Genomic DNA, 57,671 nt, shown 5'->3' on the forward strand with positions numbered 1-57,671 from the left:
AAGGAGCCAATTGGCTCCTTTTCTCTTTCCATTAAACGCGAATATCAGCGCTTAGCTAACACTCTAAGCTTACAGCTTGAAGCGTTTGATCTCTTGCTCTAGCTCGTGAGATAGCTCAGACAGATGCGCCGCTTGCTCTGCTGCTTGGTGCGCTTCAACAGAAAGCTCGTTAGACACGTCTCGAATGCCTTCAGTGTTACGAGTGATTTCTGTTGTCACAGACGCTTGCTCTTCCGCTGCAGACGCAATTTGCGTTGCCATGTCGCTGATGCGCTCTACCGCTGAGTGAATTTGAGTAAGGCTTACTGCTGCTGAGTTTGCATCATCAACACTGGTGTCTGCTAGACGACGACTGTCGTCCATAATGCCTACCGCTTTCGCTGTTGTGCCTTGTAGCATCTCAATCGTTTCTTGAATCTCTTGAGTAGAAGCATGAGTACGCTGGCTCAGAACACGAACTTCATCCGCAACTACCGCAAAACCACGACCTTGCTCACCCGCACGCGCCGCTTCGATAGCTGCGTTTAATGCTAGTAGGTTAGTTTGCTCTGCAATGCCTTGGATAGTCGAAAGAATGGTGTTGATTGCGTTACCGTGTGCTTCTAGCTCTTGAATCACGTTGGTTGCAACTTGTACTTCTTGCGCTAGGTTTTGGATAGAACCTTGCGTTTGAGTCACTTGGCCAGAACCGTGAACACATGCTTGAACCGCTTCTTCAGAGCTTGATGCTGTGTTATCTGCGTTACCTGCAATCTCTTGTGTCGCTGCTGCCATTTCGTTAACAGCCGTAGCAACCATGTTGATTTCGTCTTGCTGGTAAGAAATACGCTGACTACGCTCTTCAGCTTGTTGAGCCGTTGTGCGTGCTTGCTCGGAAAGAGCAGATGACACATGACTTAACTTGGTTACCATCGTGTGCATATTGCCCACAAAGCGGTTGAAGTTGTCTGCCAGTTTACCGACTTCATCATCACTGCGTGGTTCAAGACGTTGCGTTAGGTCACCTTCACCCGATGCAATCTCTTCAAGCGCTTGTGATACTCGGCCAAGGTCGCGGAACAAGAAGCCCACTAGCCAAGATACGGCCACAATCACCACGATCGTAATCAGTACCGCAGTAATCAGCATTTCACGTAGCAGCTGCGCGTGGCTTGCTTCTTCTGTAGCGCGGTCCATTTCAATTGCGAACATCCAGTTTGTGCCAGGTACTTTACTGAAGTAATAAAGCTTATCTCTGCCCTGAATGGTTGCCGTTTCAATAGAACCCGTGTTTGCTGCACGTTCAATAGAATCTTTGGTAAATTCTTTAGATAGGTCAGTGATTGGCTTAAGCGTTAAGCTTTTGTTTGGATGTGCAAGGAAAGTTCCGTCATTCATGTCGATCAGCATTGCGTGCGCATTTTCACCCGCATCTAAGCTGATAACGTCATTGATCAACTGATCAATCAGAACGTCAGCACCAACAACACCAACAAACTTACCGTTTTTCATTACAGGTTCTGCAATGGTAACCAGTAGCGCGTTAGTGATCGCATCTTGGTAAGCTTCAGTGATGATCTGCTTACCTGCTGCATTTGCATCTTTGTACCAAGGGCGAGTACGAGGATCATAGTCTGCACGATTACGTTCTGGATGAGAACGGTACATGCCACCTTCCGGAGTACCTAGGAAGATATCGTCAAAGCCCCCCGCTTTGCGCGCTTGTTGTAAGAAAGGCACCACGTCTTGCTCTGTTGAGTAGTCGTTGAAAGCCGTTGCAATGTCTTTGCGAATCGCAACCCAGTCAGAAATACCTTCTGATGCTGCGTTACTTAGGCTTTGTGCTCGTGAATAGACACCTGAACGCGTCTGATCAAACAATTGACCAGCCGACAGCCAAGTCAGTGCTGTTGCCATCACTACAACAGCAGATAGGCTTGCGCCAATTAGCTTTTGTTTTAATGATAATTTCATAATTATTATAAGAGGTTGGGAGAACAGTTAAGGTGGCTGAATATTACACATTTCTGACAAAGTAATCACGAAGATTATTCACAAAATTAAGACAATAACCTGTTGTAAAATAAAGAATTTACCTCGTCATTTTTTTGGCAAGCGTCAGAAAAATCGCACAAAAAAAGCCAGCATTCCGCTGGCTTTTTAACTCATTAATATTTAACGATATTTATAAATCACATCAATTATTGACGTTCTGTTCTCATACCCATCAATAGGCTGACACACATTGCAAGCAATACGAATGTGAACGGTAACGCAGTAGAGATAGCACCGGCTTGCAGCGCTTGAACCGCTTCTGAACCACCAATCCACAATAGTGCAACCGCAATCGCACCTTCCATAAATGCCCAGAATACACGTTGTAGAACTGGCGCATCCACTTTACCACCAGCAGTAATACTGTCGATAACCAGTGAGCCAGAGTCCGATGAAGTGATGAAGAATACCAATACCAACACAACAGCAATGATAGAGAGCATGTTACCGAATGGCAGAACATCAAACATTTGGAACATCGCTAGTGATACGTCAGTTAGACCGTTTGCACCTAGCTCACCAACATTGTTGATCACTTGATCGATAGCTAGACCACCGAATACAGACATCCAAATTAGTGTTACCGCTGTAGGAACAATCAGTACCGCTGTGATGAATTCACGAACTGTACGGCCGCGAGATACGCGAGCGATGAACATACCTACGAATGGTGACCATGAAATCCACCAAGCCCAGTAGAATACTGTCCAACCTTGGAACCAAGCTTCGTCAGTACGACCAAACGGGTTGCTCAGTGGAACCAAGTTTTCTATGTACGCCATAAAGGTGGTAGGAATTGAACCTAAGCTCACAGCCCAACCAATCAAACCCACAAGGATAAGCAGTAGGAATGCAATAACCATGTTGATGTTACTGATGACCTTTACACCGCCATCAATACCACGGATTACCGAAACAACCGCAAGTAACGTCACAATCGTAATAACGACGATCTGTAGGCCTAGACCCGGCTCAACACCAAACACGTGGTGAATACCACTCGCTGCTTGTTGCGCACCAAGACCTAGAGACGTTGCAAGACCAAATAGCGTTGCTAGTACTGCAAGGATATCAACAATATGACCAGCCCAACCCCACGCGCGATCGCCCAACAATGGGTAGAAGATCGAACGCATAGAAAGCGGAAGGCCTTTGTTGTAAGTAAAGAAAGCTAATGAAAGTGCTACGACACCGTAGATTGCCCATGGGTGTAGACCCCAGTGGAACATTGTCGCGCCCAGTGCAAGCTTTGCAGCCTCCGGGGTATTGGCTTCAACACCGAGAGGCGTTTCGTACCAACCAGTGAAGTAAGCTACAGGCTCTGCCACACTCCAGAACATCAAACCGATACCCATGCCTGCCGCGAATAACATCGCAAGCCAAGACATGAAAGAGTAATCCGCTACCGCATCTTTACCACCAAGGCGAATCTTACCCATTGGTGACACAATCAAAGCTAAACAGAAGATTACGAAGATGTTGCCTGAAAGGATGAACAGCCAGTCAAATGAGCTAATAATTTTTAGCTTAATGCCATCCAACGCTGTTTTTGCGGTATGTGCATCAAGCACCAACGCCGCGATAAGAAATAGTGCAATGAAACCAGCACTGATACCAAAAACAGGATTATGTACGTCAAAACCCCATTTCTGGACGTTGTCTTGACCAACCGTATAGTCGGTACTGTCGATACTGTACTTATCTATACCTTTTGTCATTGTTCCTCTCTTTTGTGTTCTAGTTTTTCGGCAGCAAACCAAAAAATCATTCGAACACGATACATTTTATTTTCCATGAAAGTGGAAGATCCTACCATTTGAGGCGTTTTTGTCTATCTTTTGCTGATAAAAAATCCAATAACTTACTTTTCAATCAGAAAAATCCACCAAAAAAAGCGAAAACAACCACGACAATAATTAGACCACAAACATTTATTACTATAATAATTCTAGCCGTTACTTTTTTACCCGCCGAATACCCTTAAAAACAATAAGGAGAGCCAAGGCAAATAATTGAAAATTGGTGTCGCGATCCCTAACTAAGCCCTTTTAATAACAACGCTTTTGAGTTAGTGTCGCCTCGTTACATGATCCCTTAATGACTGGATTACGAAATTGGAAAAGTACGAAGAAGTCTTGGTCTCGATTCGTCAGATCATCCGCGCTATTGATTTACATTCAAAGAAGTTGAGCAAAGAGTCTGGTTTGACGGCTCCTCAGCTGATTCTAATGCGTGCTATTAGTGAACTTGATAATGTCACTATCAAGCAATTGTCTAGCCATACCAACATGAGTCAGGCAACGGCTACGACTATCCTTGACCGTTTAGAGCGCAATCAACTTGTCGAACGACGCCGCAGCGTAGAAGACAAACGTAAAGTTCATGCTGTCTTGACGGAAAAAGGCCAAGAAGCGCTTAAACAAGCTCCGACGCCATTGCAAGAGCACTTCATCAGTCGCTTCCAAAAGCTTGAAGAGTGGGAACAAAGCTTGCTGCTATCTTCTGTTCAGCGCATCTCTACCATGATGAACGCAGAAGACATCGATGTTGCGCCAATGCTTGAACTAGGCAGCATCACTAAACCAGAATAAGCTTCTCTGTGCGCTCATGACTCCCATCCGTGATGAGCGCGTTTGCCCTTCTCTTACTCAATCAATCCTGTTTCAAACGCATATTTCGCTAGCTCAGCAGTCGAATGTAAGTCCAACTTGTGTTTGATGTTGTGACGATGTGTTTCCACCGTTCGATAACTGATATCCAAAAGCGTAGCAATCTTTTTACTACTATTCCCCTGTGCGACTAATTTAAGTACCGCTTCTTCGCGGCGACTCAGTGGATTAGGCTTTTGTGCCGCAGGTACAACATCTTGAGTAAACAGTGTTTGGGTGACAGATTCACAAAAATACGTCGAACCTTGATTCACGGTCTTAATCGCTTGAACCATCTTGTCGGCTGAGATTTCTTTCAACATATAACCGACTGCTCCGGCTTGCATCACCTTCATGATGTATTCGCGATTGTCGTGCATAGTCAGCATCAGAATTTTACTTTCCGGGCGTTCTTCCTTAATCACGCCTATGGCTTCTATCCCATTCATAATTGGCATGCTGATATCCATTAAGATGACATCCGGGTTGAGCACTTTTGACACTTCAATGGCCTCAAGCCCATTGCTTGCTGTGCCGATCACATCAATGTCAGGTTCCAATTCCAGACGCGCCATAAACCCATCCAGTACAACCTGATGATCGTCCACAATCACCACACTAATTGGTTTATCCATAAACTAATCCATCCAAATCTAACAATACGGTGATTTCCGTTCCCAACCCTGGTTCGCTCATCAATTCAAACTCGCCGCCAATAAACTCGACACGCTCACGCATGTTACGCAGGCCAATCCCTTGGCGGTGTACCGATTGATTGACCATAAAGCCAATACCATCGTCCCGTATCAGTAATTGCAGCATATTGCCCATTTTTTGCAAAATAACGGTGACCTTTTTTGCCTTGGCGTGCTTTTCAATATTATTCAACGATTCCTGAGCAACACGATATAACGTGGTCGCCACTTCCGATTTCAGCTTAACCTGACCAGTATCGAAATGGCTGTCGATGTCCATACCAGAATGGGAATGAAAGTCCTGCAATAACGTAGAAAGCGCCGCCTCTAGGCCGATGTCATCCAAGGCGCTCGGGCGAAGTTGATGGGAGATATGACGCACTTCATTAATTGCGGTGATCAACGAGCGCTGTGATTTGTCGAGGTGGGATTTAAGCTTTTCATCTTCAATACGATGCCCCATCAAATCGAGATGACATTTACTTGAAACCAACAACTGATTGATACCATCATGCAGTTCTCTGGCTAGATGCTTTTTCTCATCCTCTTGAAACATCACCGTTTTATGGGCCAGTTCTTTAAGGTTTTTATCCGCTAAGCGATGCTCATGGAGGTTGATAGCAAGGGTTAAAACAATGATCACGGCGACCGTCACAACCAAAATCACAACTACGGTAAAGAAAGTCGTCTCAATATTCTGATTCACCGCCGCGCGCATGTTGGCAACTTCACGGCTCACATCCTCTATGTACAACCCCGTTCCAATCATCCATTCCCATTTATCAAGCCATGCCGCGTAGCTTAATTTAGGCACGACTTCACCTGTGGAGGGCTTCTGCCAAAGATATTGATGGAAACCGCCGCCAAGTTGAGCTTGATAAAGTAACGCCTCAATCAGGTGATCGCCGTTTTCATCTTGAATGTGAAGTAAGTTCTGCCCCACGAGATCAGGCAATATCGGATGGACTAAATTCGTGCCGTGTTTATCGTAAGCGAAGAAATAACCATCTGAGCCATATCGAAGGCGGTTCAGAATGGCTTTTACACGTTCTTTGGCAACATGCTCGTCGATAGTAGAGTCGTTATAGATATGAGAAATCGCATCGAAAGCCAGATCAACGGTATCTTTCAATGCCACTTCTTTCGATTGGATCAGACTTTGGTGAAAGATCTCCACTTCACGTTGACCCAACGTTTTCGCTTGGTAGATGGAAATCCAACTGATGCTTGCTGACACCAACACCACTGGGATCAATGCCAGCAAGATTAATTTGGCTTTGAGAGGCATCCCTTTCCTCCAATGAAACGCTGATTAGCTTAATAACTAATCAGCTTAACAACTTGTCTCAAAAGGTAAAAACTCTCAGGTCACAAAAACCTCGTTCCCCGACGACATCATGGCTTTTATGACATGCCGTAAAAGCCAGGGAAGAACAACAGGGAAGCCAGAACCACGATTTGAATCGCGATAAATGGAATAACGCCTCGATAGATATCACGAGTTGTCACACCCGTTGGTGCGACACCTTTCAAATAGAACAAGCTAAATCCAAATGGTGGTGTGAGGAATGAGGTTTGAAGGTTCATGGCAATCAAAATCGCAAACCACGTCATGTTGATGCCCATTAACTCAGCTACAGGCGCAATGATCGGCACGATGATAAAACAGATTTCTACAAAGTCGATAAAGAAACCGAGAATAAGAATCACCAACATGGTAATGATCAAAAAGCCCCACTTCTCACCCGGAAGCTCGAGCATCCACTCTTCTACCAAGTAGTCGCCGCCTGTGTAGGTAAATGCCATCGAGAATGCCGTTGCACCAAGTAGAATCGCGAAAACCATCGCTGTGACTTTTACCGTCTCTTTTGAGGCTTCGTACACCATTGACCAGCTAAACTGTTTGTAAAGTAGCGAAAGTACAATCGCACCAGCACCTCCTAGCGCCGCTGATTCTGTAGGAGTGGCAATACCAGCAAAGATAGAACCCAAAACCACAATGATCAGCGCTAAAGGTGGCAAAACGGCTTTGAGCGCGGTAATTACCTCTTCCTTACGACTGATGGATTCATCACGTTCGATAGGTTGAGCTGCCTCAGGGTTGAGCTTAGCGTAAATCAAAATATAGATAACGTACGCACCAACTAACATTAACCCCGGCCAAACCGCGGCTTGGAAAAGGTCTCCGACTGGAACCCCAAGCACATCACCAAGAAGAATTAGAACAATAGAAGGCGGAATGATTTGCCCAAGCGTGCCCGACGCACAAATAGTGCCGCATGCTAAGCCTTTGTCGTAGTTGTACTTAAGCATCACCGGCAAAGAGATCAACCCCATTGCCACTACTGATGCACCAACCACGCCCGTCGATGCTGCAAGCAGCGCACCAACCAAAACCGTTGAGATAGCGATACCGCCACGAATACCACCAAACAAACGCCCCATCGACTCAAGCAACTGCTCTGCCAATCGGGTCTTTTGTAAAACCAACCCCATGAAGACAAACAGTGGTACTGCCATCAATACCGTGTTTTCCATGATGGATTGAATGCGATATGGCATGAATGCAAACATCTCGATGCCTTCTGCCCATACGCCGAAAATTAATGCAATGCCGCCAAAGGTAAAGGCAACAGGGAAACCGAGTAGTAACGCAAACAGCGCTACAAAAAACATCACTATACCGATCATGCTGACTTCCTTTTACGACTTACCGTTGTTACCGGCATAGATAAGATGAGGGTTAACAATTTTATTGATGGAATGAAGCAGTAAGCCCATACCACTGATCGCCATAAACAAGAATGAGAGTGGAATCATGGCTTTTATGATCCATCGATATGGCAAACCACCAGGGTCTCCAGACGTTTCTCCGAGAGCGTAACTCTCTTTGGCAAAATCGATACCGAACCAAGCAACCAATAAGCAGAATGGGAATAGAAAAAGTAACGTGCCCAAGATATCGATGATGGATTGTGCTTTATAGGATAAACGCTCATAGAAAATGTCGACTCGAACGTGACCACCGGATTTAATCGCGTATGGCACACCCAATAAAAACACAGCGGAAAATAGATGCCACTCCATTTCTTGGAAGGCAATGGATACGTCATTAAACACGTAGCGCATAACAACGTCGTACACCACGTTCGCTAATAACAAAATGAATAGGATGCTGGATAACCACCCCAGAAAATCACCGAAGCGGTTAAAGATTCGCTCAATATAAATAAGGCTTCTCATTCCGAACTCCATGGAACGTGTGGGATTGGCTCCGCTGGTTCGCGGAGCACTTGTTATAGTCTTCTCTAAGAGAAGTTTTTCTTGGGCTTCTTTTGCTGGCTAAATCACTCGAACTAGCCAGCATGTCGAAGTTATTGCTGAGCTTGGCTGTTTAGGTAAGCTCGGTGTGAGATATCAGACCAAGGACGCACTTGCTCGATGTAGCTTGCTTGAGATTCTTGAATCTCTTTCGCTAGCGCATCTTTTTCTGCGTGCTGTTTCAGTAGACGTTCGTTCGCTTCACGTAGCGCTGAAATAACTTCAGGTGGGAAGTCTTTTACTTGAACATCAGGGTATTCTGATTGAATTGATGCCCAGTTCTTACCACTCTCGTGCTTAGACTGAGTGTACATGTCGTACGCGGCGGCTTTCATCGCCACTTGAAGAATCGCTTTCAAATCATCAGGTAGACGTTCCCAAGTACGCTTGTTCACTAGGAACTGCAGCTCAGTGCCCGGCTCATGCCAACCTGTGTAGTAGTAAGGCGCAATTTTGTGGAAGCCCATACGCAGATCAAGAGAAGGGCCTACCCACTCCAATGCATCAATCGTACGACGCTCAAGCGAGGTGTATAGTTCGCCCGGTGCAATGTTGGTTGGCTTCGCACCTAGCTCAGCAAGAATTTCACCTGCAAAGCCCGGGATACGCATTTTCAGACCTTGTAGGTCATCGACTGATTTGATTTCTTTCTGGAACCAGCCACCCATTTGGGTATCCGTGTTACCACCAGGGAAAGATAATAGGTTGTGCGGGGAGTAAACTTTTTCCATCAACTCCATACCGCCACCGTAGTAGAACCATGCGTACTGTTCTGTTGGCAACATACCGAAAGGCATAGAGGTAAAGTAAAGGGTGTTTGGTACTTTGCCTTTCCAGTAGTAAGACGCCGAGTGACCCATGTCGTATTGACCGGATTTCACCATATCAAATACACCAAGTGGTGCTTTATGTTTGTTCGCAGAATCAATGCGGATTTGTAAGCGTCCGTTTGACATTTCTTCTGCCATTTTTGCCATGTTCTTTGTTGCGTCACCAAAGATAGGGAAATTTGGCCCCCACGTCTCCGCTAGTTTAAGGCGGTATACTTTGTCATCAGCAGCATGAGCAGAAGTTGCTACGAATGCCATCGTCGCGACCATTGCTGTCGCCTTGAGCACTCGTTTCAGAGATTTTTGGATAAGACTCATCGTTCACGTCCTTTGTCACCAAGGTTATTGTTGTCATCCATTACATAAGGATTCGCTATAGAAGATGGGACATTACATGGAAGTAAGAAATGGGCATGAACACGCAACAAAAATGCACTTAAACGCGAGCCTTAGCCATTAGTATTACGTGGTTATACGTAGTCTTTTTAATATAAAATCGCAGGAATTTTTATTATTCAGATAGTTAAAAGATAAGCCATCTCATCAAAATCTGATAAAGCACGTACGTAGTTGGCTGCGAAAGAATTTACACAGTATTTAATAAAATGTGACAAATGACGGAATTGTATAGTTAGAATACTCAGTTAGAAATGAGCAAAAAGCGTTTTTCGGGCAAAAAAATACCCCGACTGGAGTCGAGGTATTCAATTAAGAAACAGAATTACAGCGGTAATTAAACTGCTTTATAGATAACTTTGTTACCTGCTAACTGCTCTTTTTGAACTAGGTTTTCTTCAAGAAGCTTCTTCAGTGCGCCAGTAGCCCATGATGCAGCTTTAGTGTCTTCTTGACCTGCAGCTAGACCAATACCTTTAGGGTTGATACCTTCAGCATTTGCTACAACGATATCTAGAACTTGTTGTTGCTTAGGAGTTAGTGCAACCTCAACAGTTTTCGCTGCAGCTACTTTCTTCTCAGCTACTACTTTCTCAGCAACAGGTTTTGCCGCTTTTGGTGCCGCAGCTACGTTTGCTACTGTCGCTTTAATGCGTTTTTGCAGTTTCATCTGCACTTTACGCTTATGAGCAAGTCTCATTGAATATTTCTCCAGTTCACTGCATCTCAGCAGGGATGAAAATTTGAAGCGCGTTTTATACCAAAATTCATCAGCGATTTGTAGGTTTTAGCGGCGAAACGCGATGAAAAATGCGCTCACTGCATAGAACGCCTACTATTTAATCAGATAAATTGTGAACGGATTTATTGAATACTGGGTATAAAAACAGAGGTTCTTTGTTCTTGATAGGCAAATAAGTGAATATCGAGAAACATGTGTCTCAACGCCATTGTTCATTGAGGTTGAAAGCATGGAAACGCTGCATCTAAGTAACTCACATTTCAAATCCGACTCCCCCATCAATAAACTGATCGTGTTCATGGTCGTTACCATCACCATGTTTCTGGTTTTGATTGCGCCGGGATGGAAACAAGCGATGTTGTCGGTCGTACTGATGGCCATCATCGTTGGCTTTGCCATCATCATGATAAAAAAGAGCCAAGTCTCCTTCACCCTTACCGCCACCCACTTTCAACAACACCTCTTCAAAGGCGGCTGGGTGGTGCGCTGGAAAGACATCGACTCCATCGGCATTTGCACATACGAGCAAGAAGGCTGGCATCAACCTCTTCCGTGGATAGGGATCCGGTTGAAGCATTACTCCCCTTATCTCAACGCGATTTGTCCACGTATCGCGACAGAAATCTTGCTAGGGCAAAGAGCCCTGCTTTATTTAGGAGCAAGACAAAATAATTGCGAAACAAAGTTTGAAGATATGGTGTTAGACCCCGCTCCTTACATCAATAAAGAAGGGATGCACTATGAGGGCCTACAAGCAATGCTAGCGAACAGAATGAAATATCAAAGACAGTTTTATGGCTACGACGTGTTTATCTCAGCCAGTGATTTGGATAGAGAAGCGGAAGAGTTTGTGGGATTGGCTCGACGTTACCTAGCGGCCGCCGAGCCAGATGCTTAATTCAGAAACGCTTTAGTAAAGCGGCATTTCGTCAGCAACGAATGGGTTAGTTTTGCGCTCGTGGCCAAATGTCGACTGTGGACCATGACCAGGTACGAAAGTAACATCGTTGCCAAGAGGCCATAGCTTCTCTTTGATCGAGCTAATTAGCGTGTTGAAATCACCTTGTGGGAAATCTGTACGACCAACGCTACCGTTAAACAGAACATCGCCGACAAACGCCAAACGCGCTTCTTCGCTGTAAAGCACTACGTGACCCGGCGTATGACCCGGAGTGTGAATCACGTTTAGAGTTTGATTACCAAAAGTGACCTTGTCACCTTCATTTAACCACTGATGCGGTTCAAACGCTTCAGTCAGTGGGAAACCAAACATTTGGCTTTGGCCTTCTAAACCTTGCAACCAGAAGTTATCTGCCTTGTGAGGGCCGACAATCTCAGTACCACCTAACAGTGCAGACAGTGGCTCTGTACCACCAACGTGGTCCAAGTGGCCGTGTGTTAGCACTAGGTTTACTACTTCAACACCCAGTTCTTTGATCAGCATTGCGAGTTGCTTTTCATCACCACCTGGATCAACCACAATGCCCTTCATGGTTTCGTCACACCAGACGATAGAACAGTTTTGAGAGAAAGATGTTACTGGAACAACTTGGTATTTCAGAGCCATAGATAACCTATACCGAATAAATTTGCATGAAAACTGCCGCAACTATGACACTAAGCCCTAGTGACTTCAAGCTTTGTACCATGGGTAATAGGCGACGTTCTGAGACAAGAACCCCTGTCTCAACTTGGCACTACCAAGAACGAACAGCACCCGTATCGATATGAACAAAGCTACTGCGTGGATAATAGCCCACACCACCAGCTTTTAGGCTTAATGCCGCATCTCGAACCGTTGAAAGCTTCACGCCATCTAAACGGAAATCAATGGCCTTTCCTTCCATGTGCATGCTCTTTTTCGCCACACCTGAAGAACCATTACGCAATGATGCGTTAGTCAATGGAGAGCGGTAACCAGAGATCACAATCACCTCTGCTTCTGTACCAATCAACTTTTGGATTTGACTGATCTGATCGAACAGACGTCGATCCATTGGATGAACTTCATTACGGCGATGATCACGACAAAACTGATCAAGACGCTTCAGTTCTTCGTCGACATAATTTGTCCCATTGAAGTAGCACGACTCCAACAACTCACCAGTATTGAGGTTATTCATCGCGAGAACACGAGGTTCATCAGGCAGAGATGCCCAAGACATGCTTGGCATTGCTGAAGCAACAACGACACCACCAGCGGTCATTTTAAGAAAATCACGACGGGAAAAATTACGACTTACCATGAAAATACTGCTCAATTACTGTACGAGCAGCGGACATTACCGAAACCAATTTAACGCGTCAAATGCATAAATCGGTCCGGCTTGTCGTTTTTAGGCTGGTTTTTCTGTTTACTTATTGAACAGAAAACAGATTTTATGAAATGTAAATTTTTTTAAATTGAGAACGAATCTCACCCTTGATCATCGTATTGATAAATATCATCACGGTAGTACAAGGTGCCCTCTTCTAACCATGCAGTTTGATAGATGATATGCACTTGAATTCGTTCACTAAGCGGTACTGAGGTGTTAGAACGACGACCATTTTGACGCTTCTTCGCTAGCCTTTCTTCCAGACCTTGAGTCTTGAAGAGTAACTCCGCCAATTGGTCAGCATGCTCGACACGAACGCAACCAGAACTGAACGCTCGACGATCTTGATTGAACAGGTTTTTACTTGGTGTGTCGTGCAAGTAGATCGCTTGTGGATTCGGCATATTGAATTTATACAGGCCCAAAGCATTATGTGAACCAGATGACTGTCTCATACGATATGGGAAAGTTCTTGGATTCACGGTTGCCCAGTTGATGGTTGTTGGATCAATGATCTCGCGCGATGTCCAAGAGCGAATAATCTGGATGTTGTGTTGCATCAGATACATCGGATTGCGTTTCACCTTTGGAATGATGTCTTTCACCATGATCTTCCACGGCACATTCCAAGTAGGGTTTAAGATCACTGAGTCCAATGTCCCTGTCATGATGGGCGTTTTACGTGATGCTTTCCCTACGACAACTTTAGATTCAAACAACGGCTGTCCATCATGCCAGTAAGTCACTTCATATCCGGGAACGTTAACGAATACCACGTTGTCGCGCTCTTTTGCCCAAATACGAGAACGCTCTGCGTTCAAGGCTAATGAGTGCAAACGTTGCTGTGGTGAGAAGTTAATCCAGTGAATCGTATTGGGACCGATGATGCCGTCTTGTTTCAAGCCATGAATACGTTGGAACTCCATCACCGCTAGCTCTAGGTTTTCATCATAGAGTGTGGTTTCAGTATCCAAATGCCCAACATCAACACCCACAATCTGCATTCGAGCAATCATGCTGGCTTTATCAAACAACTCATCTCCAACTCGGGCTAAACGTTGATCTTGTTGATAAAGAGGGAACTCAAACTTGGCGTAAGTCGACAAAGATGCATATGCAGTATTGAACGATTCGTCCATTTGCAAAGGTGAGCGCAACTCAGCAAGGAACTCGTCTAACTTTCCGACTGTGATTTCATTACTCAGTAACGAGAGCGTCTCAATACTCGGCGCAGGGAAACTAACATTACCTTTGTTCGCAAATAACCAATTGATGCCCTCTTCTGGAACCTGCTCTAGGTACGAAAGATACATGAGTAATGAGTCACTCATTACAAGATCGAAATCAAGCTTGTCGCCTTGTTCACGCACTTGTTCTATGCGGCGCAGTTGGTTGTCAAACTCTTGAGTCACATCTGCTAATGCAACGAGCTTAAGCTGAAAAAGGAGTTGTTCTACATCGCTTTCGTTTTCCCAGTTCAAGCGATAATTAGTGCTTTGATACAGTTGATCAATTACATCTGGGTAATGGATCATTTTTTCTACAGACAGCTGATCAACCGCCCCCTCTTGCTCTGTTTGTGCAGAAGCATCGAGAGAAACTACTGTTGAAAAGCTGCAAAACGGCACCAAAAGTGCCGTTATCATTAGGAGTCTAGCAATCACTGAAACGATCCTTCCGTTACATGCCATAAAAAAAGTATGGCAAATATCTCACGGGTTGCAGCTTTAAAATTAAGAATCTGAAGACGAAAACGACAACAAAATTCTCAATAAGTGCTTACTCGATGATCTTTCTAGATAATTCTCGACCAATGGTTATCCCATTGCACACCGCTTGCGAAGGTATTTTTTGACTCTTCAGGCCTTTGTTCGACCACTTTTCCCGCGCCAGAACTGACTCGGAATTCATCACCGTAGATCACAACACCAGAGGCGTCTGGTAACGCACTTAGCTCTACCAATTTGCCAGTAGATTTAGACCATATACCATAACAACTGCCCGGAGGCGAAGTGGCTAAGATCCATTCATCGGTTGCTGCAATACTCGCAACGTAGTGATTGAAACGCGCCCACTCTTCAGGCTCGGCTTGAAGATCTTGCATTTCACCACCACGCGTGTGCATGGCGATTAAGGCAGGATACTCGTCCGGCTCACCACGATATTGCTGACCACAAAGCACGGTTTCCGCTCCATCATGGGCTAAGTGGCGAATACTCAACTTATGATCCGGTAAAGACACTTGATCCAGTAGCTTACCCTTCTGTGAAAGGTAACTCAGGCTCGGTCTCATGCTATCAAGATTGAGAGGTTCGCGACCGTTAGTGTGTACGCCACCGACGCCAATCGCCAATGCGCCATCAGGCATCATGATCACTTCATGAGGGCCAAGGCCAAAACCCGTTAACTCATCGATTTTTTGATATTGCTTCTGCACATCATAAACACCAATGATCCCACGACTTGTCCCCCTCTCCCCTTCTGTGGCAAATAGCAACGTGCCATCATGGGAGTAAACGCCATGCCCATAGAAATGGCGATTTGGTTTTGCCAGCTGCAGTTTGATCATCTGCTCTGAGCGATAATCAAACACCATGAAGAAAGTACCTGGTCGACGACCAAAGACTACGGCGTGGCCTTGTTGGTTTGTTGCCACACCGTGACCACGCTCAGGAATCGGCAATGAAGATAGCGGTATACCATGCTCATCTGCCACCACCGCGGCGTATTTATCTCGGCCAATGATAGAGCAGCCGATCAACGCAGGCTCACGTGAGCTTGTTGAAGCACAACCAAATGCCATCATAGGTGTAGCCGCCCCGAATAGAGCGGCTTTCAGTAAGTTTCGGCGGTTTTGATCAGTCACCATCGGTTGCATTAAATCCTATAACCACGCCAAGCTCGATCGCCACTTCTTCGTGAATCAGGTACTTCAATTGCTCTAGCTTATTGTACTGAGCGAGCACCATGCGATAGCCTTCTTTTGTTTGTAGTGCAGCAAACAAGCTCTTATCTTCTGGCCAAGTTTCTAACGCCATTTCAAATTGATGAACAACACGGTCTGCGAGATCTGCATGGCCTTGCTCTCTAAGTAGCGCATCTAGACCATTTCCGTTAGCAAAGTACAACGCTTCCATCCCTTGAAGGTTGGCTTTTAGGTTTGAAAGCGAGGTCTCTGAACGCCACGATTCTGAGAAATACTGACGAGGCTTACCAATCTTCGCTAGCGGTCGGCTCAACTTCTTCATGCTGTATTCAAGCTGATTCGAGAGCAGTGAAATGTACTCAGATTCCCATTCCGTCATCTCTAGCGATTTCCAAGGATTCTCTGCCCAAGAATCCGCAATGATCTGCGCTTTGTTATCGAGGTTTTCTGCAATCGAAACACCTGTCGCACAGGTATTGCTATTGCTAGATAAGGTCGACGCTTTATCGTAAAGCAGCCATTCCAATGCACCTAAACCTTGCACGGTGACACTTTGGGTGGAGATATCTTCTGCACTCCAAGCTTGATCAGATTTCGTCAGTACAGACATTTTACGACCAGTGGTGTTCTTTTTATCTGGCCAAAACTGAACATTCCAGCTTTGCTCCAACGCCGTAGCAGGGCCACGTTCTTGACCTTGTAATGCCATCCACGCAAGCGTAGTTTGATGCCATTGCTGTTTTACTTGTGCATCATCTTTCGACTCTGATGCGCAGTAATCTGCGAAGCGTTGTTCAAGTTCTGTGGTTTGCGCTAAAAACGTCTGAGCTGATTGAAACTCGACCTCGTACACGCTTTGAGAAATATGGCTTGTACTCTCAGGCTTGGCAGAGCTCGAACCGATGGTCGATTGGCAACCAACCAAACTTAACGTTGCGGCAATCACACTCACTAACAGTGTTTTTTTCATGGTTGCTTCCTTATAGAGAATTCAGAAACGCAATCAATGCGTCACGTTCTTTTTTGTTCAGTGCTAAGACGTTTTGTTTCGCTGTCTCCGCTTCGCCGCCGTGCCACAACACCGCTTCCATCAGGTTACGAGCGCGGCCATCATGTAAAAAGTAAGTGTGTCCGTTTACTTCTTCGGTATAACCAATGCCCCACAACGGTGCCGTTCGCCATTCACGGCCGTTTGCTAGGTATTCCGGACGGTTATCGGCCAAGCCTTCACCCATGTCATGCAAAAGCATATCTGTGTATGGGTGGATAAGCTGCTCAGAAAGCGCCGGCAACTCTGGTCGTTTCGCCGTTTTAACACTGGTCTTATGGCAACTTTCACAGCCAGACGCAGCAAAGATTTGCTGACCTAGTTTCACGCTAGGATCATTGATGTTACGGCGAATAGGTACGGCTAAGTGCTGGCTGTAAAACTCAACGAAGTCGAGAATATTTTCACTCACTTCTGGTTTGCCGCCATTTGGCATGTCGTCACAAATGCTTTGTTTCGAGGTGCAGTTTTCGTTCGGGAATAAATGGCTCGTAAGACCCACATCACCATTGAATGCCGCCGCATTTTGCTGCATTAGCGTCGGTTGTCCGGCTTTCCAACCAAAGCGACCGATCGAGAAATCGTCCTTCTCAATATCCCAGACCTTGTTTACTTTGCCTGAGATACCATCTTTGTTGGCATCTTGTTCATCAGCCCAAGCGAGTAGCGTTTCGTCGGGAATACTCTCCAACAAACCAAGACCGATCATTGGCGGTGCCACACGTGCTGAAAACTCGGTATCAGGGTGCATATCGCCGTAACCCAGAGCGGTAATGTTCAAATGAGGTTTTCTTAGTGTCACCGTCGTACCGTCTTTAAATTTCACTGGCACATCAGTGTAAGTAATTTCGATTTTGCCTTCTGGCGTTTGATCTTGCAGGGCGAAATCTTGAAGCTGACCACCATAAGTCGGCTCAGGTATGCCACCGTCTTTGATGTAGGCTTTCTTTTGTTCTGGCGTCATCGCAGGAATGCTCAAGCGCACTAACATAGACACGGCATGTAAATCATCTTTCTCTAGCGGATGACCTCGACCGTCTTTGATGTGGCAGTTCTGACAACCATTAGTGTTAAAAAGCGGGCCTAGACCATCACGAGCGTCCGTTGATGCCGGCGCTTGTACCCAAGGGTTACGAAAAAAGCTGTTACCTACGCTAAAGTCGAGGCGCTTGCTCATCGGCAGGTTGGCAGCAGGAAGAGAATAGGCATTCGCGCCGTCTTTTTTAACACTGGTTTTGCCACCAGACTTAACATCGTAAGCCATGGCAGAAGAAGAAAGGAGCGCGGCTAGCGCAGAAATTAGGTATGGCTTCATATCATTGCTCTACATATACAACAAGGGTGATAACAACGAGCTCAAACGGCAAAAGGGCTCACAAAGAGCCCTTATTTATTATGGTTTTCTTATTAAAACTCGTGGTCAGCAGTATCAGGGCTTAGGCTGTCGATGCCGACAATGTTTGCCGCTCGCTCAATCGCACCAGTTTGCGCTACCAACGACATGATGGTGTCGTTTACTAGCGCGTTGCCTTGTGCGTTACCCGCCGCAATAAGTTGGTCAAAGTGCTGGTTATTCTTCTCTGCAGAAGTCACTAACTCACCAACTTGGCTACGTGTTGTATCAAACTGCTTTTGAATTTCGGTCGCGGCTTTCTTGTCTTTTTGAGCAACAAGGTCAGCAATACTCGGACCAGATAGTTCTTTGCCGTTTACACCTTTGTATGTACCTGTGTAAACGTTGTAGATGCCTTGCTCATTGTAGTAGTGAGAGTTGTGCGTGTTGTCTGAGAAACAATCGTGCTCGTCTTCAGTCGAGTTCGCTTCTAGTGCCACCTTCATACGTTCACCCGCTAACTCACCTAGAGAAAGAGAACCCATGCCGAATAGCATCTTACGAAGACCATTGTCAGCAGATTCGTTCAGTAGCTCTTCACGGTAGTTGCCTTTCACTTCTGCAGACCACTGCTTTTCCATCCACTCAAGGTCTTGAACCAGTAGATCAGCGGCCGCTTTTAGGTACTCACCACGACGATCACAATGACCATTCGTACACTCAGAACCGACAACGAAATCAGTGTAAGCACGTTGACCTGCACCCGCGTTAGTACCGTTTAGGTCTTGACCCCAAAGCAAGAATTCAATCGCGTGGTAACCTGACGCAACGTTTGCCTCAGAGCCGCCTACTTCGTTTAGATCTGCTAGCAATTCTGGTGTGATTTTTGAAACGTCCAGCTTAGAAGCACCAATCTGTAAGCTAGTGTTTGCGATGATGTTTGCAGCCGCGCCCTCGTTACCCAGTTCGTATTGGTAATCCGCCGCTACGTAGTCGATCAAACCTTCATCAAGTGGCCATGCATTCAGCTGACCTTCCCAATCGTCAACAATCGCATTACCAAAACGGAAAACTTCAGACTGTTGGTAAGGAACGCGAGAATCTAGCCAAGCTTGTTTTACTTCTTCAAGCTTTTTCGCTGATGGTGATTTTAGGAATTCGTCGATTTTTACATCCAGCGCTTTCGCTGTTGTTACTGAATCAGCAAACACAGCATGGGCAACGTCCGCGTAATGTTCGACAACTTGTTGTTTAGTTACTGTAGCAGCAACCGTAGAACCACTGGCAATGAGGAGTGATGCAGCAATAGATTGGACTAAAACTTTTTTTGCATTCATCTGAAGCATCCTTGTTGAGCATTTTAATTATCGTATTAGTAGTGCTAATTGTTCTTATTTGCACTTTAGTCCCGAGATAATACAAATTTACAATTTATTTGCAACTCCAGATACAAAAAAAGCCTCATAGTAATGAGGCTTTTCACATGCTTTATTGTCAATTTTATCTTTATAATTAAACTTTTAGGTTGTGTTTCCCGTGAGAAACTTTTGCCTTCAGGTAATTTTCATTGCCATCTTTGATGTGCGCAGAAGTGTTGACAACTTCTGAAATTTCGATTCCGTATTCCGATAACTCACGGATCTTCTTAGGATTATTCGTTACCAAACGAATCTTGCTAACACCCAATGCTTCTAGCATTTGTGCTGCTTCTGTGAAGTCACGCAGGTCATCATCGAAACCCAAATGATTATTCGCTTCGTAGGTGTTCATGCCTTGGCTTTGCAAGCGGTAAGCATCAATCTTGTTGTATAGACCAATACCGCGCCCTTCTTGGCGAAGGTAAAGGATGATGCCACCTGATTCGCCCATACGATTAATGGTCTCTTCTAGTTGCTCACCACAGTCACAGCGTGAAGAGTGGAACACATCGCCAGTCAAACACTCAGAATGCATGCGAACTAATGGCATGTCCTGAGTTTGGTCTGCTTGTTTGAAGATAATCGCTACATGCTCTTTATCTGTCTTCAGACCGTGGAAAGACAGGATTTCGGCATCAATGTTACTTTTAGCCCCGACTTTAAAATCTACTCTGGCACGTACTTCCGCCATATCTACACTCACTCGATTTATTGCTTGATGCATTTTCGTTATCGCATTCATGGGATTGCTCTCATTTGCTCTTCAACTATGGGGATTGATACCGCATTTTTCAATGTTGAGATCACAAAGAACCCTATTCTTATTCATGACAAGCTAGGAAATCCTGTTCGGACACTTCCCGCTAGCCGACTTTACAAATGTTATAATATAACATTTGTGACTAACTACAATAAAAAAACCCCAGACAAATTTGCCTGGGGTTTCGAAAGCGTTAGTTGAAGAATTGATTTTAGTGCGTTTGGCTGCGCTTCCATACGGCGAGCTCAATCCAAACCGCTTCAAGTTCTTGAATCTCTTCGTCGGTTAAAACGGCGAGTGTAGAAGTGACTTGTGGCAGCTTCGGTGACTGCAATGCACGAATCTGCGAATAAAAGTCCTTTTTTAATTGCGATATAACTGAATCCACTGCGTACACCTATTCATTCTTTTATTACTCCTCCAGCTCAATTTTTATGGTCTGCTATTCACTGGAGCCTTCATAAATTCGAGAAAATGATAACATTCTGCTTGTTATGTGCACAATTTATTTTTAATAGTGGAATAACGGTCACATTAATTGCGCTTTACCATTCGGATCGAATATAAGACAAAAAGGATCAAAAATAGAGCAGGAAAGATCCACAGTAACGCAGTGGTATAATTAAATGGGGGTTGATACAGAACAATATTCCCATAACGAGCGACTAGGTAGTCTTTTATTTCTTGATTTGAACTGCCTTGATTAGCCATGGTGTACACCTTCAACCTAAGGTCTTTGGCGGCTTGTGCATTGGACTCTACAAGGTTTTGGTTTTGGCATTGCGGACAGCGTAATGTCTTGGCTAATGCGGTTGCGCGCTGTTGCACTTCAACAGAATGAAACTCAAACAGATCAACATTCTGTTCTAAATCCGCACTTCTCGTGAAAGGAGAAAATAGTGTAAATAGGATTATTGTGAGGAGAAGACTATTAAATCGAAACATTCAAATACCCTGAAAATATATCGTTCCATTTATCTGCCGTTAGCTCTCCACGATATTTGATCAATATACGGCCATTTTGATCAATCAAGTAAGTTTCCGGCGTTCCAATAACACCTAGCTCCACAGCGAGCTTTCCATTAGGGTCACTAATTACTTCAATATATGGATTTCGTTTAGAGCTCAAATATTCACGAGCAGCTTGTTTTTGATCTCTATAATTCAGCCCAATAATAGGCACTCCGAGTTCTGCTAAATGCAATAACTCTTCATGCTCTCGCTTGCATACCCCGCACCAAGATGCCCAAACATTCAATAATTTATATCCGTCGCTTTTGAACAATTGCTCAGAAACTATGTCATCAGAGATCAGAGAAGTGGAGCGAAAATTAGGTGTCTCTAAATTTCGTTGTGGGGACAATTCAACATGTGGTCGCTCAGACAAAGCCACCGCAGTTACTACAGCAAACGCAGCAACCGCCACAACGAGACCTGCGAGTTTAAGCGTATTTCTCGATCGCATTGATAGCCTCTCTCCTTTTCTTTAGTCCTGTTAATAGCGCACCAAACACAGCTAATAGCCCGCCAGACCATATCCACCAAATACCTGCGCGGTACTGAACTTTAATCGCATAAGCATGAGTATCGACTTTGTCACCCAATGTCACGTAATAATCGCCATGCCATAGTGAACGAATCGCAGGCTCGGTCATATTCATCACTCGCACAGGGTAATGACGCTTTTGCGGGTTGAAATTGAGCATGCGGCCATCTTCCAAGTGTAAGGTGATCTGTCCTTGTTCCGCGGTGTAGTTTGGCCCCACCAGCCATTCGATACCATGATAATCGATAGTGATCCCCGCCCTTTGTTGAGAACTGCCGGGTTCGACACGTAAATTGTATTCATAAGAGTAGTGACTATTGAATACAGCCCCACTCACCGCCAGTGCAAAACCGATATGTGCCATCACGATTGGCATGAGTTTACGCTTATTGGAACAGCGAAACAGCATAACGAGATGCGCCACAATCACCCAAGTAGCCAACGTTATGGTTAACAATACTTCGAAATGCAGTGCATTCGCTGAGAACATAAATCCGCTCCCAGAGACTAGAGATAACGCGATACTGCTCGCGATATCACCGCTTACACTCGGCACTGTGCCTTTTGTCCATTTCAGCACCGGCATCAAAGCTAAGGCAATCAGAGCCAGTATGCTTAATGGGAAGATCAGACTATTAAAGTAAGGTGCGCCAACTGAAATGTTCCCTAAGCCGAGCAGTTGATAAACCATAGGATAAAAAGTGCCAAGAAAAACGATAGCAGTCGCAATAACCAATAGTCCTTTGGCGATATAAGCAGTGTAAGCTCGGCTCGTTAGAGATTGAAGTTTGAAGCGAGGGAGTTGCTCTCCTCGCAAAATTAATACGCCAAAAGTGATGATGATAAGCAAGCTCAATACACCAAGTAGCACTAAACCCTTAGTTGGGTCCACCGCAAAAGCATGCACAGAAGTCAGCACGCCAGAGCGCACCACGAATGTCCCTAAAATGCTTAGGCTGAACGTAGCAAACGCCAATGCATAGGTGCTCCAAATTGCGCCTCTGTTACGTGTTGCGACAACACCGCTGTGCAACAAAGCAGTACCGGTAAGCCAAGGGAGTAGAGAAGCGTTCTCCACAGGGTCCCAAAACCACCAGCCGCCCCACCCCAGCTCATTGTACGCCCACCATGATCCCACCAAGATACCCAACGTGAGCGTTCCCCATGCAAAAAACGCTGCGCGACGAGCGACCACATACCAATCGCTCATCGGTTGTTTACCCAATAGCGCCGCTAATGCAAAAGCTAATATTGCTGCGTAACCAACATAACCGAGATAAAGCAATGGTGGATGAATGATAAGCCCAACATCTTGCAACATTGGGTTTAGATCTCGCCCTTCCGACGCCAATACTTGGGCATATTCGAACGGGTTAGAGGTCATTAACGTGAACCATGCAAACGTCCCAATCAGAACGTTCATGATTCCTAAACAGTCGCAAGTATATTGGGCATTGAGCGGTGACTTAAATGCAATAAACGACGCCCATAAACTCAAGGTGACGACCCAAAACAACATGGAGCCTTGGTGCCCACCCCAAGCGGCAGCAATTTTGAACGCCACGGGAAGTTGACTGTTGGAATGCGTAACAACATATTCCAACGCGAAGTTGTCTTGCACGAAGCAGACGATCAAAAGTGCTAAACAAATGATGGAAGCTAAGCTAATGATGTGGGACATAGCGACTTGATGCGGCAATGTCGCCTTCTTACCCATAGCACGACGTAGCCAATGCAGCAACGATGCACAAGTCGATGTTACAGCCACGAATATCAGTAAGAAGAACCCTAGCTCAGCCTCCATTTTTCCCCCTTACACTATGGTCATTTGACCGGCATAGAGAATGAAAGTGCGCAGCATAAGTACGCCAACCAAGCTCAACGTCGTGACCACAAAAACGTAACTGCCTTTATGGCGCACTTCTGAAGGCGTTAACCAATTGAGAGTCAAAGGCGTAATCATGCCGATGAACACTACCCCCACCCAGAACCATTGAGCCCAGAATCCACTCGAAATAGCATTCCAAGCCGCGACTTCGTTCTGACCACCACTGAAGATCAGTCCAGTAAAGAATGTCACTAAGACAAACAGCTCAAACAACACTACTGGGCGTTCAAATCCGTGCACCCAAGACACACTTGGGCTGCTGGTCGACTCTTTAAACACCAAGATGCCAAACATCAAGCATGCTGCTGCGCCCGAGGACAAACTAGAGAACAGGAACAAGATTGGCAGTACTGGATTGTTTAGCATTGGGTAAGTCTTCAACGCAGACAATAGAAAGCCAGTGTATGCCGCAAGCACGATGGCTAAGAAGCCCAAAAACAATTCAATGGCGTTGTTGGCTTTTCCCGCCTTAATCAAAATACCATCGGCAAAATCCAGCAGCTTGCTTGGTAACTTCCCTTCACAAAAGCTGATGATTTGATGGCGGAAGATAACGCCGATCCAAACAAACAGCACTAGCATGTACACTTGGAACAAGATCACGCCCATCGACATTACCGACGTTGGGTTGTAGTAGATCATGATCTTCCAAAACTCCAAAGGCTTGGTTAAATGGAAAATCAAAATTACCAACCCAGCAATGATGCCAAATGGTGCGAGCCAAGCCATCGCTTTCATGATGCCGTTGTTTGCAGGATCACCTTCAATCACTTTGCGTTTTAGATAGATAGAAATCATCACCGCACCTGCTGACATCCCAGCAAGGAATAAGTAAATCGCGATGATCCAATCCCAGACTAACGAGTCAAAGTGGAATGCACTTTCGAAGCCGTTCATGATGACACCTCCCCTTTGCTATGCGGAATTTTGTACAGTTTAGGTTGGGTACCTAAGTGCGATTTATCGCGATAGACAACATGGCTTTCAATAGCTTTGCTCACCTCGCTAGTTGGATCATTTAAATCACCAAAGATGAGTGCTTTTGTTGGGCAAGACTCCACGCAAGCTGGCTGCTTACCTTGTGCTAGATTGGTATCACGGCAGAAGTTACATTTATCCGCAGAGTGATCGACTGGATTAAAGAAGCGCACTTGGTAAGGGCAAGCAGCAAGGCAATAACCACATCCGACACATTTCTCTTTGTGTACATCCACGATGCCGGTCGCTTCATCTTTATATGCAGCGCCTGTTGGACAAACGTATACACATGGTGGGTTATCACAGTGCTGACAGGATTCGCGAGTAAACTGGTATTCCACATCTGGGTATTCGCCAATCGGTTCACTGCGATGAATTTTAAGTCGCGTTACGCCTTCAGGGACTTTATTTACTTCGCGACAAGCATCAGTACAGGCGGTACAGCCAATACAGGCATTTTCATCATGAACCATACCCATACGTTTCGCTTGTTCACTGTTGCTGGCATAAAGAGAGGAGCTAACAACGGAAGTGCCTGCAACGCCTGTAGTTAAAATCAACGCGCCGCTGCCGGCTAAAAAGTTTCTTCTCGAACATTTCATGCTATCTCTCCTCTTCTTTGGTAAGTTCAGGTTCGACGGCAAATTCAGAGTGACAATCCACACACTGCTTGATCAGTTGTTTTCTGTCGTACGACAACGCTTTGGTTTTCGCTGCGTGTACATCGTGGCAATTTGAACAAGTGAGGTTTTTGGCGTGCACATCGTGCGTCCAGTGGCTTTCTCTCAGCTGTGTCGGTGCGTGGCAATCCACACATTGGCTGTTAGCTTTAAGAATCATGCTTGGATCAAGGAACACTTTGTCGTGTACCTCTTTCGATTGCGCGGCAGAAAACTTAATCACATCAGGCGCGCCTTCACGATGGTCGGGACCAATGTTGCTATGGCAATTGGTGCAATTAAGTTGCTTCCCTTGGCTGAGTAGAGCTTGCGGGTCATGCGAAAGGTTCAGAGTCTCTTTGGCATCCTTATGACATTGCAGACACTTGTAGTCTCGGTCACGGATCAACTCGACTTGATGACGCTCAGCTTGAGCACCTTCAATCGGCTCTGAAGAAGTCGCATGGGCGGCGATGGAGAAACCATAGATGGCAAAGACGTAGAGAAGTTTCAACATTGTCTCTATGGTCAATTTTATATTGCCCATATTGTTCTTTCCTTAGCTCGATAATAATTGATAACTATTCTCAATTATTTATTTGAGCGACAATTAATTTCCTCTGAAGATATTTTTTCAAATCTTCAAATGACATCAATTCTTATTTCGGAAAGCCACAACGCTAAACCTATATTTATAATACCTCTATTATTCATAAGGGGTAGAAACACCTGCTCAAAAAGCGAACTAAATCACCCTATTTTTAAAAAGGTTAAAAGCCCAATACATTGACGAACAAGGACTTAACCACTACCACTTTAGGGTTATATAAATTCAAACATGACTGAGATCACTGGTGTAAATTGATCTAAAACAAGACAAGATTCGCTCACTATTTCATCTATCTAATTAAGCAATACTATTAATCGTAGATCTCCAGTTCTTATTTGGAATAGCTTCTCACAACGCTGCTAATAAAAACGAATATGGAGATAACACCGTGAGCATAAAACACTGGATGAGCGCACCTATCGCGGTTGCGACCTTATTCGCCAGCCAATTATTTTTGGTCGGCGCTCCGTTGGCGGCAGAAGAAAAAGGCCTCATCGATCCTCGAAATGACGCCTTTGAACAGAACCATCCCGACCAATACCATTCTTGGAAAGCAACATCCGAAAGCGAACACATTGAAGATGCCCTAAGTGAAGACCCAAACATGGTGATCTTATGGGCTGGCTACGGCTTCGCAAAAGACTACAACAAAGCGCGTGGTCACTTTTACGCACTTGATGATGTTCGCCAAACCTTACGTACCGGTGCACCGACTGATGAAAAATCCGGCCCTATGCCAATGGCCTGTTGGAGCTGTAAAAGCCCTGACGTTGCTCGCGTGATTGATGAACGTGGTGAAGACGGTTATTTCGAAGGTAAATGGGCACGCTTAGGCTCAGAAATCGTCAACCCTATTGGTTGTTCTGACTGTCATGACACTCGCTCTGAAGAATTTAAGAAAGGCGAACCAGCACTGGCGGTAACTCGCCCTTATGTCGAGCGTGCTTTTGATACTATTGGTAAAAACTTTGATGAACAATCTCGCCTAGATAAGCAAGCATCGGTCTGCGCTCAATGTCACGTTGAATACTACTTCACCGGCCCAACTAAAGCGGTTAAGTTCCCATGGGATATGGGCACTACCGTTAATGACATGGAGAAATACTACGACGCGTTGAATTTCAAAGATTGGACGCATGCAGTATCTAAAGCTCCGATGCTAAAAGCACAACACCCAGGTTACGAAACATGGCGCGATGGCATCCATGGCAAAAACAAAGTGGTGTGTGTGGACTGTCACATGCCTAAAGTAACCAAAGAAGACGGCACGGTGTACACAGACCACAAAGTGGGTAACCCGTTTGATCGCTTCGAAGACACATGTGCACAATGTCATACCCAAACTAAAGAGCAGCTACAAGGCATCGTTTCGACTCGCAAAGCACAAGTATTGAACATGAAGCTAACCGCCGAGAAGCAAATCGTAGCGGCACACTTTGAAGCAGGCGCAGCGTGGAAAGCAGGTGCAACAGAAGCAGAGATGGAACCTATCCTACAAGATATTCGCCACGCACAATGGCGTTGGGACTACGCAATTGCTTCTCACGGTGTCCACATGCATGCTCCTGAGGTAGCACTTGAAGTACTAGGTACTGCAGTTGATCGTGCCGCTGACGCCCGTACCAAGTTGGTTCGTTTACTGGCAACCAAAGGCATTACTGACCCTGTTCAAATTCCAGATATCTCGACCAAAGCGAAAGCACAACAAGCACTGGGCATGGATATGGATAAGATGAACGCAGACAAGAAACACTTCCTAGAAACGGTGGCACCAGAATGGGATAAAGCAGCAGCTGAACGCGAAGCCACGTATTAGTCTAACTGGCAGAGGTTAATTTATAGATACAACAAGGGGCGTACTGAACGCCCCTTTTCTTTATTTCTTTATTATCTTTATTTCTTCATCCTCGATTTTATCGAGAGTAAAAATCGAATGTACTAACGACGAGGAAGCCTCGGTCTCGGTTGAATATTTGGACGTGCTTTAGGCATCTGCACATTTGGGCGAGCAACTGGGCGCTGGATCTTCGTTTCCGGTAATGCTTTTCTTTGTTGAACCTTTTCTTTTACCGCTTTGTCTTGTAAAGCCGCTGGCTCAATACGCTCCGGACGATTCTCCCACTTGGTTTGAATCTCTTGCTTTTGCTCGTCTGGCAGTGATTGCCAATGATCGTCGAGTTGGCGTTTCATGTTATCGATATTGGCGGACATATCATCGTCCTTCCAATCCTCGACTTTGTCTTTGATGGATTGCTGTTGGTCTTCATCTAAACCATTCCACCACTCTTCCAGTTTCTCTTTGTATTCGTCGTCGTTGTCGCAACAACCCGGATAGTGATAAATCCAGTAGTCGTCATGATCGTACCACCACGGATCGTAGTAACCTGAAGAATAATAAACCGAAGAGGAAGAACCAGAATGATCGGAAGAGCTACAACCCGCTAATACAGAGCCGCACAGCAAAACCAATATGCTTAGTGCCTTATTTTTCATTCGTTGCCCACCTTTCCCTCTACTGCTTATTAGATTGTACGCTTACAACAGCTCTTTTGCTTTGTTGATAGAGTTAATGATTTGCACCCTATCTAAATTTGGATCATTAGAATCTAATAATAGTACCCAAGTATCAATGGCTTCCTGAAAGCGGAATGACAGAAAATGGTCATTTGCGATCAAAGACAAAGCCGCTTCATTGTGCGGTTCTATCTGTAGAGCTTGTTCCAGAAGCAGGCTGACTTCTTGCGTCATAGATTGTTGATGGATGTAGTATAGAGTGGTCGCCTTCGCAGCAAGTTGCGTGGCACTGACAGGTTCAGTCAGTTGGATCGCGTAATCAAAACAAATCAGCGCACCGTCAAATTCACCCTCTAACAGGTAGCCCTGCCCGAGTTGGAACCACAATTCAGCGTTGTTTGGATCCTCTCGCAACTGGTCTTGAATCTCTTGCATGATGTCACGAGCAGTCATCATACGTGACATTTCTGCTTGCATCGGTTGAGGCGGAGTTTGACGCAGCAGTAAGAAGCTTGCACTGGTTATGACAAGCACTAACAGACAAAAGCCGAACCATTGGGCAGGTTTCACTTTTAATGCACTCAGTGATAAGAGGACGATGAACAAGCCCATCAAGGTGATGGCAACGAAAAACCAAACAGACATAAAGCAACCTATGAATAAATATAACGCCAGTGTACTGGTTTCTGATTTTCATTGCGTTGATACAGATACAAAAAAGCCGAGCGTTATGCTCGGCTTTCAAATTTAGCGATTTAGAAGAAGCTTACTCTTCTTCTGAACCTTCAGCTGCATCGTCAGCTGCTGACGCTTCAGGAGCTTGACCTTCTGCGCTAGCCTCTGTTGCTTCTGCTTCTTCGCCTTCTGGCAATTCAACTTCTTCAACTTCGTCGATGCGTTGTAGACCAACGACTGATTCGTCTTCAGCTGTACGGATAAGTGTCACACCTTGGGTGTTACGACCAACTTGGCTCACTTCCGCTACACGTGTACGTACTAGAGTACCAGCGTCGGTGATCATCATCATCTCGTCGCCTTCTTCTACTTGTACCGCGCCAACAACTGGACCGTTACGCTCAGAAACCTTGATAGACACAACGCCCTGAGTTGCACGGCCTTTCGTTGGGTATTCCGCTAGTTCAGTACGCTTACCGTAGCCGTTTTGTGTAACCGTTAGGATATCGCCTTCGTTAGACGGAACGATTAGAGAAACAACTTGGTCTTCGTCTGCTAGTTTCATACCGCGAACACCTGCCGCTGTACGACCCATTGCACGTACTTTGTCTTCGCTGAAGCGAACCACTTTACCGGCTTTAGAGAACAGCATGATGTCGCTATCGCCGTTTGTGATATCAACACCAATTAGTGAGTCATCATCACGTAGGTTCACAGCGATTAGGCCGTTTGAACGTACGTTTGCAAACTGGTTCAGTGGGGTCTTCTTAACCGTACCATCGCCTGTCGCCATGAAGATAAATTTCTCTGGTGAGAACTCATCAACAGGAAGAATAGCAGTGATACGTTCACCTTCCTCTAGAGGAAGAATGTTTACGATTGGCTTACCACGTGCAGTACGAGTTGCATGAGGCAATTGGTAAACTTTCAGACGGTAAGTCTTACCACGAGTTGAGAAACATAGAATGTTATCGTGAGTATTTGCAACAAGTAGACGTTCGATGAAGTCTTCATCTTTCATCTTCGTTGCACTCTTACCTTTACCACCACGACGCTGAGCTTCGTAGTCGCTTAGAATTTGGTACTTAACGTAACCTTCGTGAGACAGAGTTACTACTACGTCTTCACGAGCAATCAGCTCTTCCATGTCGATGTCATGGGTTGCTGCTGTGATTTCTGTACGACGAACATCACCGTAACCATCACGAACCGCTTCAAGTTCTTCGCGGATCACTTCCATTAGACGCTCAGTGCTTGCAAGGATGTGCATTAGCTCTGCGATTTCATCTAGAAGTGCTTTGTATTCATCAAGAATCTTCTCGTGCTCTAGACCAGTTAAGCGGTGTAGGCGAAGTTCTAGAATTGCTTGAGCTTGTGTCTCTGTTAGGTAGTACAGACCATCACGGATACCGTATTGATCTTCTAGCCATTCTGGACGTGCAGCATCAGTACCAGCACGCTCAAGCATTGAGGCTACGTTACCAAGATCCCAACCACGCGATACCAAGCCAACTTTTGCTTCTGCTGGTGTTGGTGCGTTTTTGATTAGCTCGATAACTTCATCGATGTTTGCAAGAGCAAGAGACAGTGCTTCAAGGATATGAGCACGTTCGCGCGCTTTGCGTAGTTCGAAGATAGTACGACGAGTTACAACTTCACGACGGTGGTCAACGAAGCACTTCAACATGTCTTTTAGGTTGAATAGCTGTGGCTGGCCGTTATTTAGCGCAACCATGTTGATACCGAAAGTCGTTTGAAGCTGAGTTTGTGCGTAAAGGTTGTTCAGAACCACTTCACCCACAGCGTCGCGCTTACATTCAATAACAATACGCATACCGTCTTTATCAGACTCGTCGCGTAGTGCACTGATGCCTTCTACTTTCTTATCTTTAACTAGCTCAGCGATCTTTTCGATCAAACGAGCTTTGTTTACCTGGTAAGGGATTTCAGTGACGATGATGGTTTCTTTACCATTCTTCTCCACTTCAATTTCCGCTTTTGAACGCATGTAGATCTTACCGCGACCAGTTTTGTACGCGTCTACAATGCCTTTACGACCGCTGATTAGCGCTGCCGTTGGGAAATCAGGACCAGGGATGTAATCCATTAGCTCATCAATAGTGATTTCTTCATTATTGATGAACGCAAGACAGCCATCGATCACTTCGCCAAGGTTGTGCGGTGGGATGTTGGTTGCCATACCTACCGCGATACCAGAAGCACCGTTTACCAATAGGTTAGGAATTTTAGTTGGAAGAACCGCTGGGATTTGCTCCGTACCATCATAGTTAGGTACGTAGTCCACGGTTTCTTTATCTAGGTCAGCCAGAAGTTCGTGGGCAATTTTCGCCATACGTACTTCGGTATAACGCATTGCCGCAGCAGAGTCGCCATCGATCGAGCCAAAGTTACCTTGACCATCGACCAGCATGTAACGAAGTGAGAACGGCTGAGCCATACGTACGATTGTGTCGTACACAGCGCTATCACCGTGTGGGTGATATTTACCGATTACGTCGCCAACAACACGGGCTGATTTTTTATATGGTTTGTTCCAATCGTTGCCTAGTACGTTCATCGCGAATAAAACGCGGCGGTGTACTGGTTTTAGGCCATCACGCACATCTGGAAGAGCACGACCCACGATTACTGACATCGCGTAGTCTAGGTATGAACCTCTAAGCTCATCTTCAATGTTTACGGGCGTGATCTCTTTAGCTAAATCGCTCATAGAGCCATTATCCCTCTATTATCTGATCGTAATTACGATACGTGTAAGGTGCAAAAATATAACACACAATTCATCAACGGGGCATCACTTTCCCACTCGTTTTATCAGGTTGTGAGCTTCGTTATGAGTTAAATGAAGAGAATTTGCACATTCATCCCATATCTTTATGAAAACTGACTATATTTCCACCAACACCGCTCAAAAATCTCTCCTGTAGCGATTGTGAGAAAAAGAAGCAGTTTTAACGTATCGTACCATTGGAGTATAATCACGCCTTCCAAAGGACTATTAGCGAAGCGATATAACTATCATGACAAAAGCACAAAACGTCGACCCAAGTGAAATTAAGAAATTCGAAGAGATGGCTTCTCGTTGGTGGGATTTAGAAGGCGAGTTCAAACCACTTCATCAAATTAACCCGCTTCGCTTGAACTATGTCCTAGAGAAAGCTGACGGCCTATTTGGTAAAAAAGTGCTCGATGTTGGCTGTGGCGGTGGCATCCTTGCGGAAAGCATGGCAAAAGAAGGTGCCGTCGTTACCGGTCTCGATATGGGCAAAGAGCCATTAGAAGTGGCACGTCTTCATGCTCTTGAGACAGGTACTAAGCTGACTTACATCCAAAGCACTATCGAAGACCACGCCACAGAAAATGCAGGCACTTATGATGTCGTGACTTGCATGGAGATGCTAGAGCACGTTCCTGACCCACTGTCTGTGATTCGCTCTTGCGCGGCGTTGGTGAAACCTGGTGGCCACGTATTCTTCTCTACCTTAAACCGCAACATCAAATCTTACTTATTTGCTATTGTCGGTGCCGAAAAGCTACTCAAGATTGTTCCTGAAGGCACTCATGACCATGAGAAGTTCATCAAACCGGCAGAAATGATGAAGATGATTGCCCAAACCGACCTAACTGAAATGGGTATTACAGGTTTGCACTACAACCCTCTTAACGACAGCTACAAACTCGGTCGTAATGTGGATGTAAACTACATCGTTCACACTGCTAAATACTGATTAATAGAATCATTATTGCCTAGCCAGTTTGGCGAACAGTAATATGAAATTTATTGAAAAGCGGTAGCACAGAAGCGCCGCTTTTTTTGTCAATTTCTGTAGAAAAAAAGTGCTCTAGATTCCATTTTGACCAATCTGTTTTTAACAAACAAAAACTGTCAAAGATCAAGGAAAATATTTTTACATGCGGTTATTTATGAACCGATCTGAAAAACGTAATTTTCCCCATTCAAGTCAGCCCTTTTCTCATCGGTTAGTGTTCACTTACTGATTTTTTTTATTTTGTTAGTTATCCACAAGTCATCCCAAACCTGTACCTTGAAAACTCAGGGTAATAGCACTATCTTGTAACTCGCAAACAAATGAACCCCTATATGTTGTGTTTCGACTACAATATATAGATAGACTTTGATCACAAAGCCGCCGCAAATTTTACAAGTTTTGCACATAAACAAACAAAAACACGGCTTTTATCAGTTTTCTTAGGGAAATAAAGCAGAATGAACCAACAACTTACCGTCACTAAGCGTGATGGCCGCAAAGAAACTATCGATCTGGAAAAAATCCATCGCGTTATTACGTGGGCTGCAGAAGGCCTGAATAACGTTTCGGTATCACAAGTAGAACTACGCGCTCACATCCAGTTTTACGACGGCATTACGACGACAGATATCCACGAGACTATTATCAAGTCTGCAGCAGACCTGATCTCTGAAGAGACACCGGATTACCAATACCTAGCTGCTCGCCTAGCGGTATTCCACCTACGTAAAAAAGCATACGGCCAATACGAGCCGCCAACGCTTTACAACCACGTAGCTCGTCTTGTTGATATGGGTAAGTACGATCAACACATTCTAGAAGACTACACGAAAGCTGAGCTGGACGAACTTGATGCGTACCTTGACCACAAGCGCGATCTAGATTTCTCTTACGCAGCAGTAAAACAGCTAGAAGGCAAATACTTCGTACAAAACCGTGTATCTGGTGAGATCTACGAAAGTGCGCAGTTCCTATACATCCTAGTGTCTGCTTGCCTATTCGCTAACTACCCGAAAGAAACGCGTCTTGACTACATCAAGCGTTTCTACGACGCGACATCGACATTTAAGATTTCTCTACCTACACCAATCATGTCTGGTGTACGTACCCCTACTCGTCAGTTCAGCTCATGTGTACTTATCGAGTGTGGTGATAGCCTTGATTCTATCAACGCAACAGCAAGCTCAATCGTACGTTACGTTTCTCAACGTGCTGGTATCGGTATCAACGCAGGTCGTATCCGTGCGCTAGGTTCTGAAATCCGTGGTGGTGAAGCATTCCACACAGGTTGTATCCCATTCTACAAATACTTCCAAACAGCCGTTAAGTGTTGTTCTCAAGGTGGTGTTCGTGGCGGTGCAGCGACTGTGTTCTACCCGCTGTGGCACGGTGAAGCTCGTTCGCTAATGGTTCTTAAGAACAACCGTGGTGTTGAAGAGAACCGTGTTCGTCACATGGACTACGGTGTTCAGTTGAACAAACTGATGTACCAACGCCTAGTAGAAGGTGGCAACATCACGTTGTTCTCACCATCAGACGTACCGGGCCTATACGACGCTTTCTTCGAAAACCAAGAAGAATTCGAACGTCTATACGTGAAATACGAGAACGATCCTTCAATCAAGAAAGAAACGGTTAAAGCGATCGAAATGTTCACTCTGCTAATGCAAGAGCGCGCATCAACAGGCCGTATCTACATTCAGAACGTGGACCACTGTAACACTCACAGCCCATTCGATTCAGAAGTAGCGCCAGTTCGTCAATCAAACCTATGTTTGGAAATCGCACTGCCAACTAAGCCTCTGAAAAACGTTGAAGATGATTCGGGTGAGATCGCTCTGTGTACGCTATCTGCGTTTAACCTAGGTGCTATCAAGTCTCTAGATGACTTTGAAGAACTATCTGAGCTTGTAGTACGTGCACTAGATGCACTGCTTGATTACCAAGATTACCCACTACCAGCGGCATACAAGTCGACAATGAACCGTCGTACGTTGGGTGTTGGTGTTATCAACTTCGCATACTACCTAGCGAAGAACGGCGTTAAATACTCTGACGGCACCGCAAACGGTCTAACTCACCGCACGTTTGAAGCGATTCAATACTACCTATTGAAAGCGTCTGTAGCGCTAGCAAAAGAACAAGGTAAGTGTCCTTCGTTCCACGAAACGAACTACGCGAAAGGCCTATTGCCAATCGACACTTACAAGAAAGACGTTGACCTAATCTGTGAAGAAGAACTGCACTACGATTGGGATAGCCTACGTCAAGAGATCATGGAACACGGTCTACGTAACTCAACACTGACTGCGCTAATGCCATCTGAGACCTCTTCTCAGATCTCTAACGCGACAAACGGTATTGAGCCACCACGCGGTTTCGTATCTGTTAAAGCGTCGAAAGACGGTATCTTGAAGCAAGTTGTGCCAGATTTCACTGAACTGAAAGACAACTACGAACTGCTTTGGAACATCGGTTCTAACGACGGTTACCTACACCTTGTGGGCATCATGCAGAAATTCGTTGACCAAGCGATCTCTGCAAACACAAACTACGACCCTTCTGGTTACGAGAGCGGTAAGGTTCCAATGAAGAAACTTCTTCAAGACCTTCTAACTGCGTACAAGTTTGGTGTGAAGACACTTTACTACCACAACACTCGTGACGGCGCGAAAGACGACCAGAAAGACGCAGTTCAACCACAAGATGACGATTGTGCAGGCGGCGGTTGTAAGATTTAATCTTACCCACCCTAACAATCCGTAGAAACAAACAATCGAACACCTCCCCGCTTGGGGAGGTCTAAAAGGAATTGAGGCATTATGGCTTACAGTACTTTTAACCAGAACAAAAACGACCAACTAAAGGAACCAATGTTCTTAGGTCAATCAGTGAACGTTGCTCGTTACGACCAACAAAAATTCGAGATCTTCGAAAAGCTAATCGAAAAGCAATTGTCTTTCTTCTGGCGTCCGGAAGAAGTGGACGTATCAAGCGATCGCATCGATTACAACAAGCTACCAGACCACGAGAAGCACATCTTCATCTCAAACTTGAAGTACCAAACGCTGCTTGACTCAATTCAAGGTCGTAGCCCAAACGTGGCGCTGCTACCGCTTGTTTCTCTGCCTGAGCTAGAAACTTGGATCGAGACTTGGTCTTTCTCTGAAACGATTCACTCTCGTTCATACACACACATCATCCGTAACATCGTGAATGATCCAAGTGTGGTATTTGACGACATCGTTGAAAACGAACACATCCTAAAGCGCGCTAAAGACATCGCACACTACTACGATGACCTAATCCAAGCGACAAATGACTACCACCGTTACGGTGAAGGTGAGCACGTTCTGAACGGCGAAACGGTTAAAGTTAGCCTGTACGACCTGAAGAAGAAACTGTACGTGTGTCTGATGTCAGTAAACGCGCTAGAAGCAATCCGCTTCTACGTAAGTTTTGCTTGTTCATTCGCTTTCGCAGAGCGCGAGCTAATGGAAGGTAACGCGAAAATCATCAAGCTGATCGCTCGTGATGAAGCCCTTCACCTGAACGGAACACAACACATGATCAACTTGCTACGTAACGGCCAAGATGACTTCACATTCATGCAAATCGCTGAAGAAGCAAAACAAGACTGTTTTGATCTTTTCAAAGAAGCGGCTGAGCAAGAAAAAGAATGGGCAGAATACCTATTCAAAGACGGTTCAATGATCGGCTTGAACAAGGACATCCTGAGCCAGTACGTTGAGTACATCACCAACATCCGTATGCAAGCGGTAGGTCTACCAATGGCATACCCGGAAGCAACTTCGAACCCAATCCCATGGATCAACGCTTGGTTGTCATCGGATAACGTTCAGGTTGCACCACAGGAAGCAGAAATTTCATCTTACCTTGTTGGTCAGATTGACAACGAAGTAAGCGCAGACGACTTCGAAGGATTTGAGCTGTAATGCCAAGCATCAAAATCAACAAACTCGTCAGCATTGAGTCCAATCCATCCAATACAATTTTGGAAACGATGGAACAAGCGGGCTTACTCCCTGAATACAACTGCCGTGACGGACACTGTGGTGCTTGCCGCTGTAAGCTAGAGTCAGGTGAAGTAGAGTATGTTGGTTTTGCTATGGCTTATACCCAGCCAGATGAGATTTTGCCATGTATTTGCAAAGCGAAATCCAGTGTTTCGCTCAGTGGTGTGAACTACGCGATGAAAGAGAAACGCGCGTAGATTTAGCAGCAGTGAATACTAAAAAGCCAAGGCATGTGCCTTGGCTTTTTGTTATCTGCCGTTTTAAAGCAACAGTATTAGAGTGCGCTGCTCGGAATGTGCATCTCTTTCACTTTCTCTAAGAAAGCGTATTGCGCTGACATTGGCTTTCGCTCCAAATAACGGCGCAACATATCTAATGCCACCGCACTGATGACTTTGACTTGATCATCGCGTTGATATTTTCTCGATAGCTTGTACAACGCCCCCCACTCTCCCGTAGAAGTGGAAAGTGCGACAGAGAAAACGCCCTCATCAAGCTTACCTGTGACTAACGCTAAATCAGTACCACACTTCTCACGCGTCGCCCCCGCCAGCGCAAACGTCGCCGCTAACGGATCACCTTCGTCTGTAATGGTTTGGCTCTGACCTGCTAATACCCAGCCATGACCAAATTGCTTTTCAACGTTTTCATCACCGTTAAGCCAATAAGTTAAGTGCCCTGCACTGCTCTTCTCTGAAACAGACAAGGTTAATCCTTTATCCACCAGCAGTTGACCTACATGGTCGACCATTGGCATATCGACACTCACCGTATTGCTTTCAAGGTGCTTGTGGATTATCTGCATGAGCTTCATGCGCTGCTCTACTTGATTGGATGGACCAAACAGCTTCACTTCAATAAAAGGTAAATACGAGCGATAGCCAAGCTCATAACCTTGTGGCAGTTTCATTTGGTCAAGCTTATCTGAAATACCAGACTCCGACAGACCAAAGGTATAAATTCGACTGCAAGACGAACTTTCGACTTCAGGGAACAGTTTTTTCAAATCTGGCAAAATTTGCGTTTCTGCCATCAGCTTAAATTCGCTTGGTACGCCAGGGGTAAAATAAAAGACGGCATCATTGATCAGCATCTTAAAACCACAAGCAGTCCCAATTGGGTTATCTACGATTTCTGCCGTCTCTGGCAACATCGCTTGTTTTAGGTTGCTGTCTGGCATTGGAATACCACGACGCGCATACATTGCCTCTAGATGCTCTAACCAATCTTTGAACAACACAAGCTTACACTCAGCGGCTTTTGCTGCCGCCGCCGCACTCATGTCATCGGTGGTTGGTCCTAAGCCACCATTAACGATGACCACATCGTTATTGAAGCTGAGCATTAGGAATTCTTCAATTAGACTCGACTGCTTGTCACCAACGGTTGAGCGTTTCGTTAAGCCAAATCCATGCTGATAAAATAAGCTCGACAGCCAAGCAGCATTTGTATCAACAATATCACCGTGAAGGACTTCTTCACCGGTACTAAGCATAGCAATTTTCACAACTGACTCCTGAAAATAGGCAAAATCCACATTTTTTCGACATTGTGCCTATATCGTTTTCATTTTATTAGACTAATCTCTTAGTTAATTTGTTGAGATTAAATGTAGGTCAAGTATTTAAATGGCTGTTCTTTTAAGGGATAATTGTGAGCCCGATCATCAAACCAACAACTCGGAGACCTCTGTGTCAAAATCATCCATGTTCAAGAAAACTCTAAGTGGTCTTGTTCTGACTGCGTCAGCTGCGGCGAACGCGAGCCAGTACGATATGAGTAACCATATCGAGTTCTCTTACACGCCTGATTGCCTGTCAGGTTACTGCGAAACGACTACTCTGTATAGCTTTGAGCCACAAAATCCTCGCTATGCGATGGGGTTGGATAGCGATGATTCCTTAAATCTCGACGCAGGTCTTCAACCAAAGCACATGATCGTGCCAAAAGACAAAGATTGGGATTACCTAATGGGTCAAACTTATACCATTCTCGGTTTGAGTGTGGCGACTGTTGGTTTGATGACGTTGCTACCAGAAAGCATTACTAAATGGGACGAAGAAGACCGTGACATGAGTAAGCTCGGTAGTAAGTGGAAAGATAATGTTTCAGACGGTCCAGTTTGGGATCGTGATGAACACTTCCTAAACTACATCATGCACCCTTACTTTGGTGGTGTTTACTACACAGCGGCGCGTCACGCGGGTTACAATGAGTTTGAATCGTTCCTATACTCAGCGACCATGTCGACTTTCTTCTGGGAATACGGTGTCGAAGCGTTTGCTGAAGTCCCATCATGGCAAGACTTGTTTATTACTCCATTTTTTGGTGCCGTGGTAGGTGAAATGATGCTAACAGCCGAGCAAGACATTATTGCCGGCGGCGGTGAAGTGATGGGTTCAGAGACAATGGGTGATGTATCTCTGTTCTTCCTAAACCCTGTAGGTCATATCCACTATTGGGTATCCGACGCTTGGGGCGGTAGCGCAGAATTCCAGTTCAGCTCGTCTCCATGGTTCGGCAACCAAGATGCCGCGAAATTCGCGATGGACGCTGGCGCAAGCTACGATAACGTCTTCTACGGTTTCGAAATGAAGGTAACCTTCTAAAACCAAACATTTAAGAAGCAGCTCACGGGCTGCTTTTTTTGTGCCCCAAGCATAGTTTTCATTATTTGCATCACGAATTAGTGTCAAAAATTGACCTTCGTCAAACATAACCCTCCCCCAGCACCTACACTAAAATTAAGGAAAAATTCCAATAACTTAAGTTCTTAAACCTTAAGCTCAAATCACTACAGCGATACGTCTAACCGTGCCGCACCCAAACCTTATTCCGGGAGGGGACATTATGAACACAGTGTTTATCGTTAATTTTGTTGGTCAGGCATCACCCGCGACCATTAAACAGCTAGCAGCGGTTACACATGAAAACGACGGCAAATGGTTAATCAGTAAAGTGAACTTTATTGAGGATCAGGTCGCCGGTGTTATCAAGGTTGAACTTCCTGAAAAGAACGTAGATATCGTTAAAGACGCGTTCTCTGCTTGCCAAACATTGGTAGTGAGATTTGTTGATTCAGAACCGCATGCTCACGCTCAAGAGACGGTTTTTCAACTGCGTCTGGATGCCAACGACCGAGCTGGTATCGTCAATGAAATCACTCATGTCCTTGACGGTCAAGGTATCTCTATTCTTGATATGGACTGCCAACGTGTGTTTATTGCTGGCGGCGGCGGTGTTAGCTCAAGTCTATTCAGTGCAAAAATGGCGATTAAGTTGCCAAGTGAGTTAGGCATTGATGACGTAGCGAATGAGCTAGAAGCACTAAGTGAAGATACGCGCGTTATTGTAGAAGGTTAACACGCTGTGCCTACTCTTTCATCCAGTAAAAAGAGCAGCGTTATATGCTGCTCTTTTTCGTTTTGTCTTGGACAATTTGGTGGTTACTTCACTGTCCATTGAGACAACGAACGTTTGAAATCTGAGTAATCGAAGTCGTTCAGTTTTTGAATCTCGCCGCTTGAACGCTCGCAGTACACAGACGGCATACGTAGACCATTAAACCAGTTCAACTTCACCATGGTGTATCCCGCACTATCCAGAATATGCAGACGTTGACCAATCTCTAGTGGTTGCTCAAAGTTCGCCACACAGAACTGATCACCAGCCAGACAAGAACATGAACCAATGACGTATTCATGCTCGCCGTTTTCAGACGCTTCCAGAATTGACGCTGGCTCGTTGTAAATCAAGGTATCTAGTCTGTGCGCTTCCGTTGCCGAATCCACAATCGCTGTCTTCTTCACGTTCTCAACGATATCTACCACAGTCACGACAAGATCCGTGGTCTTGGTAATGATGGCTTCACCCGGCTCTAGGTACATTTGCACACCATGTTTTTCTGAGAAAGCTTTTAGCGCAAGACCTAGCTTCTCGATGTCGTAGCCCGGCCATGTGAAGAATACACCACCGCCCATGCTTACCCAGTCTAGCTTGTTTAGGTACTCGCCAAACTGATCTGAGATTGAATCAAGCAAGCCGATAAATGCGTCTACGTCTTTGTTCTCACAGTTCATGTGGAACATCACGCCATCAATACCATCGAAAATTTCTGGCTTGATGTGGTCAGCTTGCACGCCCAAACGAGAGTATTGGCGTGCTGGGTTCGCTAAATCTTGACCCGCGTAGCTTACACCTGGGTTTAAGCGCAAACCAATTGATGCTTTACCTTCAACAATATGACGGTATGCCGCCAGCTGTGACTGAGAGTTGAAGATCATCTTGTCGCAGATATCTGCTACTTCACGAACATCATCTTCGCTATAACCCACGCTGTATGCGTGCGTCTCACCACCAAAAGTCTCGTAGCCAAGCTTTACTTCAAACGGGCCAGAGCTGGTTGTCCCGTCTAGGTAAGGCTTGATGATGTCGAACACACCCCATGTTGAGAAGCACTTCAGTGCCAACACCAGCTTCACACCAGAGATATCTTTCAGTTGTTTTGCTTTCTCTAAGTTCTCAACCAACTTGTCTTCATTGATCATGAAGTACGGGGTTTTCAGTTGTTCTTTGCTCATAACTAACCATTTATCAACGATTAACCCCCTCTAACTCCCCCTTAGAAAGGGGGAGGATTAAACCAAGCCACCTCTACTCTTGCCAAAAAAGTGGAGAGATTGAAGCCACGATCAGTCTGTTTCTGCTACTCCCCTTAAAAAGGAAAGTGGAAACTGTACTCGGTTTGCCTCAACTTCCCCCCTTTTAAAAGTGGAAGATTTGAAACTAAGCTCGGCCTTTCTTTGCTCCTCCCCTTTTCAAGGGGAGGCTGGGAGGGGTTAACCTTAAATACAACAAAAGCAGCCACGGCTTCACGCCATGACTGCTCGAGTAATCTAAATAAGTTTGACGTTAAACTTATTTGTTCAGTTCGTGAATCAGCGGCAAACCTTGACCGGCTTCTAATTCCTGAACATGCCAATCAAGACCGATGGTTGGCATTGTTTCTAGGAACGGGTCTGGGTTTAGCTGTTCCATGTTGAACACACCTTTATCTGCCCATTCGCCACGGAAGAATTGCAGCGCTGCAGTGATAGCAGGAACACCCGTAGTGTAAGAGATCGCTTGGTGTTCTACATCTTCGTAAGCCACTTCGTGGTCTGCGTTGTTGTAGATAAACACGCTACGCTCTTTACCGTCTTTCTTACCTTGAACCCAAGTACCGATACACGTTAGGCCCGTGTAGCCCGGTGCTAGAGACGTTGGATCTGGCAGCATCGCTTTTAGTACGTGAAGAGGTTGTACGACTGTACCATCGTGTAGCGTTAATGGTTCTGGGCTCAATAGGCCGATATCACGCATTACATTGAAGTAGTTTAGGTAACGGTCACCGAAACCCATCCAGAATTCAATGCGTTTAGCAGGGATGAACTCTTTCATTGAGCGAACTTCATCGTGCGCCATTGAGTACACTTTGTGTGAACCACAATTCGGGAAATCGAACTCTAGCATACGAGAGTGACAAGGTACTTGTTTCCACTCGCCGTTTTCCCAGTAGAACGAATCGCCTTGGATCTCAAGCATGTTCGTTTCTGGGTCAAAGTTCGTCGCAAACTTCTTACCGTGATCGCCTGCGTTCACGTCCATTACGTCAATCGTGTCGATTTCATCAAACAGATGCTTCACTGCATACGCCGCGAATACTGATACTACGCCTGGATCGAAACCCGCGCCTAGGATACCCGTGATGCCCGCTTCTTCGAACTTCTCACGGTAGCCCCACTGCCAATCGTAAGCTTCAGGAACCTGCTGACCTTCAGAACATAGGTCAACCGCTACTGATGTATCTAAGTATGAAACTTTTGCTCGGTAACACGCTTCCATGATTGGCATGTTAACCCACGGAGGACCCGCGTTGATCACTAGATCCGGTTTTACTTCTTCAATAAGAGCAACCAGAGAATCTACGTCGTCAGCATTCACTGCACGCGCGTCTAGTTTCTTAGCTGAATCTTTCAGGTTGTTTTTCTTCTGAATCGATTCGATGATCTTCTCACACTTACCGATAGTACGTGATGCGATTGTGATATCACCCAGAACGTCGTTGTTTTGTGCTGCTTTATGTGCAACAACCCAGCCAACGCCGCCTGCACCAATCTGTAGAACTGCCATAGTTTTCCGTTACCTTTATTAAACTAGCTCAACTGCTAGCGTGTTGATTTTCAAGAGCAAAGATTCAAAGTCCGCTGTCGTTAGACAAGGATTCAAAATCGTAAATTTAAGAGCGGTTTTACCATCAACGATGGTTTCACCAAGTACCGCGATACCACGAGTTAACGCTTCAAGACGCAATGCTTTGTTCAGTTCATCTAAATCTGCAGATGCGTTGTTTGTGCGTACATTAGTTGCGCGGAATAGAACCGTTGAAAGTGCAGGTTCAGCAAGAAGTTCAAACTGCTCGTGGTTGCGAACCATGTCGGCAACTTGCTGCGTTTGTACCAATAAGTGATCGTACATATCGCCAAGTGCCTTAGGACCAACGTTTTGCATCGTCATAAAAACTTTCAATGCATCAAAACGCTTCGTCGTTGCGATAGATTTGTCGACCAAGTTTGGTAGCTCATCATGTTCACGGTTTAGGTAGTCAGCATGATGAAGCAGGAACTTAAAGTTCGACTTGTCGTTCACCAGCAATGCGCCACAGCTGATTGTTTGGTAAAACAGTTTGTGGAAGTCGACACTGATCGAGTGTGCACGCTCTACACCTTTCAGGCGTGATTTGTGGCTGCTAAGAATCAATGCGCCACCGTAAGCACCATCCACGTGCATCCACATCTCATGTTTCGCTGCCATATCAGCAATGAAATCAAGATCGTCAATTGCGCCGTGATCGGTCGTACCCGCGGTGCCAACAATAGCGAATGGAATCAAACCTTCTGCTTTTGCCTGAGTTAGAACGTGATCTAACTGAGTAATGTCCATTGTGCCGTCAGCGTTCGCATCGACGGTCATCACGGCTTTCTCACCCAGTCCCATCCAAGATGCTGACTTTTGAACCGTGAAGTGCGATTTCTTCGAACATACGATACGAAGTTTGTCCGCGTATTCTGGAAGACCCAGCTTCTGAATTGAGTGGTTACTTAGCTTGTCAGCAATCCAGTCACGCGCCAGCATTAGGCCCATTTGGTTGCTTTGTGTGCCACCGCTAGTGAAAATGCCATCCGCCTTCTCACCAAGCTCGTACTTGTCACACAGCCAGTTAATTACCTTCTGCTCAACGTAAGTCGCAGACGATGCTTGATCCCACGAATCCATTGATTGGTTCAACGCTGCAATCATCGCTTCTGCCGCTACCGCAGGCATGAGAGGAGGCGTATGTAGGTGAGCAATGCAATCTGGGTGCTGAGTGAAAATCGCATTCTTCGCAACAAGCTCTGCTGCTTCATCAATCACTGACTTTAACGATGCGTTTTTGTTATCCAGATCGACCGCGTTAATCGCCGCTTCCAGCAATTTAGGATCCATTCCCGAGTATGGGGCATTCACCTGCTCAAACACCGACTTCATTGCTACAGTCATATGATTCATCACAGATGCAAACTCAGTGCCACCAAGTTCACCGGTTTGAATAAAGTGCTTTTTCCACTCTTCTTGTGGGTCTGCTTCAACGTGGCTACCGCCTGCAGCGATAATTGCGTCTTCCAGAACACGAAGTGCAAAGTCAATTTGCTCGAAAGCAATGATAAGCGGAGGAAGGAAACGAATGACGGAACCGTCGCGGCCGCCCTTCTCTACCATCAATCCACGCTCAAGCGCCGCACGTTGGATAGCAAGAGTAAGTTGGCCATCTGACAAAGGTTCACCAAACTTGTTTAGCTCGCCACTTGGATGTTTAATCTCAACGCCAAGCATCAAACCTTTGCCGCGTACGTCTGCAATACAGTTTACGCGTTTTTGAATGCTCTCAAGACCAAAACGAAGGTATTGACCTGCAACATTGGCGTGCTCAACAAGGTTGTCACGTTGAATGATTTCTAATGCTTTCGCACCTGACACCATTGCAAGTTGGTTACCACGGAAAGTGCCGGTGTGTTCACCTGGCTTCCATGTATCATGTTGCTTGTTGATCACCAATAGTGACATTGGCAAGCCACCACCGATCGCTTTAGACAAACACAAAATATCAGGAACAATGCCCGCTTCTTCGAATGCGAAGTTGTAGCCCGACTTACCAACACCACATTGAATTTCATCAAAAATCAGTAGGATACCGTGATCGTCACAGATGCGGCGCAGCTCACGTAGCCAGAATGCAGGCGCAGGGATCACACCACCCTCACCTTGTACTGGCTCTACAATGATTGCAGCCGGCTTCATGATGCCTGCTTCGTCGTCGTTCAGTAGACGCTCGATGTAGCGGATGCTTGCTTTCGCACCTTCATCTCCACCTAGACCAAACGGACAACGCAAGCTGTAAGGAAATGGCATAAAGTGCACGTCTGACATCAAGCCTGTACGACGAGCTTTGGTGCCCAAGTTCCCCATCATACCCATGGTGCCGTTCGTCATACCGTGGTAGGCACCGCGGAAAGCGAACATGGTGTTACGACCTGTGGTTTGTTTGGCAAGTTTGATTGCTGCCTCAACCGCGTCTGCACCTGAAGGGCCACAGAACTGAATCACACAGTTGTCGCTCAGCTCTTGCGGTAAAAAGCCTTTAACAGACTTGATGAAATGCGTTTTCGCAGACGTTGCGATATCCAGAGTCTGGTACGGCAAACCAGAATCCAATTGTTCTTTTAGCGCTTGGTTAATCTCTGGGTGGTTATAACCCAAAGCCAATGTACCCGCACCAGCAAGACAATCTAGGAAGATTTGACCACGCGTATCTTCAACCAAACAACCATAAGCTTGCTTAATCGCAATTGGTAGACGACGTGGGTAAGAACGAACCTCAGATTCATGCTCTGCTTGTTCGATAAGAACTTGATCAGGCGTTAAATCGTAGATTCCTTCAACAACAGGAACCTGGGAGGAAAAGTAATTTGCGATAGTGTTATCGACTTCAAAGGCAGTGCTCATACTACATAATCCCTTGAATTATAATGATTCTCTTTCCTGTATTTATTCTCGTTAGTATTAAATAACAGGAGATATAGATACACCTCCGCATTCGTCATCGATTAAATGACAAATACAGATAACCCGTCACGACGAGCGTGACTTTTTATTTTGATTGGGGAGTAATCAAGGTTCCGTAATGCACCCGTTTTGTAAAACAGGACATTTCGGCAGTATGAAGCTGATTAGTGTGTGTTTGTTTAAAGGTTTCAATGTTGGGTTTCCCATTAACATGCTGTTTCTTACAGCACTAGTATCCCGTCTATCGACAAATGGCTTTGCCGATACCTACCCTACGTAGTGTCACAATCAGCTTGAATGTTCACTACGCGTATCCCCCAGAGAATCAAAGTCGTAATAATACGCTCCGAGATTGCGCGCGAATTTATCACAAACTAAAATCTTCTGGCAATATGTTTTCACAGGTTGCATATTGATTGAGATCACAATCACAGCAAACGTTTACTCAGTTCATTTTCCGTAATATTGATATCTATCGCAGAAATTAGCGTCAGAAGTGGATCATCTGAAATGCTCAAAGGAAGTATGATGAAGCAGCTAAGGAAACATGGGAAACCCTAAAACTACTATTGAAGATGTGACAAACCGATTCTGATCAGCGGTGTGAAGCTCAACGGATGAGCAAAGTGAGCTCATTGAAGTTGAATCGATAGAAACGAAAACGCCCAGCATAAATGCTGGGCTTTCCGAATCTGGAGCGACACACGAGGTTCGAACTCGTGACCTCAACCTTGGCAAGGTTGCGCTCTACCAACTGAGCTAGTGTCGCAGATTTGAGATGGTGCCCCGGGCCGGACTTGAACCGGCACAACGCGAACGTCGAGGGATTTTAAATCCCTTGTGTCTACCAATTCCACCACCAGGGCACACAAATTTCTTTGTGATGCCTTTACAGAAAAGTAAAACACCATCATCTGATACCGCTTAACGCCATATCATTTTTATTTGGAGCGACACACGAGGTTCGAACTCGTGACCTCAACCTTGGCAAGGTTGCGCTCTACCAACTGAGCTAGTGTCGCATTCATTCTACAAGAGAATAATGGAGGCGCCTCCCGGAGTCGAACCGAGGTCCACGGATTTGCAATCCGCTGCATAGCCACTCTGCCAAGGCGCCTCATTTGTGAAGTAAGCATTGCTTCTTTTACCACCCTTTCAAGCTGTGCTCTCTTGGGTACGGAATGCATTCTACGGATTCGGACGATCGAGTCAACACTATTTTTATTTTTTTAAATCGTTTGACCAGAATTTGTGCGAAAGACGGTAAATTGATTAGTTTTAATACTGAGATTAGCCCAAATACTCTTGTTTATCATGAATATCGAGCTACACCTTTCACCTATTCTGTGGCGTTCCTTCTTGTATTAACTATCGATAATTAAAGGAACAAACCGCACTAAGCGTTTAGTTGGATTAAAAACAAGACTCATGTCACATTTTTCTTCATCACAAATCCGAGGCATAAAAAAAGCAGGCTATATCGCCTGCTTCTTAAAATGCTATTTATGTGTTGTTTGATTAATGGTGCTCTTCGTTAAGCAAATCATCTTTCGCCGCCGCTAAGTATTGAACCATTGACCAATACGTTAGGAAAGTCGCGATATAAAGAGCGCCAAAGCCTAGCCATACCATCCAATCATCGTAACGCCAGATCAATACCCACAATGCGAACATTTGAGACACGGTTTTCACTTTACCGACCCAAGAAACCGCGACACTGGCTCGTTTGCCGATTTCTGCCATCCATTCACGCAATGCAGAGATGATGATTTCTCGCGCTATCATAGTTACCGCAGGAATGGTTACCCAAATCGTGTGGTAGTGCTCCGTAATCATAATCAGAGCAGTGGCGACTAAGACCTTATCAGCGACTGGGTCGATGAAGGCACCAAAACGAGAGGTTTGGCCTAACTTACGAGCTAGCATGCCGTCTAACCAATCGGTAAACCCTGCAACCCAGAAAACCATTGCTGCTGCAAAAGGAGCCCAAGAGTAAGGTAGATAGAAAACAACCACAAAAACTGGGATTAGGAACAGTCTTAGTAGAGATAGAATGTTCGGGATATTCAAACGCATTTTATTATTCTCTTACACATTGCGGCTTAATGTTGCGGGATTTTCCTTATTGTTTCAATGCTTGGAAAATAATTTCTGCCAAAGAGTGACTAATTCCCGGTACTTTGGCGATTTCTTCGACACTTGCACGCTTTAATTCCTGTAAACCACCCATGTATTTGAGCAAAGCTTGACGACGTTTTGGTCCAACGCCTTCAATTCCCTCTAAAGCACTGGTGCGACGCGTTTTTCCACGTTTCGCTCTGTGCCCTGCGATGGCATGGTTATGGCTCTCATCTCGAATATGTTGGATCAGGTGCAACGCTGGTGCATCACTTGGCAAGTTGAATTCTTCACCATCTACGGTAATTAAGGTTTCAAGACCTGGTTTACGTGTCACCCCTTTTGCAATACCAATCATAGTCGGACGCTTTGGCCAATCTCCCCAGTACTGCGAAATGATTTCATGAGCACGATTCAGCTGCCCTTTGCCACCATCGATAAAAATAATGTCAGGTATCTTCTCTACATCAAGTTGCTTCGAATAGCGGCGCTCTAATGCCTGTCCCATCGCTGCGTAATCATCACCACCCGTAATGCCTGTGATGTTGTAGCGACGATACTCTTGCTTGACTGGACCTTCACTGTTGAACACCACACAGGAAGCAATAGTGCTCTCGCCCATCGTATGCGAGATATCGAAACACTCCATCCGAGCGATGGTTTCCATACCCAAGACTTCTCTCAGTGCTTTGAAACGCTGATTGATGGTCATCTTGTGATTGATCTTAGTGGTAATCGCCGTCAACGCATTGGTATTGGACAACTTGAGGTAACGACCGCGCGACCCTGTCGGTGAGGTGTGGAATTGAACCTTACGCCCCGCTACTTCACTCAGAGCTTGCTGAATAGGCTCTATATCGCCACCTAGCTCTTGATTCAAGATAATGCGAGAAGGAATAGTACGCGCCTCGTTATGGCTTAAGTAGTACTGAGTAAGAAAGCTATCAAACACTTCTTGCTGACTGGTGTTCTGTGGAATCTTAGGGAAGTGACTGCGACTGCCTAACACTTTACCCTGACGAATCATCAAGATATGGATACAAGCAATGCCGTTTTCTTGGGCAAAACCAAGCACGTCCATATCATCCATGCTGTCTTCTGAAACGTACTGCTGTTCTTGTACGCGTCGAATCGCTTGGATCTGGTCACGGAATTTAGCCGCATCTTCAAAACGAAGTTGTTGGCTTGCCACTTCCATCTTCTCAATAAGCTGCTCAAGTACTTGCTTATCTTTACCCTGTAAAAACAAACGAACAAAGCCCACCAGCTCAGCGTATTCTTCATCAGAAATAATCGTGCTCACGCATGGGCCCGCACAGCGACCAATTTGATACATCAAACATGGACGCGTTCGGTTGGAGTACACTGTGTCTTCACACTGGCGAACAGGGAGGGTTTTCTGCAAAAGGTGCAAGGTTTCTCGTACCGCGCCAGAATCTGGATACGGCCCGAAGTATTCACCTTTGCGCTTTTTCGCACCACGATGCATAGACAATCGAGGATGTTTGTGACCGCTAATGAAAATATAAGGGTACGATTTATCGTCACGCAGAAGTACGTTGTATTTCGGTAAGTATTGCTTGATGTAGTTGTGCTCAAGGATGAGCGCTTCCGTCTCGGTATGAGTGACCGTGACATCAATCTTAGCAATATTGCTTACGAGGGCGCGCGTTTTCTCGCTATCTACTTTTTTACGAAAGTAGCTTGAGAGGCGCTTTTTGAGATCTTTGGCTTTGCCTACATAAATGACAACAGCCTCGGCGTTGTACATTCTGTAAACGCCGGGCTGATGAGTTACCGTCTTGAGAAAGGAAGCCGAATCGAAGGGTTGATTCACACTAAAGGGTCTCGGTGTCCAGCATTCCGTGGCGGATCGCTAAGTGTGTTAACTCAACGTCACCATTAATGTCCAGTTTGCTAAACAGTCGGTAGCGGTAACTGTTGACTGTTTTTGGACTTAAATTCAATTGTTCAGAAATATCCGTTACTTTCTGGCCTTTGGTGATCATCATCATGATCTGCAGTTCGCGTTCAGAAAGGTCTTTAAATGGGTTTTCTGAGGCAGGTGAGAATTGACTCAATGCCATCTGCTGCGCAATCTCTGGCGAGATGTAACGCTGCCCACTATTAACCACACGAATTGCGTTAACCATTTCATCAGGACCCGCGCCTTTAGTTAAATAACCAGAAGCACCCGCCTGCATCACTTTAGTTGGGAACGGATTTTCCGTATGAACGGTTAATACGATGATTTTTACATCAGGATTCACGCGAAGAATCTTTTTCGTGGCTTCCAAGCCGCCTATTCCTGGCATGTTCATATCCATTAAAACGACGTCAGCATGATTACTACGACACCATTTTACTGCTTCTTCACCGCTGTCAGCTTCTCCTGCTACGTTCATTCCACGGACGTCTTCAATAATACGTCGTATCCCTGTGCGAACCAGCTCGTGATCATCTACAAGGAAAACATTTATCAAACTTGTATCTCCACACTTTTATTGGCTCTGCACCCACATAACATTTGTCAAATGTGGATATCAGTATGAGTGCCTATATACTAACGCATATGGCAAAAAATTGCTTTCTATGAATATGTGCTTAAACGCAAAGTTTGGCAAGAACTTATTCATAAACCACTCTATTATTTGAGTGTGCTCTGTGCAAAGCCGAATTTTAAGACAAGCTAATTAACAACATAAGCTCCAATAAATCAAGCAGCTAGATTTCACTTTGCTCAGCAAAACGCAATATCACCCATAAATGGTTATTCCATAAGCGACCTATCTCAGCTTTTGTACACCCAAGGCACTACGATTTAACCAGCAAAATAGAGCATTACTTTTCACTGGTTATTTTTACAGTTCTTAATGATAGAATACGTTCTTCACTGATTTACAAGGTTTCTCTCTATTGAACATCCAACAAGGCTTCCTTCTCACTCGCCAAGCCCGAGACATCAAAGGTCAAACTCAAATAGAGTTGTGGCTTTCGACCGAGAATGGTCCGACCCAATTGTTGATTCAAGGAGAAAGACCTGTCTTCTTTATTGAACAAGCGCAAATCGAACAAACCAAGCAATTTGCCACTTCTAAACAAATTGCTGTCGACATACGCCCGCTAGAATTAAAGAACTTCCAACTCACGCCTTTAGCTGCATGTTATACCCAGACCACAAAAGACGCGTTCGCCCTACAAGATGAACTTAAGCAAAACGACATCGTTCATTTCGAGGGCGATGTACGGCTTGCCGACCGTTATCTGATGGAACGCTTTATAAAAGGCAGCATGGAGTTTACTGGGAATCTACAATCTCGAAACGGATTCCAACGCGTCCAAAACGCTAAGTGTCGAACAGGCGAATACCAACCTAAATTACATGTGGTCTCCCTCGATTTAGAGTGTTCTGAAAAAGGCATCCTCTACTCGATTGGTTTAGATAGCCCTGTTGATTCACGCGTGATTATGATTGGCGAACCGGAACAATCAGACACGCCAATTCAATGGGTAAAAGACGAGAAGGCTTTGCTCGATGCTTTAATCGCGTGGTTTAAGCAATTTGACCCAGATGTGATTGTTGGTTGGAACGTTATCGACTTCGACTTCCGCCTGCTGCATAAACGCGCTGAGTGGCACAACATGAAGTTGATGTTAGGCCGAGCTGACCAGCCAAGTTTTTTCCGTAGCTCCGCGCAAAGCCAACAAGGTTTTATCTCTATTCTCGGTCGTGTGGTGCTGGATGGTATCGATACGCTTAAAACCGCGACGTACCACTTCCGCTCGTGGTCACTTGAGTCCGTTTCCCAAGAGCTGCTCGGCGAAGGTAAAGAAATCCATAACGTGCATGACCGAATGGATGAAATCAATCGCATGTACCGTTCAGACAAACCATCTCTGGCTAAATACAACCTGCAAGATTGCGTGTTGGTAAACAAGATTTTCGACCACACTCACCTACTCGACTTTGCGATTGAACGCTCTCGCCTAACAGGTGTAGAACTGGATCGCGTCGGGGGCTCTGTGGCCGCGTTTACTAATTTGTATTTGCCGCAAATCCACCGAGCTGGTTATGTTGCGCCAAATCTGCATCCAGAAAACTGGATCGCCAGCCCAGGGGGCTATGTGATGGACTCTATCCCGAACCTTTACGATTCCGTATTGGTGCTCGATTTTAAGAGTCTTTACCCCTCTATTATTCGCTCATTCTTGATTGACCCCATGGGTTTGGTCGAGGGCTTACAGCTTGAAATCGGCAAAGCAGAAGATGAAGCGGTACCGGGATTTCGTGGTGGTCAGTTCCATCGCTCGAAACACTTTCTACCCGAGATGATCGAAAAGCTCTGGGCAGCCCGCGACGTCGCAAAGAAGAACAATGAGAAAGCCTTCTCGCAAGCTATCAAAATCATCATGAACTCTTTCTATGGCGTGCTTGGTTCTTCCGGTTGTCGTTTCTTTGATACGCGCCTTGCTTCAAGCATCACCATGCGTGGGCACGAAATTATGAAGCAAACCAAGGTGCTGATCGAAGCCAAAGGCTATCAAGTGATTTATGGCGATACCGATTCAACTTTTGTGTCGTTAAATGGTCCGTATAGCCAAGCAGATGCCGATAAGATTGGTATTGAACTGGTCGAATACATTAATCAATGGTGGGGTGATCACCTTCGTGATGAATACAATCTCAATTCGATTCTTGAGCTAGAATACGAAACCCATTATCGCAAGTTCTTGATGCCGACTATTCGAGGCGCAGAAACTGGCTCAAAGAAACGCTACGCTGGTCTGATTGGTGAAGGTGAAAAAGAACGTATCATCTTTAAAGGGTTAGAGAGCGCACGCACCGACTGGACACCGCTGGCGCAGCGTTTCCAAAACACCTTGTACCAAATGATCTTCCATGGTGAAGACCCTAGTGATTACGTGCGAGAGATGGTTGAGAAGACCAATGCGGGAGAGTTTGATGAGCAGTTGGTGTATCAAAAGCGCTTGCGACGCAAATTGCATGAGTATCAGAAAAACATTCCGCCCCAAGTACGTGCTGCGCGTTTAGCCGACGACATCAATGCCAAACTCGGCCGCCCTCTACAATATCAAAACCGAGGTCGAATAGAATACTTAATTACAGTGAATGGACCTGAGCCACACGAGTATCTCAATAGCCCTATCGACTATCAGCATTATATTGATAAACAGCTAAAACCGATCGCGGATGCTATTTTGCCGTTCATTGGCACAGACTTCGAGCAGTTATCTGCACCACAGATGGGGCTGTTCTAAATCAGATTCGAAATTGGAAAGGCGCTAACGCTGTTGGCGTTAACCAATGCGGAATTCGGTTTTCTGATATTGCTTTACTAACCAATCGCCAAAACCGTCCAATAACCCAACCACAGAGCGTTTAGGGATAGGACGTCCAGAGAGCAGAATACCAAGGCGTTCTATCTCAAGTTGCTTTTCTGGGTGATACTGCAAAAACACTTCGCCACATTTAAGCGGGTCGTCAAACCAACGTTTATCACGATACATGATTAAAGAATACGAAGCGCGAAGCAGTTTCTTGGCGATAATAACTTGAGCACTGACCAGCTCTTCAACACTTTGTGCTTGTACAATCTTGGTACGATACACCGACAGCCAATCTTCCACATCCATGTTCCAGTGCTTGGCAATCTCCCAACTTGGTACATAATCACCAAAGCAATCTGCCAGATCATCACCATAAACACACACACAGCAATGCTTGAGCATAAAACCCCAAGTAAAAATGCTATCGAGATTGGCTACTTCATTGACCAACGCCGTGCGAATCGACACCCCTTTCACGTGAGGATACCCTTGCTGTGCTCGCCATTTGATGGTGTTTAGTAACGTGGCGCGGTTGTTTTCAAAGTCCGCCTTTGTCACAACCACCATATCAAGATTCGATCTACCTGCGACCGCAGACTTACGGGCCACGCTACCGTAGACGTAAACACTGTGCAAGTTTGCGCCAAGCCCACCTTTTAGGCATGCGAGAACTTCTCTGAGCAGAGGTTCGAATTCACGTTGGAAAGGATGTTTTGGATCGATAATAGGGAGAGACATTGAAGAAAACGCGATCTCAAGCTTTTAACGGACGAAGGGCTATATGATCCACCAGCATTACGTTTGGATCAAGCCTATTCATCTCCTTATTAATGTTCAAATTACTGAGTGGAATTTTAATGCCAGACAAAGAACTTAGCGCTATAATCACCAAGTTTTGCTTAATAAGTGTAATAGGAAAATACAATGCCAAAGGCAAGTGAAATCAAAAAAGGCTTCGCAATCGAGTCTAATGGTAAAACTCTTCTAGTTAAAGACATCGAAGTAACGACTCCTGGCGGTCGTGGCGGCGCTAAAATCTACAAAATGCGTTGTACAGATCTGAACACTGGTGCTCGTGTAGACGAGCGTTACAAGTCTGATGATGTTGTTGAAACAGTAGAAATGAACAAACGTGCAGTTGTGTACTCATACGCTGACGGCGATGAGCACATCTTCATGGACAACGAAGACTACTCACAATACACATTCAAGCACAATGAAGTTGAAGACGACATGCTGTTCATCAACGAAGACACACAAGGTATCCACATTATCCTTGTGAACGGTGCTGCTGTGGGTATCGAACTACCATCTTCTGTGGAGCTAGTGATTGAAGAAACTGACCCTTCAATCAAAGGTGCTTCTGCATCTGCACGTACTAAACCAGCACGCTTTGCTTCAGGTCTTGTAATCCAAGTTCCTGAATACATCGCAACTGGTGACCGTGTTATCATTAACACGACTGAACGTAAATACATGAGCCGAGCATAAGCATGTCTGATTTGATTTCTTACGACGACGTTATCGACGCTGCGTACGACATCTTCCTTGAGATGGCTCCAGATAACCTAGAGCCCGCTGATGTCATTCTGTTTACTGCGCAATTTGAAGATCGTGGTGCCGCAGAACTTGTTGAAACCGGTGATGACTGGGTTGAACACGTTGGCTTCGATATCGACAAAGAAGTGTATGCAGAAGTTCGAATCGGCTTAGTAAACGAGGAAAATGACGTGCTTGATGACGTTTTTGCTCGTATGCTAATCAGTCGAGACCCAGAACATAAGTTCTGTCATATGCTTTGGAAACGTGACTAACGCTTTCCCTATCATGATCAAAAACACCAGCCTCATGCTGGTGTTTTTTTATGTTTATTAATTGCACGAGCATGATTGAAAGACATGAAAGCTCATAAGCTCGAAAGGCTCGATAAGAAAAAGGCTTGCCGATTTGGCAAGCCTTTCTGATTTTCTGCTATCGATTAACGATGCTTGTTACGTGCACCTTGGTCACCTGCAGTCTTCTTCGGCTTACGACGAGAAGGGTTGTTGCTGCGACCTTTTGGTGTGTTAACACGCTCTTCGTGACGCTTCACTGCGCGACGGATTTTTTGGCTACGAGCACGTTCACGCTTACGTGATGTGTTGTCTTTGTTCAGATCAAGCATGGTTTCTTTCTCTGGACGAAGTTCTACAAGCTCACGCAGGTAGTTCACTTCTTTCAGGTCAAGTTCCATCCAACCACCACGAGGTAGTTTCTTGTCTAGGAAGATATCACCGTAACGAACACGTTTTAGACGGCTAACCGTACATTCTTGAGATTCCCACAAACGACGAACCTCACGGTTACGACCTTCGTTAATCACTACGTAGAACGTGTGGTTCATACCTTCACCACCCGCGTGTACTACGTCTTCAAAACGAGCCATACCATCTTCAAGTTCTACACCACTTACTAGGTTACGAACTTTTTTCTCGTTCACTTCACCAAACACACGCACTAGGTATTCACGCTCAACCTGACGGCTTGGGTGCATTAGGCGGTTTGCCAATTCACCATCAGTTGTGAAAAGCAGTAGGCCAGATGTGTTCGCATCAAGACGACCAACTGAAATCCAACGAGAGCCACGAATTTTTGGCAGACGATCGAAAACAGTGCGACGACCTTCAGGGTCGTGACGAGTACATAGTTCACCTTCTGGCTTGTAGTAAGCCAATACACGACAGATCACTTCTTCTTGTGCCTTTGCAGACACAATGTGACCATCGATACGAACTACGCTGTTCTCATCTTCTAGTCTTTCACCAAGTTTAGCTACGATTCCGTTCACGCTAACGCGACCAGATTTAATTAACGATTCAATCTCACGACGAGAACCGTGTCCAGCACGTGCTAATACTTTTTGTAACTTTTCGCTCATTTATCTACCTATGTGTCGTCTTCACAGACGTCGAGACCAGAATTGGTCTTCAATTGTGCAAGTTACCCAACCTATTGGGATTTTTTCGGTCGGACATTATACGAGATTCTCTGATTTAATGTAAGCAAAATCGTCGATATTGTCACTGCAGAATGTCCTTCGGAAACTCACACTAAACTCATCATCTTCTCCAACTTAGTACCAGACTCATCGGCATTAGAACCGCACTATTATGGGTCTGTGTCCACCTCTTAAAAAATCCCCTACCTGATAAAATTGTCAGGGCTATAAGAAAGATAACCCTACAGCTTGCTAGCTCCCTTAATCAGATGAAAAGGAATAATAAATGTCTCATACAAATCTTGACCTAAATTGGATATTTGGCACCTCAGAAGATGACAATATGACCGGCACAAAAGGCTCGGACACGACTGACATTTTTGTCGGCTTTGGCGGCGACGATAAGTTTGTTGGCTTTGGTGGAAACGACTATGTCTTCGGTGGTCGTGGTGACGATACCCTACTAGGTGGCAGAGGGAATGACCTACTCTCAGGCGGTTCAGGCGATGATTACTTGTCTGGCGGCTTAGGTAATGACCTGTTATTTGGTGGTTGTGGTGACGATACAATTTTCGACTACTCAGGCAACAACTTTATCAATGCGGGATGGGGTGACGACACCGTAGTTGTCGGTGATGGTCATTCTGTAATTGCTGGCGGTGGCGGCGATGACACGTTCGTAATGACCAACCGTCTTGCTGTTGGCGTTCCCGATCAGCCTGTTTCTTCAAACGACATCGAAGTGAAATCAGAAATTCTCGACTTCAACATTTGTCACGACAAGCTTGTCTTTGATATGGGTTTAGATACCAACAACGATGGTATTCGCGATACGTTCTTGGACTCGGCGGACGACTTGACTCTGTCTTACAACGACTTCGGTTGGGCAGTCTACTCAAGTGACGAGTTTAATGTAGAA

48 protein-coding genes and 4 tRNA genes (1 of these 52 running past the window's edge) are annotated in these 57,671 nt (G+C 45.3%); 13 read left to right on the top strand and 39 right to left on the bottom strand.

Annotation, left to right across the window (positions count from 1 at the left end):
* Window positions 1–69: 69 nt before the first annotated feature.
* Together H735_RS01170 and H735_RS01175 are read right to left on the bottom strand one after the other, a co-directional pair.
* Complete coding sequence (locus tag H735_RS01170) at window positions 70–1,953, bottom strand: methyl-accepting chemotaxis protein (RefSeq protein ID WP_020196513.1); 1,884 nt, start codon at window positions 1,951–1,953, stop codon at window positions 70–72.
* A gap of 227 nt (window positions 1,954–2,180) precedes the next feature.
* Window positions 2,181–3,752, bottom strand: coding sequence for a BCCT family transporter (locus H735_RS01175; protein ID WP_005438862.1), 1,572 nt, complete (start codon window positions 3,750–3,752; stop codon window positions 2,181–2,183).
* 396 nt (window positions 3,753–4,148) lie between these two features.
* On the opposite strand from H735_RS01175, the gene cosR reads away from it, so the two are divergent.
* The gene (gene cosR / locus H735_RS01180) at window positions 4,149–4,625 is read left to right on the top strand and encodes a MarR family transcriptional regulator CosR (protein ID WP_005438864.1); all 477 of its coding nucleotides are present in this window, start codon (window positions 4,149–4,151) and stop codon (window positions 4,623–4,625) included.
* A gap of 53 nt (window positions 4,626–4,678) precedes the next feature.
* On the opposite strand, the gene H735_RS01185 is transcribed toward cosR, so the two are convergent.
* The 6 genes from H735_RS01185 to H735_RS01210 form a co-directional block, all read right to left on the bottom strand.
* Window positions 4,679–5,317 (bottom strand): response regulator, encoded by a 639-nt coding sequence (locus H735_RS01185; protein ID WP_020196512.1) that lies wholly within the window; start codon window positions 5,315–5,317, stop codon window positions 4,679–4,681.
* Window positions 5,310–6,665: a cache domain-containing protein gene (locus H735_RS01190; RefSeq protein WP_005438868.1), complete on the bottom strand. Its 1,356-nt coding sequence runs from the start codon at window positions 6,663–6,665 to the stop codon at window positions 5,310–5,312. The genes H735_RS01185 and H735_RS01190 overlap by 8 nt, the downstream gene beginning before the upstream one ends.
* 116 nt (window positions 6,666–6,781) lie before the next feature.
* Window positions 6,782–8,068, bottom strand: coding sequence for a TRAP transporter large permease (locus tag H735_RS01195; RefSeq protein WP_020196511.1), 1,287 nt, complete (start codon window positions 8,066–8,068; stop codon window positions 6,782–6,784).
* Window positions 8,069–8,080: 12 nt separating this feature from the next.
* Window positions 8,081–8,620 (bottom strand): TRAP transporter small permease subunit, encoded by a 540-nt coding sequence (locus H735_RS01200; RefSeq protein WP_009706883.1) that lies wholly within the window; start codon window positions 8,618–8,620, stop codon window positions 8,081–8,083.
* Window positions 8,621–8,751: 131 nt separating this feature from the next.
* On the bottom strand, window positions 8,752–9,846 hold the full coding sequence (locus H735_RS01205) for a TRAP transporter substrate-binding protein (RefSeq protein WP_020196510.1): 1,095 nt from the start codon (window positions 9,844–9,846) through the stop codon (window positions 8,752–8,754).
* A 415-nt stretch (window positions 9,847–10,261) separates the two neighbouring features.
* Window positions 10,262–10,624, bottom strand: a complete 363-nt coding sequence (locus H735_RS01210) for a hypothetical protein (protein WP_020196509.1) — start codon at window positions 10,622–10,624, stop codon at window positions 10,262–10,264.
* Window positions 10,625–10,895: 271 nt separating this feature from the next.
* Between H735_RS01210 and H735_RS01215 the strand changes: the two genes are divergently transcribed.
* Complete coding sequence (locus H735_RS01215; RefSeq protein ID WP_020196508.1) at window positions 10,896–11,564, top strand: DUF2982 domain-containing protein; 669 nt, start codon at window positions 10,896–10,898, stop codon at window positions 11,562–11,564.
* Window positions 11,565–11,576: 12 nt separating this feature from the next.
* Here the strand turns inward: H735_RS01215 and H735_RS01220 are convergent, their stop codons facing one another.
* The 15 genes from H735_RS01220 to nrfB form a co-directional block, all read right to left on the bottom strand.
* Window positions 11,577–12,233: an MBL fold metallo-hydrolase gene (locus tag H735_RS01220; RefSeq protein ID WP_005430620.1), complete on the bottom strand. Its 657-nt coding sequence runs from the start codon at window positions 12,231–12,233 to the stop codon at window positions 11,577–11,579.
* 130 nt (window positions 12,234–12,363) lie between these two features.
* Complete coding sequence (mepK, locus tag H735_RS01225) at window positions 12,364–12,912, bottom strand: peptidoglycan L,D-endopeptidase MepK (protein ID WP_020196507.1); 549 nt, start codon at window positions 12,910–12,912, stop codon at window positions 12,364–12,366.
* A 170-nt stretch (window positions 12,913–13,082) separates the two neighbouring features.
* Window positions 13,083–14,648, bottom strand: coding sequence for a L,D-transpeptidase family protein (locus tag H735_RS01230; RefSeq protein ID WP_027726722.1), 1,566 nt, complete (start codon window positions 14,646–14,648; stop codon window positions 13,083–13,085).
* Window positions 14,649–14,779: 131 nt separating this feature from the next.
* Window positions 14,780–15,862 carry a DUF1513 domain-containing protein gene (locus H735_RS01235; protein WP_020196505.1) on the bottom strand — a complete coding sequence of 361 codons (1,083 nt, stop codon included), beginning with the start codon at window positions 15,860–15,862 and terminating at the stop codon, window positions 14,780–14,782.
* Entirely contained in the window at window positions 15,843–16,880 is a 1,038-nt protein-coding gene (locus H735_RS01240; RefSeq protein ID WP_020196504.1) for an imelysin family protein, read from the bottom strand. Before H735_RS01240 ends, H735_RS01235 begins: the two co-directional genes overlap by 20 nt.
* Before the next feature lie 10 nt (window positions 16,881–16,890).
* Window positions 16,891–18,273 carry a di-heme oxidoreductase family protein gene (locus H735_RS01245; RefSeq protein ID WP_020196503.1) on the bottom strand — a complete coding sequence of 461 codons (1,383 nt, stop codon included), beginning with the start codon at window positions 18,271–18,273 and terminating at the stop codon, window positions 16,891–16,893.
* A 92-nt stretch (window positions 18,274–18,365) separates the two neighbouring features.
* Window positions 18,366–19,628, bottom strand: coding sequence for an imelysin family protein (locus H735_RS01250; protein WP_020196502.1), 1,263 nt, complete (start codon window positions 19,626–19,628; stop codon window positions 18,366–18,368).
* 175 nt (window positions 19,629–19,803) lie between these two features.
* Entirely contained in the window at window positions 19,804–20,451 is a 648-nt protein-coding gene (locus H735_RS01255) for a GTP cyclohydrolase II (RefSeq protein ID WP_171371056.1), read from the bottom strand.
* A 229-nt stretch (window positions 20,452–20,680) separates the two neighbouring features.
* Window positions 20,681–20,857, bottom strand: a complete 177-nt coding sequence (locus tag H735_RS31295; RefSeq protein ID WP_009706892.1) for a hypothetical protein — start codon at window positions 20,855–20,857, stop codon at window positions 20,681–20,683.
* 146 nt (window positions 20,858–21,003) lie between these two features.
* Window positions 21,004–21,414 (bottom strand): heme lyase NrfEFG subunit NrfF, encoded by a 411-nt coding sequence (gene nrfF / locus H735_RS01265; protein WP_020196500.1) that lies wholly within the window; start codon window positions 21,412–21,414, stop codon window positions 21,004–21,006.
* Window positions 21,401–21,934, bottom strand: a complete 534-nt coding sequence (locus tag H735_RS01270) for a DsbE family thiol:disulfide interchange protein (protein ID WP_020196499.1) — start codon at window positions 21,932–21,934, stop codon at window positions 21,401–21,403. The genes nrfF and H735_RS01270 overlap by 14 nt, the downstream gene beginning before the upstream one ends.
* Window positions 21,912–23,819, bottom strand: coding sequence for a heme lyase CcmF/NrfE family subunit (locus H735_RS01275; protein ID WP_020196498.1), 1,908 nt, complete (start codon window positions 23,817–23,819; stop codon window positions 21,912–21,914). Before H735_RS01275 ends, H735_RS01270 begins: the two co-directional genes overlap by 23 nt.
* A gap of 9 nt (window positions 23,820–23,828) precedes the next feature.
* Window positions 23,829–24,800 (bottom strand): cytochrome c nitrite reductase subunit NrfD, encoded by a 972-nt coding sequence (gene nrfD / locus H735_RS01280; protein ID WP_005443386.1) that lies wholly within the window; start codon window positions 24,798–24,800, stop codon window positions 23,829–23,831.
* Window positions 24,797–25,483 (bottom strand): cytochrome c nitrite reductase Fe-S protein, encoded by a 687-nt coding sequence (nrfC, locus tag H735_RS01285; RefSeq protein WP_020196497.1) that lies wholly within the window; start codon window positions 25,481–25,483, stop codon window positions 24,797–24,799. Before nrfC ends, nrfD begins: the two co-directional genes overlap by 4 nt.
* A 1-nt stretch (window position 25,484) precedes the next feature.
* A complete protein-coding gene (nrfB, locus tag H735_RS01290; RefSeq protein WP_020196496.1) occupies window positions 25,485–26,087 on the bottom strand; it encodes a cytochrome c nitrite reductase pentaheme subunit in 603 nt (200 codons plus the stop codon).
* Between the two features lie 451 nt (window positions 26,088–26,538).
* Here nrfB and nrfA point away from each other — a divergent pair, with 451 nt between their 5' ends.
* On the top strand, window positions 26,539–27,966 hold the full coding sequence (gene nrfA / locus H735_RS01295; protein ID WP_009706899.1) for an ammonia-forming nitrite reductase cytochrome c552 subunit: 1,428 nt from the start codon (window positions 26,539–26,541) through the stop codon (window positions 27,964–27,966).
* A 122-nt stretch (window positions 27,967–28,088) separates the two neighbouring features.
* Here the strand turns inward: nrfA and H735_RS01300 are convergent, their stop codons facing one another.
* From H735_RS01300 to gyrA, 3 genes are all read right to left on the bottom strand, one after another.
* Window positions 28,089–28,643 carry a hypothetical protein gene (locus H735_RS01300; protein WP_020196494.1) on the bottom strand — a complete coding sequence of 185 codons (555 nt, stop codon included), beginning with the start codon at window positions 28,641–28,643 and terminating at the stop codon, window positions 28,089–28,091.
* A 42-nt stretch (window positions 28,644–28,685) separates the two neighbouring features.
* Window positions 28,686–29,309, bottom strand: a complete 624-nt coding sequence (locus H735_RS01305; protein WP_020196493.1) for a TPR domain-containing protein — start codon at window positions 29,307–29,309, stop codon at window positions 28,686–28,688.
* Window positions 29,310–29,430: 121 nt separating this feature from the next.
* The gene (gene gyrA, locus H735_RS01310; RefSeq protein WP_020196492.1) at window positions 29,431–32,070 is read right to left on the bottom strand and encodes a DNA gyrase subunit A; all 2,640 of its coding nucleotides are present in this window, start codon (window positions 32,068–32,070) and stop codon (window positions 29,431–29,433) included.
* 310 nt (window positions 32,071–32,380) lie between these two features.
* Between gyrA and ubiG the strand changes: the two genes are divergently transcribed.
* The 4 genes from ubiG (at window position 32,381) to yfaE (ending at window position 37,364) form a co-directional block, all read left to right on the top strand.
* Complete coding sequence (ubiG, locus tag H735_RS01315) at window positions 32,381–33,088, top strand: bifunctional 2-polyprenyl-6-hydroxyphenol methylase/3-demethylubiquinol 3-O-methyltransferase UbiG (RefSeq protein ID WP_020196491.1); 708 nt, start codon at window positions 32,381–32,383, stop codon at window positions 33,086–33,088.
* Between the two features lie 500 nt (window positions 33,089–33,588).
* On the top strand, window positions 33,589–35,871 hold the full coding sequence (nrdA, locus tag H735_RS01320) for a class 1a ribonucleoside-diphosphate reductase subunit alpha (RefSeq protein WP_020196490.1): 2,283 nt from the start codon (window positions 33,589–33,591) through the stop codon (window positions 35,869–35,871).
* 81 nt (window positions 35,872–35,952) lie between these two features.
* On the top strand, window positions 35,953–37,086 hold the full coding sequence (gene nrdB / locus H735_RS01325; protein ID WP_005443372.1) for a class Ia ribonucleoside-diphosphate reductase subunit beta: 1,134 nt from the start codon (window positions 35,953–35,955) through the stop codon (window positions 37,084–37,086).
* The gene (yfaE, locus tag H735_RS01330; RefSeq protein ID WP_005443370.1) at window positions 37,086–37,364 is read left to right on the top strand and encodes a class I ribonucleotide reductase maintenance protein YfaE; all 279 of its coding nucleotides are present in this window, start codon (window positions 37,086–37,088) and stop codon (window positions 37,362–37,364) included. The genes nrdB and yfaE overlap by 1 nt, the downstream gene beginning before the upstream one ends.
* 77 nt (window positions 37,365–37,441) lie before the next feature.
* Here the strand turns inward: yfaE and H735_RS01335 are convergent, their stop codons facing one another.
* The gene (locus tag H735_RS01335) at window positions 37,442–38,674 is read right to left on the bottom strand and encodes a CinA family nicotinamide mononucleotide deamidase-related protein (protein ID WP_020196489.1); all 1,233 of its coding nucleotides are present in this window, start codon (window positions 38,672–38,674) and stop codon (window positions 37,442–37,444) included.
* Between the two features lie 199 nt (window positions 38,675–38,873).
* Between H735_RS01335 and H735_RS01340 the strand changes: the two genes are divergently transcribed.
* Window positions 38,874–39,776: a DUF3943 domain-containing protein gene (locus tag H735_RS01340; protein WP_020196488.1), complete on the top strand. Its 903-nt coding sequence runs from the start codon at window positions 38,874–38,876 to the stop codon at window positions 39,774–39,776.
* A gap of 241 nt (window positions 39,777–40,017) precedes the next feature.
* A complete protein-coding gene (locus H735_RS01345; protein WP_020196487.1) occupies window positions 40,018–40,530 on the top strand; it encodes a glycine cleavage system transcriptional repressor in 513 nt (170 codons plus the stop codon).
* An 83-nt stretch (window positions 40,531–40,613) separates the two neighbouring features.
* On the opposite strand, the gene nspC is transcribed toward H735_RS01345, so the two are convergent.
* The 10 genes from nspC to uvrY form a co-directional block, all read right to left on the bottom strand.
* Window positions 40,614–41,747: a carboxynorspermidine decarboxylase gene (gene nspC, locus H735_RS01350; RefSeq protein ID WP_020196486.1), complete on the bottom strand. Its 1,134-nt coding sequence runs from the start codon at window positions 41,745–41,747 to the stop codon at window positions 40,614–40,616.
* 337 nt (window positions 41,748–42,084) lie between these two features.
* A complete protein-coding gene (locus H735_RS01355; protein ID WP_005443318.1) occupies window positions 42,085–43,338 on the bottom strand; it encodes a carboxynorspermidine synthase in 1,254 nt (417 codons plus the stop codon).
* Between the two features lie 18 nt (window positions 43,339–43,356).
* Window positions 43,357–46,248 (bottom strand): pyridoxal phosphate-dependent class III aminotransferase, encoded by a 2,892-nt coding sequence (locus H735_RS01360; protein WP_020196485.1) that lies wholly within the window; start codon window positions 46,246–46,248, stop codon window positions 43,357–43,359.
* A gap of 753 nt (window positions 46,249–47,001) precedes the next feature.
* Window positions 47,002–47,077: transfer RNA gene (locus tag H735_RS01365), tRNA-Gly, on the bottom strand.
* A 10-nt stretch (window positions 47,078–47,087) separates the two neighbouring features.
* A tRNA-Leu gene (locus H735_RS01370) sits at window positions 47,088–47,174 on the bottom strand.
* 80 nt (window positions 47,175–47,254) lie between these two features.
* Window positions 47,255–47,330, bottom strand: a tRNA-Gly gene (locus H735_RS01375).
* Window positions 47,331–47,351: 21 nt separating this feature from the next.
* Window positions 47,352–47,425 (bottom strand) — tRNA-Cys (locus H735_RS01380).
* Window positions 47,426–47,826: 401 nt separating this feature from the next.
* On the bottom strand, window positions 47,827–48,384 hold the full coding sequence (gene pgsA, locus H735_RS01385; protein WP_009706909.1) for a CDP-diacylglycerol--glycerol-3-phosphate 3-phosphatidyltransferase: 558 nt from the start codon (window positions 48,382–48,384) through the stop codon (window positions 47,827–47,829).
* A 46-nt stretch (window positions 48,385–48,430) separates the two neighbouring features.
* Complete coding sequence (gene uvrC / locus H735_RS01390; protein ID WP_027726783.1) at window positions 48,431–50,263, bottom strand: excinuclease ABC subunit UvrC; 1,833 nt, start codon at window positions 50,261–50,263, stop codon at window positions 48,431–48,433.
* A gap of 1 nt (window position 50,264) precedes the next feature.
* Window positions 50,265–50,909, bottom strand: a complete 645-nt coding sequence (uvrY, locus tag H735_RS01395) for a UvrY/SirA/GacA family response regulator transcription factor (RefSeq protein WP_005434947.1) — start codon at window positions 50,907–50,909, stop codon at window positions 50,265–50,267.
* Window positions 50,910–51,342: 433 nt separating this feature from the next.
* Between uvrY and H735_RS01400 the strand changes: the two genes are divergently transcribed.
* Complete coding sequence (locus tag H735_RS01400) at window positions 51,343–53,706, top strand: DNA polymerase II (RefSeq protein ID WP_020197107.1); 2,364 nt, start codon at window positions 51,343–51,345, stop codon at window positions 53,704–53,706.
* Window positions 53,707–53,745: 39 nt separating this feature from the next.
* Here the strand turns inward: H735_RS01400 and H735_RS01405 are convergent, their stop codons facing one another.
* A complete protein-coding gene (locus H735_RS01405) occupies window positions 53,746–54,513 on the bottom strand; it encodes a nucleotidyltransferase family protein (RefSeq protein ID WP_020197108.1) in 768 nt (255 codons plus the stop codon).
* Window positions 54,514–54,699: 186 nt separating this feature from the next.
* Here H735_RS01405 and efpL point away from each other — a divergent pair, with 186 nt between their 5' ends.
* On the top strand, window positions 54,700–55,266 hold the full coding sequence (gene efpL, locus H735_RS01410; protein ID WP_005445063.1) for an elongation factor P-like protein EfpL: 567 nt from the start codon (window positions 54,700–54,702) through the stop codon (window positions 55,264–55,266).
* A 2-nt stretch (window positions 55,267–55,268) separates the two neighbouring features.
* On the top strand, window positions 55,269–55,589 hold the full coding sequence (locus H735_RS01415; protein WP_005431208.1) for an HI1450 family dsDNA-mimic protein: 321 nt from the start codon (window positions 55,269–55,271) through the stop codon (window positions 55,587–55,589).
* Window positions 55,590–55,753: 164 nt separating this feature from the next.
* On the opposite strand, the gene rluB is transcribed toward H735_RS01415, so the two are convergent.
* Window positions 55,754–56,692 (bottom strand): 23S rRNA pseudouridine(2605) synthase RluB, encoded by a 939-nt coding sequence (gene rluB / locus H735_RS01420; protein ID WP_005445061.1) that lies wholly within the window; start codon window positions 56,690–56,692, stop codon window positions 55,754–55,756.
* Between the two features lie 346 nt (window positions 56,693–57,038).
* Here rluB and H735_RS01425 point away from each other — a divergent pair, with 346 nt between their 5' ends.
* Window positions 57,039–57,671, top strand: the 5' portion of a protein-coding gene (locus H735_RS01425) for a calcium-binding protein (RefSeq protein ID WP_020197109.1). 78 nt of this gene lie beyond the right edge of the window; only the first 633 of its 711 coding nucleotides appear in the window; its start codon is at window positions 57,039–57,041; the stop codon falls past the right edge of the window.

Origin of the sequence: Vibrio owensii CAIM 1854 = LMG 25443 (genome assembly GCF_000817815.1) — a bacterium.
Taxonomy (GTDB): Bacteria; Pseudomonadota; Gammaproteobacteria; order Enterobacterales; family Vibrionaceae; genus Vibrio; species Vibrio owensii.

Coding starts and splice junctions, on each gene's coding strand:
- H735_RS01170 (WP_020196513.1), bottom strand. CDS start 1,953: ATGAAATTATCATTAAAACAAAAGCTAATTGGCGCAAGCCTATCTGCT.
- H735_RS01175 (WP_005438862.1), bottom strand. CDS start 3,752: ATGACAAAAGGTATAGATAAGTACAGTATCGACAGTACCGACTATACG.
- H735_RS01185 (WP_020196512.1), bottom strand. CDS start 5,317: ATGGATAAACCAATTAGTGTGGTGATTGTGGACGATCATCAGGTTGTA.
- H735_RS01190 (WP_005438868.1), bottom strand. CDS start 6,665: ATGCCTCTCAAAGCCAAATTAATCTTGCTGGCATTGATCCCAGTGGTG.
- H735_RS01195 (WP_020196511.1), bottom strand. CDS start 8,068: ATGATCGGTATAGTGATGTTTTTTGTAGCGCTGTTTGCGTTACTACTC.
- H735_RS01200 (WP_009706883.1), bottom strand. CDS start 8,620: ATGAGAAGCCTTATTTATATTGAGCGAATCTTTAACCGCTTCGGTGAT.
- H735_RS01205 (WP_020196510.1), bottom strand. CDS start 9,846: ATGAGTCTTATCCAAAAATCTCTGAAACGAGTGCTCAAGGCGACAGCA.
- H735_RS01210 (WP_020196509.1), bottom strand. CDS start 10,624: ATGAGACTTGCTCATAAGCGTAAAGTGCAGATGAAACTGCAAAAACGC.
- H735_RS01215 (WP_020196508.1), top strand. CDS start 10,896: ATGGAAACGCTGCATCTAAGTAACTCACATTTCAAATCCGACTCCCCC.
- H735_RS01220 (WP_005430620.1), bottom strand. CDS start 12,233: ATGGCTCTGAAATACCAAGTTGTTCCAGTAACATCTTTCTCTCAAAAC.
- mepK (WP_020196507.1), bottom strand. CDS start 12,912: ATGGTAAGTCGTAATTTTTCCCGTCGTGATTTTCTTAAAATGACCGCT.
- H735_RS01235 (WP_020196505.1), bottom strand. CDS start 15,862: ATGCAACCGATGGTGACTGATCAAAACCGCCGAAACTTACTGAAAGCC.
- H735_RS01240 (WP_020196504.1), bottom strand. CDS start 16,880: ATGAAAAAAACACTGTTAGTGAGTGTGATTGCCGCAACGTTAAGTTTG.
- H735_RS01245 (WP_020196503.1), bottom strand. CDS start 18,273: ATGAAGCCATACCTAATTTCTGCGCTAGCCGCGCTCCTTTCTTCTTCT.
- H735_RS01250 (WP_020196502.1), bottom strand. CDS start 19,628: ATGAATGCAAAAAAAGTTTTAGTCCAATCTATTGCTGCATCACTCCTC.
- H735_RS01255 (WP_171371056.1), bottom strand. CDS start 20,451: ATGAATGCGATAACGAAAATGCATCAAGCAATAAATCGAGTGAGTGTA.
- nrfF (WP_020196500.1), bottom strand. CDS start 21,414: ATGTTTCGATTTAATAGTCTTCTCCTCACAATAATCCTATTTACACTA.
- H735_RS01270 (WP_020196499.1), bottom strand. CDS start 21,934: ATGCGATCGAGAAATACGCTTAAACTCGCAGGTCTCGTTGTGGCGGTT.
- H735_RS01275 (WP_020196498.1), bottom strand. CDS start 23,819: ATGGAGGCTGAGCTAGGGTTCTTCTTACTGATATTCGTGGCTGTAACA.
- nrfD (WP_005443386.1), bottom strand. CDS start 24,800: ATGAACGGCTTCGAAAGTGCATTCCACTTTGACTCGTTAGTCTGGGAT.
- nrfC (WP_020196497.1), bottom strand. CDS start 25,483: ATGAAATGTTCGAGAAGAAACTTTTTAGCCGGCAGCGGCGCGTTGATT.
- nrfB (WP_020196496.1), bottom strand. CDS start 26,087: ATGGGCAATATAAAATTGACCATAGAGACAATGTTGAAACTTCTCTAC.
- H735_RS01300 (WP_020196494.1), bottom strand. CDS start 28,643: ATGAAAAATAAGGCACTAAGCATATTGGTTTTGCTGTGCGGCTCTGTA.
- H735_RS01305 (WP_020196493.1), bottom strand. CDS start 29,309: ATGTCTGTTTGGTTTTTCGTTGCCATCACCTTGATGGGCTTGTTCATC.
- gyrA (WP_020196492.1), bottom strand. CDS start 32,070: ATGAGCGATTTAGCTAAAGAGATCACGCCCGTAAACATTGAAGATGAG.
- ubiG (WP_020196491.1), top strand. CDS start 32,381: ATGACAAAAGCACAAAACGTCGACCCAAGTGAAATTAAGAAATTCGAA.
- nrdA (WP_020196490.1), top strand. CDS start 33,589: ATGAACCAACAACTTACCGTCACTAAGCGTGATGGCCGCAAAGAAACT.
- nrdB (WP_005443372.1), top strand. CDS start 35,953: ATGGCTTACAGTACTTTTAACCAGAACAAAAACGACCAACTAAAGGAA.
- yfaE (WP_005443370.1), top strand. CDS start 37,086: ATGCCAAGCATCAAAATCAACAAACTCGTCAGCATTGAGTCCAATCCA.
- H735_RS01340 (WP_020196488.1), top strand. CDS start 38,874: ATGTTCAAGAAAACTCTAAGTGGTCTTGTTCTGACTGCGTCAGCTGCG.
- H735_RS01345 (WP_020196487.1), top strand. CDS start 40,018: ATGAACACAGTGTTTATCGTTAATTTTGTTGGTCAGGCATCACCCGCG.
- nspC (WP_020196486.1), bottom strand. CDS start 41,747: ATGAGCAAAGAACAACTGAAAACCCCGTACTTCATGATCAATGAAGAC.
- H735_RS01355 (WP_005443318.1), bottom strand. CDS start 43,338: ATGGCAGTTCTACAGATTGGTGCAGGCGGCGTTGGCTGGGTTGTTGCA.
- H735_RS01360 (WP_020196485.1), bottom strand. CDS start 46,248: ATGAGCACTGCCTTTGAAGTCGATAACACTATCGCAAATTACTTTTCC.
- pgsA (WP_009706909.1), bottom strand. CDS start 48,384: ATGCGTTTGAATATCCCGAACATTCTATCTCTACTAAGACTGTTCCTA.
- H735_RS01405 (WP_020197108.1), bottom strand. CDS start 54,513: ATGTCTCTCCCTATTATCGATCCAAAACATCCTTTCCAACGTGAATTC.
- efpL (WP_005445063.1), top strand. CDS start 54,700: ATGCCAAAGGCAAGTGAAATCAAAAAAGGCTTCGCAATCGAGTCTAAT.
- H735_RS01415 (WP_005431208.1), top strand. CDS start 55,269: ATGTCTGATTTGATTTCTTACGACGACGTTATCGACGCTGCGTACGAC.
- rluB (WP_005445061.1), bottom strand. CDS start 56,692: ATGAGCGAAAAGTTACAAAAAGTATTAGCACGTGCTGGACACGGTTCT.